General features: G+C 47.2%; 53 protein-coding genes and 1 pseudogene (2 of these 54 cut by a window edge). 43 read left to right on the top strand and 11 right to left on the bottom strand.

The window, feature by feature from the left end; all coding sequences use genetic code 11:
• From V8Q34_RS20630 to V8Q34_RS20605, 6 genes are all read left to right on the top strand, one after another.
• On the top strand, positions 1 to 1,117 hold the 3' portion of the coding sequence (locus V8Q34_RS20630; protein ID WP_103731876.1) for a DUF6070 family protein. The gene continues 62 nt to the left of window position 1, outside the view; 1,117 of the gene's 1,179 nt are visible here — the last part of the coding sequence; its start codon lies beyond the left edge, outside the window; the stop codon is at positions 1,115 to 1,117.
• Between the two features lie 132 nt (positions 1,118 to 1,249).
• On the top strand, positions 1,250 to 1,885 hold the full coding sequence (locus tag V8Q34_RS20625; RefSeq protein ID WP_227211897.1) for a GyrI-like domain-containing protein: 636 nt from the start codon (positions 1,250 to 1,252) through the stop codon (positions 1,883 to 1,885).
• A gap of 68 nt (positions 1,886 to 1,953) precedes the next feature.
• Complete coding sequence (locus tag V8Q34_RS20620; RefSeq protein ID WP_227211899.1) at positions 1,954 to 2,433, top strand: MGMT family protein; 480 nt, start codon at positions 1,954 to 1,956, stop codon at positions 2,431 to 2,433.
• Between the two features lie 137 nt (positions 2,434 to 2,570).
• Complete coding sequence (locus tag V8Q34_RS20615; protein WP_335836232.1) at positions 2,571 to 3,107, top strand: helix-turn-helix domain-containing protein; 537 nt, start codon at positions 2,571 to 2,573, stop codon at positions 3,105 to 3,107.
• Between the two features lie 26 nt (positions 3,108 to 3,133).
• A complete protein-coding gene (locus tag V8Q34_RS20610) occupies positions 3,134 to 3,853 on the top strand; it encodes an ABC transporter ATP-binding protein (RefSeq protein WP_103732557.1) in 720 nt (239 codons plus the stop codon).
• On the top strand, positions 3,840 to 5,405 hold the full coding sequence (locus V8Q34_RS20605; protein WP_335836231.1) for a hypothetical protein: 1,566 nt from the start codon (positions 3,840 to 3,842) through the stop codon (positions 5,403 to 5,405). Before V8Q34_RS20610 ends, V8Q34_RS20605 begins: the two co-directional genes overlap by 14 nt.
• A gap of 3 nt (positions 5,406 to 5,408) precedes the next feature.
• Here the strand turns inward: V8Q34_RS20605 and V8Q34_RS20600 are convergent, their stop codons facing one another.
• Genes V8Q34_RS20600 through V8Q34_RS20590 form a run of 3 tightly spaced genes read right to left on the bottom strand, consistent with a single transcriptional unit; the run spans position 5,409 to position 7,828 of the window.
• Complete coding sequence (locus V8Q34_RS20600) at positions 5,409 to 6,140, bottom strand: ABC transporter permease (protein WP_335836230.1); 732 nt, start codon at positions 6,138 to 6,140, stop codon at positions 5,409 to 5,411.
• 3 nt (positions 6,141 to 6,143) lie between these two features.
• The gene (locus tag V8Q34_RS20595) at positions 6,144 to 6,917 is read right to left on the bottom strand and encodes an ABC transporter permease (protein WP_335836229.1); all 774 of its coding nucleotides are present in this window, start codon (positions 6,915 to 6,917) and stop codon (positions 6,144 to 6,146) included.
• The gene (locus V8Q34_RS20590; protein ID WP_227211908.1) at positions 6,914 to 7,828 is read right to left on the bottom strand and encodes an ABC transporter ATP-binding protein; all 915 of its coding nucleotides are present in this window, start codon (positions 7,826 to 7,828) and stop codon (positions 6,914 to 6,916) included. Before V8Q34_RS20590 ends, V8Q34_RS20595 begins: the two co-directional genes overlap by 4 nt.
• Before the next feature lie 160 nt (positions 7,829 to 7,988).
• Between V8Q34_RS20590 and V8Q34_RS20585 the strand changes: the two genes are divergently transcribed.
• On the top strand, positions 7,989 to 8,708 hold the full coding sequence (locus tag V8Q34_RS20585; protein ID WP_335836228.1) for a response regulator transcription factor: 720 nt from the start codon (positions 7,989 to 7,991) through the stop codon (positions 8,706 to 8,708).
• Positions 8,705 to 10,084: a sensor histidine kinase gene (locus tag V8Q34_RS20580; RefSeq protein WP_227211909.1), complete on the top strand. Its 1,380-nt coding sequence runs from the start codon at positions 8,705 to 8,707 to the stop codon at positions 10,082 to 10,084. The genes V8Q34_RS20585 and V8Q34_RS20580 overlap by 4 nt, the downstream gene beginning before the upstream one ends.
• Before the next feature lie 8 nt (positions 10,085 to 10,092).
• Here the strand turns inward: V8Q34_RS20580 and V8Q34_RS20575 are convergent, their stop codons facing one another.
• The gene (locus V8Q34_RS20575) at positions 10,093 to 10,299 is read right to left on the bottom strand and encodes a hypothetical protein (protein ID WP_227211911.1); all 207 of its coding nucleotides are present in this window, start codon (positions 10,297 to 10,299) and stop codon (positions 10,093 to 10,095) included.
• A gap of 622 nt (positions 10,300 to 10,921) precedes the next feature.
• Here V8Q34_RS20575 and V8Q34_RS20570 point away from each other — a divergent pair.
• The 8 genes from V8Q34_RS20570 to V8Q34_RS20535 all read left to right on the top strand — a co-directional run bounded on the left by V8Q34_RS20570 (position 10,922) and on the right by V8Q34_RS20535 (position 20,217).
• Positions 10,922 to 11,902: a LacI family DNA-binding transcriptional regulator gene (locus V8Q34_RS20570; RefSeq protein ID WP_033142194.1), complete on the top strand. Its 981-nt coding sequence runs from the start codon at positions 10,922 to 10,924 to the stop codon at positions 11,900 to 11,902.
• Positions 11,903 to 12,226: 324 nt separating this feature from the next.
• A complete protein-coding gene (locus tag V8Q34_RS20565; RefSeq protein WP_298078072.1) occupies positions 12,227 to 14,134 on the top strand; it encodes a PTS beta-glucoside transporter subunit IIBCA in 1,908 nt (635 codons plus the stop codon).
• A 12-nt stretch (positions 14,135 to 14,146) separates the two neighbouring features.
• A complete protein-coding gene (locus V8Q34_RS20560; RefSeq protein WP_335836227.1) occupies positions 14,147 to 15,610 on the top strand; it encodes a glycoside hydrolase family 32 protein in 1,464 nt (487 codons plus the stop codon).
• Positions 15,611 to 15,694: 84 nt separating this feature from the next.
• A complete protein-coding gene (locus tag V8Q34_RS20555; protein ID WP_033142191.1) occupies positions 15,695 to 15,943 on the top strand; it encodes an HPr family phosphocarrier protein in 249 nt (82 codons plus the stop codon).
• Between the two features lie 40 nt (positions 15,944 to 15,983).
• Positions 15,984 to 17,597, top strand: coding sequence for a phosphoenolpyruvate--protein phosphotransferase (gene ptsP, locus V8Q34_RS20550; protein ID WP_256138988.1), 1,614 nt, complete (start codon positions 15,984 to 15,986; stop codon positions 17,595 to 17,597).
• A 224-nt stretch (positions 17,598 to 17,821) separates the two neighbouring features.
• Entirely contained in the window at positions 17,822 to 18,610 is a 789-nt protein-coding gene (locus tag V8Q34_RS20545) for an ABC transporter ATP-binding protein (protein WP_033142189.1), read from the top strand.
• Between the two features lie 13 nt (positions 18,611 to 18,623).
• The gene (locus tag V8Q34_RS20540; protein ID WP_103732835.1) at positions 18,624 to 19,427 is read left to right on the top strand and encodes an ABC transporter permease; all 804 of its coding nucleotides are present in this window, start codon (positions 18,624 to 18,626) and stop codon (positions 19,425 to 19,427) included.
• A 4-nt stretch (positions 19,428 to 19,431) separates the two neighbouring features.
• Complete coding sequence (locus V8Q34_RS20535) at positions 19,432 to 20,217, top strand: ABC transporter permease (RefSeq protein WP_335836226.1); 786 nt, start codon at positions 19,432 to 19,434, stop codon at positions 20,215 to 20,217.
• Between the two features lie 61 nt (positions 20,218 to 20,278).
• Here the strand turns inward: V8Q34_RS20535 and V8Q34_RS20530 are convergent, their stop codons facing one another.
• A complete protein-coding gene (locus V8Q34_RS20530) occupies positions 20,279 to 21,184 on the bottom strand; it encodes a LysR family transcriptional regulator (protein WP_033142186.1) in 906 nt (301 codons plus the stop codon).
• 430 nt (positions 21,185 to 21,614) lie between these two features.
• On the opposite strand from V8Q34_RS20530, the gene V8Q34_RS20525 reads away from it, so the two are divergent.
• The 8 genes from V8Q34_RS20525 to V8Q34_RS20490 all read left to right on the top strand — a co-directional run bounded on the left by V8Q34_RS20525 (position 21,615) and on the right by V8Q34_RS20490 (position 30,242).
• The gene (locus tag V8Q34_RS20525) at positions 21,615 to 23,183 is read left to right on the top strand and encodes a BCCT family transporter (RefSeq protein WP_052099565.1); all 1,569 of its coding nucleotides are present in this window, start codon (positions 21,615 to 21,617) and stop codon (positions 23,181 to 23,183) included.
• A 29-nt stretch (positions 23,184 to 23,212) separates the two neighbouring features.
• Positions 23,213 to 24,505 carry an aconitase X gene (locus V8Q34_RS20520; RefSeq protein WP_148393111.1) on the top strand — a complete coding sequence of 431 codons (1,293 nt, stop codon included), beginning with the start codon at positions 23,213 to 23,215 and terminating at the stop codon, positions 24,503 to 24,505.
• Positions 24,505 to 24,924 carry an aconitase X swivel domain-containing protein gene (locus V8Q34_RS20515; protein WP_033142184.1) on the top strand — a complete coding sequence of 140 codons (420 nt, stop codon included), beginning with the start codon at positions 24,505 to 24,507 and terminating at the stop codon, positions 24,922 to 24,924. Before V8Q34_RS20520 ends, V8Q34_RS20515 begins: the two co-directional genes overlap by 1 nt.
• A gap of 96 nt (positions 24,925 to 25,020) precedes the next feature.
• Complete coding sequence (locus V8Q34_RS20510; protein WP_103732496.1) at positions 25,021 to 25,707, top strand: zinc metallopeptidase; 687 nt, start codon at positions 25,021 to 25,023, stop codon at positions 25,705 to 25,707.
• 125 nt (positions 25,708 to 25,832) lie between these two features.
• Positions 25,833 to 27,104 (top strand): PocR ligand-binding domain-containing protein, encoded by a 1,272-nt coding sequence (locus V8Q34_RS20505; protein WP_054350849.1) that lies wholly within the window; start codon positions 25,833 to 25,835, stop codon positions 27,102 to 27,104.
• Positions 27,105 to 27,114: 10 nt separating this feature from the next.
• Positions 27,115 to 27,762: a cobalamin-dependent protein gene (locus V8Q34_RS20500; RefSeq protein WP_148393110.1), complete on the top strand. Its 648-nt coding sequence runs from the start codon at positions 27,115 to 27,117 to the stop codon at positions 27,760 to 27,762.
• A 121-nt stretch (positions 27,763 to 27,883) separates the two neighbouring features.
• On the top strand, positions 27,884 to 29,323 hold the full coding sequence (locus tag V8Q34_RS20495) for a trimethylamine methyltransferase family protein (protein ID WP_033142180.1): 1,440 nt from the start codon (positions 27,884 to 27,886) through the stop codon (positions 29,321 to 29,323).
• Positions 29,324 to 29,339: 16 nt separating this feature from the next.
• A complete protein-coding gene (locus V8Q34_RS20490) occupies positions 29,340 to 30,242 on the top strand; it encodes a DMT family transporter (RefSeq protein WP_335836225.1) in 903 nt (300 codons plus the stop codon).
• A gap of 56 nt (positions 30,243 to 30,298) precedes the next feature.
• On the opposite strand, the gene V8Q34_RS20485 is transcribed toward V8Q34_RS20490, so the two are convergent.
• Complete coding sequence (locus V8Q34_RS20485; RefSeq protein ID WP_335836224.1) at positions 30,299 to 31,045, bottom strand: sensor histidine kinase; 747 nt, start codon at positions 31,043 to 31,045, stop codon at positions 30,299 to 30,301.
• Between the two features lie 572 nt (positions 31,046 to 31,617).
• Positions 31,618 to 32,334 (bottom strand): LytR/AlgR family response regulator transcription factor, encoded by a 717-nt coding sequence (locus V8Q34_RS20480; protein ID WP_335836223.1) that lies wholly within the window; start codon positions 32,332 to 32,334, stop codon positions 31,618 to 31,620.
• Positions 32,335 to 32,615: 281 nt separating this feature from the next.
• On the opposite strand from V8Q34_RS20480, the gene V8Q34_RS20475 reads away from it, so the two are divergent.
• The 7 genes and pseudogenes from V8Q34_RS20475 to V8Q34_RS20445 all read left to right on the top strand — a co-directional run.
• Positions 32,616 to 33,272 (top strand): hypothetical protein, encoded by a 657-nt coding sequence (locus V8Q34_RS20475; protein WP_335836222.1) that lies wholly within the window; start codon positions 32,616 to 32,618, stop codon positions 33,270 to 33,272.
• Between the two features lie 82 nt (positions 33,273 to 33,354).
• On the top strand, positions 33,355 to 34,044 hold the full coding sequence (locus V8Q34_RS20470) for a 4Fe-4S dicluster domain-containing protein (RefSeq protein ID WP_227245270.1): 690 nt from the start codon (positions 33,355 to 33,357) through the stop codon (positions 34,042 to 34,044).
• A gap of 4 nt (positions 34,045 to 34,048) precedes the next feature.
• Positions 34,049 to 36,124: an aldehyde ferredoxin oxidoreductase N-terminal domain-containing protein gene (locus V8Q34_RS20465; RefSeq protein WP_227245272.1), complete on the top strand. Its 2,076-nt coding sequence runs from the start codon at positions 34,049 to 34,051 to the stop codon at positions 36,122 to 36,124.
• Positions 36,121 to 36,540, top strand: a complete 420-nt coding sequence (locus V8Q34_RS20460; RefSeq protein ID WP_227245274.1) for a hypothetical protein — start codon at positions 36,121 to 36,123, stop codon at positions 36,538 to 36,540. Before V8Q34_RS20465 ends, V8Q34_RS20460 begins: the two co-directional genes overlap by 4 nt.
• 2 nt (positions 36,541 to 36,542) lie before the next feature.
• Positions 36,543 to 37,781 (top strand): aminotransferase class V-fold PLP-dependent enzyme, encoded by a 1,239-nt coding sequence (locus tag V8Q34_RS20455; RefSeq protein ID WP_335836221.1) that lies wholly within the window; start codon positions 36,543 to 36,545, stop codon positions 37,779 to 37,781.
• Between the two features lie 177 nt (positions 37,782 to 37,958).
• Entirely contained in the window at positions 37,959 to 38,939 is a 981-nt protein-coding gene (gene moaA, locus V8Q34_RS20450) for a GTP 3',8-cyclase MoaA (RefSeq protein ID WP_335836220.1), read from the top strand.
• 300 nt (positions 38,940 to 39,239) lie between these two features.
• Positions 39,240 to 39,834, top strand: a pseudogene (locus tag V8Q34_RS20445) (transposase); the annotation flags it as partial.
• Positions 39,835 to 40,031: 197 nt separating this feature from the next.
• Here the strand turns inward: V8Q34_RS20445 and V8Q34_RS20440 are convergent.
• The 4 genes from V8Q34_RS20440 to V8Q34_RS20425 all read right to left on the bottom strand — a co-directional run bounded on the left by V8Q34_RS20440 (position 40,032) and on the right by V8Q34_RS20425 (position 44,692).
• Positions 40,032 to 41,078: a proline racemase family protein gene (locus V8Q34_RS20440; protein WP_335836219.1), complete on the bottom strand. Its 1,047-nt coding sequence runs from the start codon at positions 41,076 to 41,078 to the stop codon at positions 40,032 to 40,034.
• Between the two features lie 69 nt (positions 41,079 to 41,147).
• Complete coding sequence (locus V8Q34_RS20435) at positions 41,148 to 42,737, bottom strand: BCCT family transporter (RefSeq protein ID WP_335836218.1); 1,590 nt, start codon at positions 42,735 to 42,737, stop codon at positions 41,148 to 41,150.
• A gap of 411 nt (positions 42,738 to 43,148) precedes the next feature.
• Positions 43,149 to 43,811, bottom strand: coding sequence for a TetR/AcrR family transcriptional regulator (locus V8Q34_RS20430; RefSeq protein WP_335836217.1), 663 nt, complete (start codon positions 43,809 to 43,811; stop codon positions 43,149 to 43,151).
• A gap of 107 nt (positions 43,812 to 43,918) precedes the next feature.
• On the bottom strand, positions 43,919 to 44,692 hold the full coding sequence (locus tag V8Q34_RS20425; protein WP_335836216.1) for an IclR family transcriptional regulator: 774 nt from the start codon (positions 44,690 to 44,692) through the stop codon (positions 43,919 to 43,921).
• Positions 44,693 to 45,043: 351 nt separating this feature from the next.
• On the opposite strand from V8Q34_RS20425, the gene V8Q34_RS20420 reads away from it, so the two are divergent.
• The 12 genes from V8Q34_RS20420 to V8Q34_RS20365 all read left to right on the top strand — a co-directional run.
• Entirely contained in the window at positions 45,044 to 46,480 is a 1,437-nt protein-coding gene (locus V8Q34_RS20420) for a trimethylamine methyltransferase family protein (protein ID WP_335836215.1), read from the top strand.
• Positions 46,481 to 46,502: 22 nt separating this feature from the next.
• Positions 46,503 to 47,552 (top strand): proline racemase family protein, encoded by a 1,050-nt coding sequence (locus V8Q34_RS20415; RefSeq protein WP_335836214.1) that lies wholly within the window; start codon positions 46,503 to 46,505, stop codon positions 47,550 to 47,552.
• A 158-nt stretch (positions 47,553 to 47,710) separates the two neighbouring features.
• Positions 47,711 to 49,300, top strand: coding sequence for a BCCT family transporter (locus V8Q34_RS20410; RefSeq protein ID WP_335836213.1), 1,590 nt, complete (start codon positions 47,711 to 47,713; stop codon positions 49,298 to 49,300).
• Between the two features lie 65 nt (positions 49,301 to 49,365).
• Positions 49,366 to 50,394 carry a uroporphyrinogen decarboxylase family protein gene (locus tag V8Q34_RS20405; protein WP_335836212.1) on the top strand — a complete coding sequence of 343 codons (1,029 nt, stop codon included), beginning with the start codon at positions 49,366 to 49,368 and terminating at the stop codon, positions 50,392 to 50,394.
• A gap of 151 nt (positions 50,395 to 50,545) precedes the next feature.
• Entirely contained in the window at positions 50,546 to 50,749 is a 204-nt protein-coding gene (locus V8Q34_RS20400; protein ID WP_033142177.1) for a 4Fe-4S binding protein, read from the top strand.
• A 15-nt stretch (positions 50,750 to 50,764) separates the two neighbouring features.
• The gene (gene vorB, locus V8Q34_RS20395; RefSeq protein ID WP_103731415.1) at positions 50,765 to 51,850 is read left to right on the top strand and encodes a 3-methyl-2-oxobutanoate dehydrogenase subunit VorB; all 1,086 of its coding nucleotides are present in this window, start codon (positions 50,765 to 50,767) and stop codon (positions 51,848 to 51,850) included.
• A 1-nt stretch (position 51,851) separates the two neighbouring features.
• Positions 51,852 to 52,595 (top strand): thiamine pyrophosphate-dependent enzyme, encoded by a 744-nt coding sequence (locus tag V8Q34_RS20390; RefSeq protein ID WP_033142175.1) that lies wholly within the window; start codon positions 51,852 to 51,854, stop codon positions 52,593 to 52,595.
• Complete coding sequence (locus tag V8Q34_RS20385) at positions 52,595 to 53,134, top strand: 2-oxoacid:acceptor oxidoreductase family protein (protein ID WP_033142174.1); 540 nt, start codon at positions 52,595 to 52,597, stop codon at positions 53,132 to 53,134. Before V8Q34_RS20390 ends, V8Q34_RS20385 begins: the two co-directional genes overlap by 1 nt.
• A gap of 10 nt (positions 53,135 to 53,144) precedes the next feature.
• Positions 53,145 to 55,226, top strand: coding sequence for an acetate--CoA ligase family protein (locus tag V8Q34_RS20380; protein WP_335836211.1), 2,082 nt, complete (start codon positions 53,145 to 53,147; stop codon positions 55,224 to 55,226).
• Between the two features lie 24 nt (positions 55,227 to 55,250).
• On the top strand, positions 55,251 to 55,631 hold the full coding sequence (locus V8Q34_RS20375) for a RidA family protein (RefSeq protein ID WP_054350856.1): 381 nt from the start codon (positions 55,251 to 55,253) through the stop codon (positions 55,629 to 55,631).
• A gap of 40 nt (positions 55,632 to 55,671) precedes the next feature.
• Positions 55,672 to 56,919 (top strand): metal-dependent hydrolase family protein, encoded by a 1,248-nt coding sequence (locus tag V8Q34_RS20370; RefSeq protein WP_103731417.1) that lies wholly within the window; start codon positions 55,672 to 55,674, stop codon positions 56,917 to 56,919.
• Positions 56,920 to 57,128: 209 nt separating this feature from the next.
• Positions 57,129 to 57,671 carry the 5' portion of a GntP family permease gene (locus V8Q34_RS20365; protein ID WP_103731418.1) on the top strand. The gene runs 816 nt beyond the window's last position, so the window shows 543 of its 1,359 coding nt (coding positions 1-543); the start codon lies at positions 57,129 to 57,131; its stop codon lies off the right edge, out of view.

The raw sequence follows: 57,671 nt of genomic DNA, 5'->3' as shown, positions 1-57,671 counted from the left end.
GGCGGGGTGCGGGAAGCTTTTGGTGGATGACAATGTCAGGGGGCAGAAGAATGAGAAGGCTGAATTTCTCCCTGAAAACGTACTGGAAGAGTATAGGGAAATATACACAGAGGCAGAAAACGCAGATGAATGGATGGAGATAGGGACAAGAGAGAAGATGGCAGCGTGTATAGGAAGCGCAGGATTTGCAGTCGTGGATATGGAGAATCAGATCAATATGGAGAATCCGGAAATTATGGAAGAATTTTGTGAGAAGGCAGAGAATGGGGAGAAGGTGTCTGCTTTTTTGATCCAGATCCGGAAAAGCGGAGAACTGCTGCGTATAGATTTTGCCGCGGAGGAGAAAAAGCTTGAAGTGAGAAAGACAGCACTCGACTGGCAGGGGGAGAAGCCGGAGATAAAAGAAGCGGATTCTTATGAGGCGGCATTTTGGGCGTATACACAGAAGGGATATCTGCTCTATGAGAAAGATCTTCCGGAGGGGTATGACGGTCCCCTGGGACACGATGCGGTACGGATAAAGCCGCTGGATGAAAAATGCAGGGCATACGGTCTGAAATATCTGATGCCCATAGGATATAAGGGAAATAATATGTTCCTGACAGAATGGAGTGAGGAGGACTATGGGGAGCTGGATTTTTTTGATTTGTATGAGCCGCTGTATCAGTTGAAATATGGAGAGCTGTTGAATGTCTCACTGGATACCCGCAGGGTACCGGCGGAGTCATTGGAAAATGTGATTGTGTCTTATTTCAGGATACCGGCGGATGTGCTCAGGGAGAGGGAACCGTTTGACCGTGAGACAGAGGAATATTTATGGCATAAGAGGGGATGGTATGAGTATTCTTTCAGCGATATGCCATATCCTGAGGTGACAGCGTATCGGGAAAATGAGGACGGGACGCTGACGCTTGTGACGGACGCAGTATGGGCGGAAGAGAACCTGGACCGGGCCTATTCCCATGAAGTCACTGTGCGGCTGCTGGAAGACGGGCAGTGGCAGTATGTATCCAATCATATTCTTCCGTCAGAGGAGAATAGGATTCCCGCATATACGGCCAGGTTTACGGAGGAGGAATGGGAGAAGTATTATGGGGATGTGCAGAAGGGGCAGTAAAATGCAGCGGTCTTTTTGAACATGACAGATAGATGTCGCGTTTGCGTGCTATACTTGTAATATAGATGCAGAAAACAGAAAAAGGCAGCCGGACAACCGGCAGAACGCAGAAGCAGTCCAGGAGGAAAAGTTATGAAATATGATTGGAGAAAACAGGAAAAGAAATTATACAGCCCGGGGGAAATGCCGGAGGAAGTTTGTGTTCCGGCACAGAGATTCCTTATGATAAGCGGAAAAGGAAATCCGAACCATGAGGACTTTTCAAATCGTGTGGGAGCTCTTTATTCTCTGGCTTACAGTATAAAAATGCGGTATAAGGCAGAGCATAAAGGCATGGGAAACAGGGATGCAGATATGGAAGAATTTGCCGTATACCCGCTTGAGGGAGTCTGGGATATGGAGGAAGAGACGGGAGCGGACGCACATGTGCTGGAGGACAAGGAGCATTTGTGCTACACGATCATGATACGGCAGCCGGACTGCATTACAGAGGAGATGTATGAGGCGGCTCTTGCAGCGGTGAAAAAGAAGAAACCAAATCCGCTGCTGGATGAGATCACCTGGGAAATCTGTGAGGAGGGCAGGTGCGTACAGATCCTTCACACGGGTTTGTTTGATGATGAGCCGGAGTCTTTCCGAAAGATGGACCTTTTTCTGGAGGAAATGCATTTAAAAAGGCGCAGTAAGACACACAGGGAAATCTATTTGAAAGATATGAGCCGTACAGCGCCGGAAAAAATGAAAACAATTCTGCGGTATACGGTATAAATCAAAACCGTCTCATTGCATATTTATCCGGAAGCGGGTATCCTTAGAGCATAAAGGAGGTGTTTTATATGGCGAATGAAGACAAGAAGGATTTCAATGCCATGCTTCACAAAGACACAGATATGCCGAAGGTACAGATCGTGACGGATGAAAAAACCATACAGAAGTACGGAGGCAGCAGAATGTATTTTGCACCGCCGGTTCATTACGATGAAGTTATGAAACGGATACCGGAGGGAAGGCTGACCACAGTGGGGGAGATCCGCAGTTACTTTGCGAGGAGCAATGGTGCTGATTTTACAGACCCTATCACAGCCGGCATCTTCGTATCCATAGCGGCCTGGGCCAGCCATCAGAGAACAGAGGATATCACGCCTTACTGGCGGACTCTGAAGGCAGGCGGTGAACTGAATCCCAAGTATCCGGGAGGCGTGGAGGCACAGAAAATAAAACTGGAGGCGGAAGGGCATGTCATTGCCCGGAAGGGGAGAACGAACATAAAATATTATGTGAGAGACTTTGAAAAGTCATTGTTTCCCCTGACATAGAAGAATCGAAAGACGCACCCTCTGCGGTGCGTTTTTTGTGTTGACAAATCTCCGGAAGTGTATTATTATCAAAAATGAGAATATTATATAAATTGAAAACGTTAAGCCGCAGTATAGAATAACAGGAGGTGTGGCAAATGGAAGGAACAGAACTGGCGAAGATCGTCATGAATCCGGTGAGAATACGGATCGCCCAGTACCTCATTCTTCATGAGCAGGGGACGACAGCGCAGATTGGGGAGGAACTGAGTGATGTGCCGAAGGCCAGCCTGTACAGGCATATGAAAATGCTGGAGGACGCGGGCCTGATACAGGTGGTGCAGGAAAATAAAAAGCGGGGAACCGTGGAGAAGGTCTTTAGGCTCAATCAGGAGAATCCCATGGGCGGCAGAGAGCCGGGAAAAGAGGAGATAGCGCAGCTCATACACAGCTCTCTTCTTAGTATTATGGGAGAATTTCAGCGGTATCTGAAGCGGGAGGATGCGGACCCGCAGAAGGATATGGTATCACTGACATCCGTGGTTTTTCTCCTGTCAGACGAAGAATTTCAGGAGTTTTTCGGGAAACTGGGTGAGCTGTACAGCAGCGTCATGAATAACCAGCCGGATGGAAAAAGGAAGCCGAGAAAGCTCACCCTGATTTCATCCCCGGTAACAGAGGAAAAGAAAAAGTAAGAAGGCTCAGGCCGGGAGGAAAGAAAATGTTAGAGATCAGAAATTTTACAAAAACCTACAAAGGCGGAAAACGTGCAGTCAGCGGTCTGAATCTGCATGTGGAAGCCGGAGATATCTATGGATTTATCGGCCATAACGGAGCCGGCAAGAGTACCACTATAAAAGCAGTCGTAGGGGTTCTGGAGTTTGAGGAAGGGGAGATCCTCATTGACGGCAGGGATATCAGAAAGTCTCCGGTGGAGTGCAAGCAGATATTGGCATATATTCCGGATAATCCGGATCTGTACGAACACCTGACAGGCATCCAGTATCTGAATTTCATCGGTGATATCTACGGGGTCCCTGCAGCAGAGAGGAAGGAACTGATCCAGAAATACGGTGATATGCTGGAAATCACCAGCAGCCTGGGGGATTTGATCTCTTCCTACTCCCATGGTATGAAACAGAAGACTGCCATCATCTCCGCTCTGATCCACAAACCAAAGCTTATGGTACTGGATGAGCCTTTCGTAGGGCTTGACCCCAAGGCAACCCATACATTAAAGGAAGTCATGCATGAGATGTGTGAGAACGGCAGTGCCATCTTTTTCTCCACCCATGTCCTGGATGTGGCGGAAAAACTCTGTAATAAGATCGCTATCATCAAAAACGGAAATCTGATGGTTGCAGGCAGCACTGCCGAGCTGACCCAGGATGAATCTCTGGAAAGCCTGTTCCTGGAGGTGATCGACCATGACAAAGAGTAAATGCTGGCTGCTTTTTAAGACGCAGATGAGAAATGAGTTCGGAAGGAGCCTGAAGTCCAGAGGAAGAAAAATGACTTCCTTTGCCATTGGGATTGTCCTGCTCATGCTTGTCTTCTATGCCTATATGCTTTCCTACGGGTTGGGAAGCATGGGAATGGCTGAGGTGATCCCAAGCTACGGCCTTGCCATTACCGGGCTGATCACTCTGTTTTTTACGGCACTCAAGACAAACGGCGTACTGTTTGCCTATAAAGAATATGATATGGTGATGTCCCTGCCGGTTAAGACCAGCACGGTGATCGCCAGCCGGTTTATGACCATGTATGTCCTGAATCTGATGCTGACAGCCGTAATTCTGATTCCCATGGGGATTGGGTATGCGGTTTGGGCAGCACCGGGGATAATATTTTATCCGGAGTGGATACTGGGAATCCTGGCGGCTCCGCTGATCCCCACCACACTTGCGGCTCTTTTGGGAACGCTCATCATACTTTTTTCATCCAGGTTTAAGTATGCAAATGCCGTGGTCACGGTGGTTTCCGTGATCGGAACACTGGCAGTGCTGGTGCTGTCTGTGGGAATGGGACAGTTTGCAGAGACTATTGATATGCCTGAAATACATTCCATCAGTGAAATGATACTTACGCAGGTGCACAGGATCTACCCACCGGCAGCCCTGTTTTTCCAGGGCATAGCCAGGGGAAATGCGGCAGCCATGGCAGCTTTTCTGGCGGGGTCCCTGTTATGGTTTTATCTCTTTGTAAAGCTCATATCCCCGGTTTACAAAAAGCTGAACACCTCACTGGTGACATACCATACCCGTTCCAATTATAAACTGACGGAGCTGAAGGCATCATCTCAGATCCACGCCCTCTATAAAAAAGAGCTGAAACGCTTCTTTTCCTCCACGATCTACTGCCTGAATATGGGGATGGGGTGCCTGATGACTCTTGTTTTGGCCATTGCCCTGATCTTTGTAAGGTTTGACCAGCTTGACCAGATGACGGGAATTCCCAACATGGCAGAAATGGCAGCCAGGATTCTGCCCTTTGCCATCAGTGCCCTGATATCCATGAGCTGTACTACCTGTGTTTCCCTTTCACTGGAAGGGAAAAATCTATGGATACTGAAATCCATGCCCATTGAGGATATCACCATATGCAAGAGCAAGATCCTGATGAACCTTACGCTGCAGATTCCGGCAGCGCTTCTGGCAGCACTGATCATCAATATCCGCTTCCCCATGGTATTATCCATGAGGATACTGATGTTTGTCACCCCTGTGGTGTGCGCGCTTTTTAATTCCCTCTGGGGAATGTTCATAAATCTGAAGATGCCGGATTATAACTGGACATCTGAGACAGCACTGGTGAAGCAGAGCCTGCCGGCCATGGCGGGAACGCTGGGCGGCCTTGTGGGAGGCATGATCCCTATTCTGGCTGTTCTGGCACTGCATCAGATAGACGCAGGCCTGCTTACCGGTGTTATGACTGCGTTGATCCTGCTGGGAGCCTGGGGGCTCTGGGGACAGATCAGGAAAGCAAAGATTTAACGGTCATGCTTTTACATCTCTCTTTTTCAGCAGCAGAATGCTGATGCCGGAAAAGGCCAGGAAAAAGAGAAGGACGCTCAGGAAGAAGGAGAGGGAATGACCTGCCAGTGTATCTTCATTTTTATTGGAGTTCATTCCCATGAGCATCAGGGCATACGGCCAGTACAGACCAAGCCCCTTGTTGCTGATCACAAGTCCTGCCACGCCTCCTGCCAAGGCAATCCCGATGGGGACCGAGAAGCTTCGGATACACATGGAAAGCAGCAGCTGCAGAGCGCCGATCGCCATAGCCGCCAGAGTTCCGCGCAGGATCCAGACGAGGATTTGGGAGGGAACCCACCCGGCAAGCCCGATAAGTTTTCCGCAGAGAAGAAAGAGCACAGCCAGCCATATCTGGGTGATGAGTGTCACCTTAAAGATGACTGCCAGCTTGGAAAAGAAGATATTGGGAATGGAGACCGGCGCGGTCATAAGTACATTCCAGTTGTGATTCAGGTGTTCCAGACGCCAGAGATAGGAACAGTACAGGGCGATCAGGGGCGCATAGAAGAAACTGGCATAAAATAGGGAAAGCTGGGACCACAGGGAATACCATTTTCCGGTGAGGATGCCCAGGTTCTGCTGATAATTGAAGGTTCCCATAATAGCCGGAATGATGGGAATCAGAATACAGGCTGCCCATATAACAAAATGGCGCAGCTTTTTATTTTCCGCTTTGACGCACAATCGTAACATATCTTACACCTCCTTTTTTACAAAGACAGTCCGGCAGACCACAAAGAATAACAGGCCGAACAACATAAACAGCACAAAGGTTTCCGTCGGAAAGGGAATTCTGTAAAAAGACATCACACGGGTCTGGCTGTCGTAATCCATGCCGTAGGGGGAAAAGGCCGAGAAATACCCCCAGAGGATAAATCGTGCCGCTCTTGGCGGAAAAAACATGGAGAACAGCCCCAGAAACGATCCGATAAGCCCCACAAGCAGGGGTAAAATCTGGTTGGGCGACATCAGGGACAGAAAATGCTGCAGCGTCAGAAGTACAAGGCTCACCAGTGTGGTGGTTCCCACATGCAGAAATACCAGGGGCAGAGGCAGTTTCTGTGTAAAATGGCAGAACATGCCTATGAGGGGAACCAGGATTCCTTCGCCTATGGTGAAGATCAGCAGATATTTCAGTTCGTGGATGAATTTCCAGTCGTAAAAGCTGCTTCGCTTCTGAAGGGTGCAGAGCAGTTTCAGTGTATTTCCCTTGATCTCCATATCACACAGCCGGCTGGCAATAACGGCTGTCATAACCGGTACCAGCACTACATTCAGCAGCGGAAACTGATACAGGGTATAGGAATACCCCCTAGCCAGGTCTTCTGCGGATAAAGAGTGTTTCCCTATAAAAGCCCATAGAAACAGAATGACAAGAAAACCCAGGGGGACAATCCAGATTCTGCGGCGGCGCTGTTTTTGCTGTTCAGCAGTAAAGGAACTGCTGATACCACTTTTTATTTTACTCATAGACTGATGCTCCTTCCCGTAAGATTGAGGAAAATATCCTCCAGGCTTTTCTGCTGCTCCTCCAGACGAAGAATCCCCAGTTTGTTTTCAGACAGAATAGTTCCGGCGTGAAGAATATCCTCGTCTCTGTCAGATAAGAGATACAGATTCTCTTTTTCAATCTCCACCGGAAGTCCGGAATGCTTCAGGGACAGGAAGGACTGCCGGTCATCTGTGGTGCGCAGCTTCATGCGGGCCTTGCTGTGTTCATGGAGGCTGGCCAGTTTATCCTGAAAGACCAGGGAGCCTTTGCTGATGATACCCACATAGGTTGCCATCTGGTCAATTTCCGAGAGGAGATGGCTGGATACAAGGACGGTCATGCCGTAACGTGACGGGAGGGTACAGATCAGCTCACGCATCTCCTGGATGCCGGCCGGGTCAAGGCCGTTCGTGGGTTCATCCAGAAGCAGGATGCGGGGATGGCCCAGCAGGGCGGCTGCCAGTCCCAGACGCTGTTTCATGCCCAGGGAATACTGACCCACTTTTTTGTTCTGCTGTTTTTCCATGCGCACTGTCTGCAGAACCTCGTCGATGGCACTTTCCGGGACCTGTTTCAGAGTGCAGATGACCTGCAGATTTTCCCTGCCGCTCAGATGTCCGTAATAGGAAGGGGATTCTATGAGGGAGCCTGTATCCTTCAGGATTGAGAGGCGGTTCCTGCCGTTCACCGTTTTTCCAAGGACTGTTACCGTACCGGAAGTGGGCTTTGCCAGGCCCAAGATCATTTTCATGGTGGTGGATTTGCCGGCGCCGTTTGGGCCGAGGAATCCGTAGATACAGCCCCCGGGGACTTTTAAGTCCAGGTCTTTTACCACCTGTTTTTTACCATATTGTTTTGTAAGGGATGATGTTTCAATGACAATTCCCATATTTCTGCCTCCTTTTTATCTTTTCTGATTTCTGCATTCATGTTACAGCAGGGAACTTAATCAGGACTGAAGGCTGCCTTATTTTTACCTTAAATTTTCCGGTCTCTGTGGATATCAAGCGGGAAATGTTTTATCATAAAGGCAGAAGGAGGGAAGACGGATGAATTTATATGACTGTAAAATTTTATTGATAGATGACAACGCAGAGCTGGTATCCATGATCAGCGGAATCCTGACAAAGAGCGGGTTTGAGAACATATATACAGCAGGAAGCTGCAGCAGCGGGTTGGAGGTTTTCTTAAAGGAGGAGCCGCAGCTTGTGATCCTGGATATCATGCTTCCGGACGGGGACGGATTTACCCTGTTCCGCAGACTCAGGGAGCAGTCCCAGGTGCCTATTCTGTTTCTCTCCGCCAGGGATGAGGACAATGACCGCCTGTTCGGGCTGGGCCTGGGGGCGGATGATTATATCACCAAACCCTTTCTGCCTCAGGAACTGCTATTGAGGATACATGCCATCTTAAAGCGTGTCTATTTCTCTTCGGTACAGCTTCCGAAAGAGGAAAAGGTTCTGATTCTGGGAAAACGTGAAGTTTCTTTTGAAAATGCCCAGGTGACGGCAGAAGGAATAAGCGTCTCCCTCACGGCAAAGGAACTGCTTCTGCTGAAAAAGCTGAATCAGAATCGGGGGAAGATCGTTACATTTGACGCGATTTGCCAGGCTGTATGGGAAGATTCCTATTACGGATATGAAAATACGCTGATGGTGCATATCCGCCATCTGCGGGAGAAGATAGAGGAAGACCCGTCCCATCCTGTCTGGATACAGACAGCCAGGGGCCTTGGTTACAGGCTGAAAAAGGAGGAGGGGCAGAGATGAAAAGTCTATGGAAAATCAGCCGCAGGTATATCCTGACGGCTGTATTTATTACCGTGTTTGTCATTTTTGTCAATCTGGCAGTGTTTATATATATGGCATATACCAGTATAACAGAGGGGGAGAACCAAAACAGCGGAATGACCGTACGGCAGAATATGGAGAAGATAAGCAGCCGGATCCACAGGCAGGGGGAGGGTTACGGGCTGTCACAGGAGGGGTATGACATATTAAAAGAGACATCGTTTCAGTGGGCAATGCTTCTTGACCGGGACGGGAAAGCTGTGTGGGAGTATGCACTTCCGAAAGAAATACCAAGGCAGTTCGGCATACCGGATGTGGCCTCATTCAGCCGCTGGTATCTGGAAGATTATCCGGTCTATGTCTGGCGGCATGGGGACGGGCTTCTGGTATTTGGCTGCAGCAAGGGCAGCATTGTGAGGCTGAGCACAATCTGGGACGGCACGCTGATGAGAAATGCAAAATGGAATGCAGGGATATTCTGTATTTTGAATCTGCTGCTGCTCCTTTGCCTGGCACTGGCATTCGGGTACCGTTTTTACAAAGCCTTAAAACCTGTTGCGGGAGGGATTGAGGCGCTTTCCAAGAAAGAGAAGGTGGAGATTCCGGAAAAAGGGATGATTGATGAGCTGGCGGCGAAACTGAATCAGGCGTCAGAGATACTCTGTCTGCAGAACAGCAAGCTGGAGCAGAGGGACAATGCCAGAACGGATTGGATCGCAGGGGTTTCCCATGATATCAGGACACCGCTTGCACTGATCGTGGGTTATGCGGATGAACTGGAGAAGGAAGAAGGGCTGTCGGATGCGCAGCGGGAGAAAGCGGCTGTGATACAGCAGCAGAGCCTTGTGATACGGCAGCTCATATCAGACCTGAACCTGACCTCCAAGCTGGAGTACCATGCCCAGCCGCTGTCCGTCACAGAATATGCACCGGCAGAGCTATTGCGGGAATGTGCGGCGGATTATTATAATCAGGGACTGGATGATATATACGAGATAGAACTGCAGATCGGGCCAAAGGAGGAGCGCCTGCGGCTGACCGGAGACAGGGGGCTTCTCATGCGCGCCTTTCGGAATCTGGTGGGAAACAGCATCCGGCATAACCCGGGGGGATGTACCGTCTATGTGAAAATGAAAATTGCGGGGGACAGGGCCGGTATTTTATTTTCAGACAGCGGCCCCGGGATTCCGGAATCCATCCTCCGGGCGCTGAAACATCCGGATTCACCGGAAAGTTCCCGTGTGCATATTATGGGACTGCGCATTGTGAGACAGATTGTGGAGGCCCATAACGGCAGGGTGGAATTTGTGAAAAAGGAATGGGAAGAGGGGTATGCCGTGCGGATTTATCTGTAAGGTGCATCCTATGCTTCTTCTTTATCCTCTTTATCCCCGTTCTTCCGGCTGTCCGGGTAATTGTTCCCGTTGTTGTTGCCGCAGCTGACGCCCTTTTTTATGGGAGCTAACAGGAAACCTTTGATAATGCCCAGATAAAAGAAACAGAGAAGGATGAGGAGCTTCTCCGCAAGTGACCAGTCCCTTTTGAAAAATTCTTTGATTTTTTCTAACATGGCATCTCCTTTGCTGAGTTTTTTGTTGTGACAGGGTTTTTCTATTCATTATATAGCTTTGGGGACTGGAAGTACAGGACCTTGGACTTGAATTTTCCCTGTTTTACAGATGATTTGAATGAACATGTTTGATTTCGTGTGTAAAATTAAGGAGTTCTGTGTGATATTTACTTGCATTACAGATAAAATGAAAGAACATGCTGGGTTTCGTATGTAAAATTAAGGGGTTGGAGTGTGGTATTTACTTGCATTACAGATAAAATGAAAGAACATGCTGGGTTTCGTATGTAAAATTAAGGGGTTGGAGTGTGGTATTTACTTGCATTACAGATAAAATAAAAAAAACGCTGGATTTTATATGTAATCTTATGGATTTTACCGATTGCTGCTTCTGTTTTTACAGATAAATAATGGAAAAAAATATAAATTTATACGTACATCCCCCAATATAACGGGCAGGCATCCTTGCTTTGCAGCTCATCTGAAACGCTGGTGCATTCCGGATGATGTGTGAACACTAACTCCAAATGGTCTTCAAAATACTAAACGATCATCAAAACTTGATTTATAAATTTCGGCAGGTTATAATCATGATAAAATAAGCCTTTCAGGAGGATGAGCGTTGAATATCAATGAGATTGCAAAGTTGTCGGGGGTTTCCAGGGCCACGGTTTCCCGTTATCTCAATGACGGCTATGTAAGTGAAGAGAAAAAAGAAAAGATCAGGAAGGTGATTGAGGAGACAGGATATCAGCCCTCCAGCCAGGCACAGATGCTCCGCACGAAGAAGACCAGGCTTGTGGGCGTCATCCTTCCGAAAATCAATTCCGACACGGTGAGCCGCATGGTGGCAGGTATCAGTGACGTGCTGGCGAAGAACGGATATCAGCTTCTTCTGGCAAATACCAACAACAGTGTGGAGGAGGAACTGAAATACCTGAACCTGTTTAAAGATAACCAGGTGGACGGCATTGTGTTTATTGCCACTATATTTACCGCCAGGCATAAGAAGCTTCTGAAGGAGTGCAGGGTTCCGGTTGTGATCCTGGGACAGCATCTGGATGGCTATTCCTGTGTCTATCATGATGATTTCCATGCATCCAGGGAAGTGACACAGTTACTGCTGGAAAAGGGCAGGACCGTGGGCTTTATCGGTGTGACCACAAAGGATGAGGCTGCGGGACTCGGCAGGAAGAAGGGCTTTGAGGCAGCTATGAAAAAAGCGGGGAATGTCTGCAGGCCGGAGCAGATGGCTGAGGCAAAGTTCAGTATTGAATCCGGGTATGAGAAGATGAAAGAACTTCTGGAAGCTGTGCCTCAGGTAGATTCCGTCTTCTGTGCCACAGATAATATTGCCATCGGAGCTATGTCCTATTTAAAAGAAATTGGGAAATCGATTCCACAGGATATCCAGCTTGTCGGAATAGGTGACACACCGCTTGGCAAGCTTGTGACGCCCAGCCTGACAACCGTGCATTTTTATTATAAGACAAGCGGGATGGAGGCTGCGTCCATGCTGGTGGACATACTTGAGACAGACAGAACGGTGAACAAAGAGCTGAAGATGGGCTTTGAGGTGATCAGGAAGAACTCCACCCGTTAATGGGAGAAGCAGAAAAAGACAGCGAAAAACAGTAAATGGAACAAAGTGACCGGGATATCCCATATATGGGGTATTCCGGCTTTTTTCAATTTATTGGACGGGGAAAGCAGTCCTACAGGCTGGAGGAGGTTCTTTGGTAAAAATGCATGATTTTTGCCTTTCAGTTTTGTGAGGATTATCAATTTACAAAGACGGATATCTCGGATATAATGAAAACAAGATATGAGAACGATTCCATATAATAAAAGCATGAATACAAAAAGATGAATAAAAAAATACTAGATATGTATATGGGAACGATAACATGAAAAGGAGAGAAAAGGCATGGATTACAGAAGCATTGCACAGCAGATCTATGACAACATCGGCGGCAGGCAGAATATTGTATCCGCTGCACACTGCGCCACCAGGCTTCGTCTGGTTATCGGCGACAACGAAAAATGCAGCAAAGAGGCTCTGGAGAATGTGGAGGGAGTAAAGGGGGTTTTTGAGGCCTCCGGGCAGCTCCAGATCATTCTGGGAACGGGAACAGTGAACAAGGTCTATGATGAGTTCATTGCCATTGCCGGGATTTCCGCTGCCAGTAAAGAGGAAGTGAAGCAGGCGGCGGCTTCTAAACAGAATGTTTTCCAGCGGCTGATCAAAACCCTGGGGGATGTCTTTGTTCCCATTATTCCGGCCATTGTGGCCAGCGGTCTTTTGATGGGGCTTCTGGAAGGGCTTGGCAAAGTATTCCCGGCTATGACACAGTCGGGGACTTACACGATCATTCATCTGTTCAGCAATGCGGCCTTTGTATTTCTTCCAATCCTGATAGCGATCAGTGCGGCGAAGGTCTTCGGAGGCAACATTTTCCTTGGAGCTGTCATCGGTATGATCATGATCCATACCGATTTGATGAATGCCTGGTCTGTGGCCTCCGCGGAGACAATTCCGACAGCAGATGCCTGGTTTGGCCTGTATCAGATCAACCTGGTAGGATATCAGGGGCATGTGATTCCTGTGGTGATCGCCGTATGGTTTATGTCCATGCTGGAGAAGAAGCTGCATAAGATTGTCCCTGAGATCATTGACCTTTTCGTGACGCCCCTGGTGACCGTTCTGGCCACAGGATATCTGACGCTTACCGTGTTCGGTCCTGTCTTTTCCTGGATTGAGAACGGAGTTCTGGACGGTGTGCAGTTCCTGATCACGCTGCCTCTGGGCATTGGTTCCGCTCTGGCCGGCGCTGTATACGCGCCCACAGTGGTTGCAGGTGTGCACCACATGTATAACGCTCTGGAGGCCGGACTTTTAAGTTCAAAAGGGCTGAATATCTGGATGCCTATTGCCACAGCGGCCAATGTGGCACAGGGGGCCGCGGCTCTTGCCATGGCTCTCAAGACAAAGAACCAGAAGCTGAAAGCACTGGCACTTCCCTCCTCCCTCTCCGCTTTTTTGGGAATTACGGAGCCGGTCATCTTTGGTGTCAATCTGCGTTATATGAAGTGTTTTATCGCCGGATGCGTGGGCGGAGCTGTGGGCGGCCTGATGGCCGGACTTACCGGCGTGGGCGCCTCCGCATACGGGATTACAGGGCTGTTCGGTTATCTGATCACCACGGATTATACAGTACAGTATACTATGGTGGTTGCGGCTTCGGTGATAACAGCATTTGTGATTTCCTGGGTTTTATACAGAGAAGAACAGATACCCGCGGCAGAGAGTATAGAGCAGAAATCTGAGACAGAAAACAGCAGTGAGACGGAAAACAGCAGCGCACAGGCAGAATTTAGATGCGAAAAAAATACGGTTTACAGCCCGCTTAAAGGAAATGCAATTCCTCTGACAGAGGTAAAAGACTCCACATTTGCCGGTGAGATTCTGGGAAAAGGAATGGCTGTGATCCCGTCTGAGGGAACGGTATACGCACCTTTTGACGGTACTGTGGAGACTGTCTTTGATACAAAACACGCCGTGGGACTTACCAGCACAGATGGGGTAGAAATCCTGATTCATGTAGGAATCAACACTGTGGAGCTGGGCGGAAAATATTACGAAACTCATGTCAGTGAGGGCGATAGTGTACATGCTGGTCAGCCCCTTGTTACTTTCTCCATAGAGGATATTAAGAAGGCTGGATATGATATCACCACACCGGTTATTGTCACCAACACAGATGATTACCAGGAGGTTGTCATGGAGGCAGCCGGAGAGATTCAGGTACTTGACAGGGCAGTCACAGTAAAGTAGAGGCGGTAAGATATGAATGTGATGAGAGATACGCTGCTGCGGGAGATACGCCGCAGGGAGACGGAATATCAGAACCGGCCGGGCCCGGATAAGTGGAGGCTTCGCTTCCACATCATGCCCCCGGCAGGGTGGCTCAATGACCCGAACGGACTTTGTTTTTACAGGGGAAAATACCATTTCTTTTTCCAATATTCCCCTTTTGACCCGGAAGGCGGGCTGAAAGTGTGGGGAGAATATACCGGCACAGATCTGGTGCACTGGCAGTATGAGGGGACACCGCTTCTGCCGGACAGCCCCTGGGACTGCCATGGAGTATACTCCGGCTGCGCATTTACGGAGGACGGGCTGCTGGACATCTTTTACACGGGAAATGTAAAGCTGGATGGGGATTATGACTATGTGAACAGCGGCAGAGAGGCCAATACGATATATACATGCAGTGAGGATGGCATTCATTTCCGGGAAAAGGAATGTCTGCTGGAAATGAAAGACTACCCGACAGGATATACCAACCATATCCGTGACCCGAAAGTATGGAAAGCAGGGGATACCTGTTATATGGTACTGGGCGGCAGGAAAAAGGACAACCGGGGAGCCGTGCTCTTATATGCATCCAAAGATAAAAAACACTGGGAATTTGTAAGAGAAGTGACTACCAGGGAGCCTTTTGGTTACATGTGGGAGTGTCCGGATGCCTTCTGTCTGGATGGGCAGTGGCTGCTCTCTGTATCGCCCCAGGGGCTGAAAAGAGAAGAGTTTTGCCGGCAGAATATTTACCAGTCCGGATACTTTATACTACCTGAAAAATGGATGGAAGAAGGGGAGCCGAAAGAGTTCCGGGAATGGGATATGGGATTTGATTTTTATGCCCCACAGACATTCAGGGATGAAAAGGGAAGACGGATCCTTGTAGGCTGGGCTGGCCTGCCTGATATCAAAGAAGAATACAACAATCCAACGGTGGAACAGGGGTGGCAGCACGCCTTTACTATACCGAGGGAGCTTAAATGGAAGAATGGAAAAGTGTATCAGTATCCTGTGAAAGAGGCAGAAATGCTGCGGGAAAAAGAGCTTTTTTCAGGCAGCAGACAGGACCGGGATCCGGAAAAAACACAGGGGATTCTGGTTGAGGATTCCTGCTTTGACTGGGAAATCAAGGAGACAGATTCCAGATCTTTTATCATAATAATAGAAGAGGAATGTGTACTCAAATATGAGGACGGCGTCTTTTTCCTGTCTTTTGAAGGGGCCATGGGAGCCGGAAGAAAGGTACGAAAAGCGCTTGTACCAAAGCTTTACAGTATCCGTATCCTGGCGGATACCTCACTTATGGAAATCTACCTGAACGAGGGAGAATATGTATTCACCTCTAGATATTATACAGAAAGTGACGTAAGGCAGCTTTCGGTCCGGGGCCTGCAAAATGCGGGAAATATCTGGACGATGAAGAAGCAGACATGCTTAACGGGCTTATGATAAATGAAACAATAGGTGCATGTGCCATTTCACAATAATTATGGCTGACATGCAGCATCAAACCAAAGAAAAGGAGAAAAAAATATGGGATCTTTTCATTATGTAATCAAGGACGAAATCGGAATTCACGCAAGACCTGCAGGAATGCTGGCTAAGATGGCAAAAGGTTTTGACAGCGCTGTCACGATCACGAAAGGTGAGAAGACTGTGGATGCCTCAAAGCTCATGGCAGTTATGGGACTGGGAGTGAAAAAAGGCGATGAGATCGTCATTTCCACAGACAATACAGAGGATTTGGAAATACTCAAAAAGTTCTTTGAGGAGAACCTGTAAATAAAGGCGCAAAGCATAGGGAAAAGAAAGGAAAGCTATCATGGAGCAGTATACCGGAAAATCAATTTATAAAAGTGTTGCGATCGGTCCAGTTTATTTCTATTCCAGAGGTGAACAGCAGGTAAAACGCTGCAAAGCGGAGGACAGCCAGGCACAGCTTGAACGCTATGAAACAGCCAGAGACCGTGCGGTGGAGGAACTGCAGCAGCTTTACCAAAAGGCGCTGAAGGAAGTCGGGGAAGTCAATGCGGCGATTTTTGAGGTACATGCCATGATGCTGGAGGATGAGGATTACAATGATTCTGTAAAGAACATCATCTTTTCCCAGCAGGTCAACGCTGAGTATGCTGTGGCTGTGACCGGCGATAACTTTGCCCAGATGTTTGCTGAGATGGATGACGAATATTTCAAGGCAAGGGCAGCGGATGTAAAGGACATTTCCGAGCGTGTGGTGGGTATCCTGTCAAATAAAAGGGCAGGGAGCAGCATAGGCCGGGAGCCGGTCATTGTGATCGCAAAAGACCTGGCGCCCAGTGAGACCGTACAGATGGACAAATCCAGGCTGCTGGGATTTGTGACGGAACTGGGGTCTTCCAATTCCCACACGGCGATCCTTGCCAGGACTATGAATCTTCCCGCACTCATCGGCGTTCCGGTTAAGGAGGAGTGGAGCGGAAAACTGGCCATAGTGGATGGGTACCAGGGAATTCTCTACATTGATCCGGATGAGGAGACACTGGAAAAAATGCGGAAAAAACAGCAGGAGGACAGGGAGAGATCCAGACTTCTGCAGCAGTTAAAAGGCAGGCTGACCGTAACCCCGGACGGCAGAAAGATCAATCTCTACGCCAACATCGGCAGTGTATCGGATGTGGCGGCGGTACTGGAAAATGACGCGGAGGGTATCGGGCTTTTCCGAAGTGAATTCCTTTACCTGGAAAAGGATACATACCCCACTGAGGAGGAGCAGTTCCAGAGCTATAAGCTGGCAGCGGAAATGATGGCCGGAAAGAAAGTGATCATCAGGACGCTGGATATCGGTGCGGATAAGCAGGTAGAGTATTTCCATCTCGGGCAGGAGGAAAACCCTGCCATGGGTTACCGGGCCATCCGTATCTGTCTGGAGGAGCCGGAGGTGTTCAAGACCCAGCTTCGGGCTATTTTCCGGGCCAGTGCTTACGGAGAGATCGCGGTCATGTATCCCATGATCACCTCTGTGGAGGAAGTGCGCAGGATCAAGGCAATAGTAGAAGAAGTAAAAGAGGAGCTGGATGCCAGAAATATCCCCTACAAAAATGTGGAACAGGGAATCATGATCGAGACGCCCGCAGCAGCTGTCATCAGCGATATGCTGGCAAAAGAGGTGGACTTTTTCAGCATTGGGACGAATGATCTGAGTCAGTACACCATGGCGATCGACAGACAGAACGCAAGGCTTGACGCCTTTTATGACCCCCATCATCCGGCACTTCTGCGACTGATACGCATGGTCATTGATAATGGACATGCTCATGGATGCTGGGTCGGAATCTGTGGGGAACTGGGAGCAGACCTGTCCCTGACAAAAGAGTTTCTGCAGATGGGGATTGATGAACTTTCCGTAGCTCCCGGCATGGTGCTGCAGGTCCGTGAGGCAGTCAGAAAAGCAGAATGACAGGCCCATAATACAGCAGGGGAGCTAAGAAAATATATGAGAATGTGGAGGCGCATATGGTCCGGGACTGTATGCGCCTTTAATTTATTGCAGGGCATCTTGACACCTGTTTGCCCGAGTGCTACACTAAAGTTCCTTTCCCGGTAAAGGGAAGGCTCTGCCACGGGTTTCCCCGGCAAAATCCAGGGATATCGTGGCTTGCCAAAACCAGGAGGAAAAACAAAATGATCGAAGTGCAGCACCTGTGCAAGACGTTCCGTGTGGCAAGACGCGGAGCCGGTTTTGGGCAGGCAGTGAAGACTCTGTTCCATCGGGAATACGAGGAAGTGAAAGCGCTGGATGACGTCTCCTTTTCCATCGGCGAGGGAGAAATGGTTGGGTATATTGGACCAAACGGCGCGGGAAAGTCATCCACCATCAAAATCCTCAGCGGAATCCTCACACCGGACAGCGGTGTGTGCAGCATCAACGGGAGGATTCCATGGAAGAACCGGACTGCCCATGTAAAGGATATCGGGGTTGTCTTCGGGCAGCGGACGCAGCTTTGGTGGGACGTGCCGGTTATTGATTCTTATGAGCTTCTGAAAGATATTTACAGTATATCCGAAGATACATATCAGGCCAATCTGGAGGAGCTTACATCTCTGCTGAATTTGTCGGAACTATTGAAAACACCGGCCAGACAGTTGTCACTTGGCCAGAGAATGCGCTGTGAGATCGCGGCGTCTCTGCTTCACAGCCCTAAAATCCTGTTTCTGGATGAGCCAACTATTGGTTTGGACGCAGTTTCAAAACTGGCAGTACGGGATTTCATCGTCAAATGCAATGAAAAATACCGAACAACCGTGATACTGACCACCCACGACATGCAGGACATTGAGGCGCTGACAGACAGGATCATTCTCATCGGAAAGGGAAAAATCCTGCTGGATGGTACGCTGGATGACATACCGGGGGCGGACAGGGGGCTGGACCAGGCAGTGGCGGATCTGTACCGTCGTTTCCGGATATAAGGGGGCGGTGTGTATGAGAAAATATCTGTCCTTTTTCAGAATCCGTTTCTCCATGGGCCTTCAGTACCGGGCAGCGGCGGCAGCGGGGATCGTGACGCAGTTTGTGTGGGGAGGGATGGAGGTGCTGGTGTTTCGGGCCTTTTACCGGGCAGACCCGGGAGCATTTCCCATGACACTGCAGGCGACCTGTTCCTACATATGGCTTCAGCAGGCTTTTCTGGCCCTGTTCATGGCCTGGCTTATGGAGAATGAGATTTTTGACTGCATTAAAAACGGAAATGTGTCCTACGAAATGTGCCGTCCCATGGATATCTATACCATGTGGTTTACAAGGAGTGCTGCCAACCGGATATCCAAGGCTGTTCTGCGGTGTATGCCAATCCTTTTGGCTGCGGGATTCCTGCCTGCCCCTTATGGAATGACACTGCCGGTCTCCCCAAAAGCAGCGGTTCTGTTTTTGACGGGAATGCTTCTGGGCTTTTTGGTGGTTGTAGCTTTTTGTATGTTAGTCTATGTGGTCACATTTTTTACGATTTCACCGGACGGAGTACGGATGGTGGCTGTCTCCGCAGTAGAGCTGCTGGCGGGGAGCATCATTCCCCTTCCGTTTTTTCCTGACTCTGTGAGAACGGTTCTGGAGCTTCTGCCTTTTGCCTCCATGCAGAATGTGCCGCTGCGCATTTACAGCGGCGATCTGGCAGGCGAAGCCGCGGTTTTGGCGCTGGCGCTGCAGGTGTTCTGGCTGGCAGTTCTGGTCCTCTTAGGCAAACTTCTGATGCGCAGGGCAGAGAAGAAGATCACAGTGCAGGGAGGATGAGAGGATGGGATATCTACGGTTATATAAGAAGTATATGCAGATTCAGATACAGAGTATGATGCAGTATAAAGCGTCCTTCTGCCTGACGGCTGTGGGGCAGTTTCTGGTGTCCTTTAATGTGTTTCTGGGCGTGTATTTTATGTTTCAGAGGTTTCATGAGGTGGAGGGATTTACATACAGTCAGGTGCTTCTGTGCTTTGCTGTCACATTGATGGAATTTTCCCTGGCGGAGGCATTTGCCAGAGGGTTTGATACGTTTTCTTCCATTATCAGCAATGGGGAATTTGACAGGATCATGGTGCGTCCGAGGAATGAAATATTTCAGGTGCTGGCAAGTAAGATCGAGCTTACCAGAATCGGAAGAATGCTGCAGGCTGTGGTGATGTTTGCCTATGGAATTGCCAAAAGCCATGTGGAATGGACCTGGGATAAAGTGCTGACTGTGGTGTTTATGCTGCTTGGCGGAACTGCTGTCTTTACAGGGATATTTCTGGTATATGCTGCGATCTGCTTTTTTACCATTGAAGGGCTGGAATTCATGAATGTGCTTACGGACGGGGCGCGTGAGTATGGGAAATATCCGGTTGCCATTTATGGGAAAAGGGTGCTGCAGTTCTGTACTTTTGTTGTGCCCTATGCACTGATTCAGTATTATCCGATCTGCTATATCCTTGACAAGGACAGCAGGGGATTTTACATGTTTCTGCCGCTTTTGGGAGGCGTATTTTTGCTGCCGTGCTTCGGGCTGTGGAAACTGGGGGTGAGGCATTATAAATCGGTTGGAAGCTGAGAATAAAACGAACCCCTCCCGGCAGCATGGGATGCTGTGCCAGGAGGGGCAGTGATGCAGCTTAAATATCTCCGACGATATCCTGCAGCGCCTCTAAAAAGCGAAGCGCCAGCTTGCTGATCATCATATGTTCATTGCGTATCTGTCCCACAGTAAGTTTTTCCTGGCCGTATATGGGAATATAGACCCAGCTCTCATCATGCAGGGTGCCAGGATAAGGGCCTGCTGTGATACAGTAGGCGTCACTGTTAAGCATCAGACTGGTGGCGCTGGACCGGTCTGACACGATCAGATGTTTTTTGATGTGAAAGGGCTCCAGTATAATTTCCGACATGGAATAAGTATTACTGTGGCTCTGATTATAGGAAAGAAAAGGATACGGAGCCAGATCCGGCAGGGTAAGGCCCGTCCTCTTTCCCAGGGGATGATCTCTCCGCATACAGGCATAAGGCAATGTTTCAAATATGGGTTCAAAGATCAGATGCGCCTCTTTGAGGACACGTCTTATGACCGTGCTGTTTAACGGGCTCAGATACAAAAGCCCCACCTCACTTTTCAATGAATGTACATTATCAATGATGTCCTGAGTCTGTGTCTCAATGTACATAAATTCATATAATTCGTCTTTTACGGAATCAACTACCTTTGAAAACGCCTCAGAGGCAAAGGGATAGTGCTGGGAACTGACCGTAAAATAGTGTTTGTTCACACTTCCGATCTCGTATCTCTTTTCCAATGTATCCATCTGCTGAAGTACCTGTCTGGCATAAGCCAGAAACTCAGTGCCTTCGTCTGTAAACAATACACCCCGGGGTGTGCGGACAAATAATGATTTTTGAATTTCTTTCTCCAATTCGGCAATGGCCTTTGAGAGGCTGGGCTGGGCAATATATAATTCCCGGGCGGCTTTGCTCAGCGAGCCGCATTCGGCTATAGAAGCCACATATCTTAATTGTTGTAGTGTCATAGAAACCTTCCTTCAGCATATCGCTGATAATATCACGAAAAATACACACTCTAAACACAAGATGACTGTAAACTTGATGGATTGGAAATTAGTTTGAATCATTCTATCATAGAGTACCTATAGTTTCAAGTTATGGCTGGTAAATCCTTTTAACTATTTGAATTTTTATTAGTTTCATTTTATCATAAGTTTAATCAGAAAAACATAAAACTATTTCAAAAAACAAAAAAATATTTCATAGAATCACAAAAGTGAAACAAAGTTCTTATGAAAGAAGGGTGTCCGGAAACTTTTCTATTATGAGAATGGAAGAGTTTATGTTTTTTTGCACCGGTTGTGTAAACAGAATCACAATGTTATATCAGCGCTGATATAGTATAACGGCAAGGGCTCACCGTGAAGGTGTTTGACAAAAGTAGGGAGGTAAAAGATGAAGAATGTAGAAACAAAAAAACACAAAAAGGGTTCGATCAACAGTCTGGCGTTCTGGCCCGCTTTTGCAGGCTTAATACTATTACTGCTTATAGGAATCTTTTTTAAAGAACAGTTAGCTTCTGTTCTGAATACCATGCTGTACAGTATGGCGGATAAAATAGGGTGGGTCATTAACCTGTTCGCCCTGGTATGTTTTTTGATCGTCATGTATATCATGATAAGTAAATTTGGCGATATCAAGATCGGAGGAAAAGACGCGAAGCCGGAATTTACCAAATTTCACTGGATCGCCATGACTATCTGCGGAAGCATTGGCACAGGGCTGTTGTTCTGGGCCATGGGAGAACCGCTTTATAACTTTTTTGAGCCGCCGGCATATGCCGGCTGCCAGCCTGGAACTCGTGATGCTGCGATCTTCTCGATCTCTCAGGTTATGTGGCAGTGGTCTTTTGTTGAATTTGCGCTGTATGGAGCCTGTTCTGTGGCCTTTACGGTTGCTGTTTACAACCGCCGTAAAAAACTTCAGTTCAACTCCGTATTAGACCCGGTTTTCGGCCGCCGTCAATGGCTGGAGACACTGATTCACGGAGTCATGATATTTGCCATGGTCGGAGGATGCGCTAACTCCATGGGTGTTGGTCTGATGCAGATCGGTGCCGGACTGGAATCTGCATTTGGAATCAGCCAGTCAAATTTTGTGTATTTTTTAGTAGCTGCCTTTATCGGTGTGATGTTTGTCATTATGAGTGTTTCCGGTATTCATAAAGGACTGAAATATGTATCTACAATCACATTTTTCATTTTCTGCGCCCTGCTGGTTTATGTATTTATCTGTGGTGATACTGCATTTATCGGCAAACTTACCACAGAGTCCTTTGGTAAGATACTGGATAACTGGGGGTCTAAGACGTTAGTCAACAATACCCTTTCAGATGATACCTGGTATGCCAACTGGATCGTCCAGTATTGGTCTTCCTTTATTTTGTACTGCCCGGTATTTGGTATGTTTTTCTGCAGGATGGCAAAAGGACGTACCCTTCGGGAGTTCCTGGTAGTCAATGTTATTATCCCTGCGATCTTCTGTATCACCTGGATAGGTATCTTCGGCGGACAGACCATCAGTCTGCAGACCAGCGGTACCATGGATGTATGGGGGATGGTGCAGGATTACGGAATGCAGGCAACGGTATTCCAGATCATCAAGTCACTGCCGATTGGAAATATCGTGCAGATTGTATTTATCATAGCGATCATTGGATCCTTCACAACAATGGCAGATCCCATTGCTTCCGTGCTTGCCACCATGTCTGTACATAATCTGACCGTGGATGATGAAGCACCGAAAAAATTCAAGATCATCATGGGTCTGCTGATCACAGCTACCGCCTATACAACCGTTGCAACAGATGGTGTCAATGCGGTAAAAGCCATGTATGTTATCCTGGGGGCGCCGATTATGCTGATTGTGGGAATCTGTATTTTTTCCTTCTTTAAGCAGGCAAAAGAGATCCAAAAATATCCCAATGACATGCTGCCGGAATCAGAAAAAAGTGATGAAGAATAAAAATAGTATGAGAAAAGAGAGGTATTCCTATGAAATTAACACCATATGAACAGGACATGCTGGATGGAAAATTCGGCCGTTTTAAACAAATCGCATTGGAAAATGTTTTAAAATATGCCCGTGTCGTGGGCGCGGAAGAACTGGTTGAGATTACAAAATCCACACTGTATTTCGGGGCACATTCCTATCTGGAGACCTGCGATGCAGATACATATGATGAGATATTTGCCAAAATGTATCTCTGTACAGATGAAAAAGTGGAATTAGGCGAATTTGAGAAGACCTGTTACTGTCAGACCTGTGTTGCGCCCTGCGATCAATATGATTATAAAGTGACACATCTTCCGAAAGAATTGTTTGACAGAAATACAGAATATTTAAGACGTACACTGAAGGCAGGCTGCTGCATAGCCGGTTCCTGCACGCCGTATCTGAACGGCTGGGTGCCGTTATTCGGAGAACATGTGGTGACATCTGAATCCAGCAATATCACCATGAGCAATTCTGCATTCGGCGCAAGATGCAACGCAGACGGAGAAGAGGCGATCACATGGATATCCATCTGCGGCCGTGCTCCTAAATGGGGATTTTATCTTCAGGAAAACCGTTACGCGGATACGGTATACCACATTGAGTGTAAATCAGAGACAAGATTTGACTGGGATATCATTGGCTACACAGTAGGGCGTATGCTGCCCTCCGCCGGAGTTCCTGTTTTGACCGGAGATTTCCACAGACCTACCCTGACCATGTTGAAACAGTGCTTTACCGCAATGGCTACTACGAGCGCATGTGAAATGTGCCATATTGTCGGTGTGACTCCCGAGGCGCGTTCCCTGGAAGATGCCAGAGGAAACAAACCGCTCAGAGGTGAATTTACCATCACACAGGAGGATTATGAGGAATCCCGCCGCCAGATCTGCAGTGCGGGAGAAGGCAAGATCAACTTTGTACTGATGGGATGCCCGCACTACAGCCTGGAGGATATCCAGCAGGTAGCAAATTATATAGAAGGGAAAAAGGTAGCGGAAGGTGTAGAACTCCATGTCTGGACAGATATGTCTACGCTTGCCATGGCAAAAGCAAGCGGTTTTGTAAAAACGATTGAGGAGGCAGGCGGAAATGTATTGTCAAGCAGCTGTGCTATGGTCATGGATCCTGCAGCTTTTGCGCATGTCACTGCCATGGTGACGGATTCCGGTAAACAGGGACATTATATGCACTCCTGCTTTGGAGCAGGCAAGCATGTCCCGATCTATTATGGCGATATCTATCAATGTATTGACGCCGCTGCAGCAGGCTATTGGAAAGGAGAAGCATAATGGAAAATACGATGATCAAAGGACGCGGAGCCTATGAAGGAGTCATGGAAGGAGAAGCGCTTGTTCTTCCTGACAGTGTACAGGGATGGGCCGGTTTAGATGAAAAAACGGGTATCATCATAGAGGAAGCAAACAGCAAATTCGGCGCGTATATCGGGGGAAAGATCCTGATCCTTCCCTGTGCTAAGGGAAGCAACGGGTGGGCCAGCCATTTTTATTCTGCCTCTGTGGCAGGCCACAAGCCCATCGCATGGGTCATTGAAAAACTGGATTCCCGCTGTGCTGCCTGTATTGTGGAACTGGGAATACCCGCAGTTGTGGAGACTGAAACAGAGGCATGCAAGATTATTCATGACGGAGACTACATTCGCGTGGACGGCAACAAGGGAACCGTAGAAATATTAAAACGGGCAGAATAAAATTTTTAACTTTCTGAATATTTAAAGAAAGACATCCATAACCTTATGATGAATGAAATAATGAATAAAGTATTTCATGCATTGGAGGGATTATGGATGTTTTTTTATTATGATGCCACATATCTTCTGGTCTTAGCAGGTGTAATACTCTGTGTCATAGCATCTGCAAATGTGAACCAGACCTACAAAAAGTACAGTACCGTGGGAAATGCCCGGCACATGACAGCGGAACAGGCAGCCAGGACCATACTGGACCGTGCGGGAATCAGCCAGGTGAAGATTGAGAGGGTCGGCGGAAATCTCACAGACCATTATGACCCCAGAAGCAAAGTACTGCGGCTGTCTGAAACCGTCTACGGCTCAGAGTCCGTGGCAGCCATCGGCGTGGCGGCCCACGAGTGCGGCCATGCGATCCAGGATGATGTGGGGTATGTACCGATCAAGATCAGAGGCGCGATCGTTCCGGTCGTAAGTCTTGGTTCTGCCCTCTGCTGGCCGCTGTTCCTCATCGGCCTTCTCATGGGAGCACCGGGTCTTGTAAACGCGGGTATTATTTTATTTTCTCTGGTGGTGGCCTTTCAGCTTGTGACCCTGCCTGTGGAATTCAACGCGTCCGGCAGAGCACTCAGGATTCTGGACGGTGCCGGAATCCTGGAGGGAAATGAACTGCAGGGGGCCGGGAAAGTTCTGCGCGCAGCAGCACTGACCTATGTGGCCTCGGCACTCTCATCTATCCTGCAGCTTTTACGTCTGGTACTGCTTTCCGGCAGACGGAGAAATTAGGCCGCTGCTGTTTACAGCCGTTGTCCCGCAGGGGGAGTTATGCACATACGCATAAAAATACCGAGTTTACTTTTTCTCCCTCCGGCAGTAGAATAAAGACAAGAGGAATAGTCCGGAGGAAGCATATGGCAGAGGGATACGAACATTCAGAGGAAAAAGATTACCTGGAAGAGATGCTTGACAATTTCGCAAAGGCAACAGAGCTGGGAATCATAGCAGTGAACACTTACGGGGAGGTCTTCCTTGCCAGTAAAGACTACTACGAGTGCGCATACTGCCGTCAGGTGCAGGACACGGAGGTGGGAAGAGCACGCTGCAGGCGTACCTATAAAAAGGCCTGCAGGCAGGCATTCCTGTGGAAAGAACCGTATTTTTTTGCCTGTCATGCCGGCCTTGTCATGTGGGCAGTCCCCATCTATGCGGATGGAACAGAAGTGGGAGCTGTCATGTGCGGACAAGTCCTTCTGTGGGAGCCGGATCATGTGTTCTGTCAGGACGCGGAAAAGTTCTGTCTGAGCGAAAAGGACCGCAGAGAGATGGAGCAGAAGGTAAAAAAGCTGCGCGTGATCTCCGCAGACCAGTGCCAGTCCTCTGCCAACCTTCTCCAGGTCATGATGCAGTATCTCTCAAAGACGCAGAACGCCATTTTCATGGACCAGAAGAATCTCATGAGCTGGCGTGATGCCATGACCACCAGGATCGAAGAGAGAAAGAAGACACTGAAAAATGAAAAATTCGACTGGTCTGTCTATCTGAAAAGGGAGAAACGGTATCTCCAGTACGTCCGTATGGCGGACAAAGAAAAGATACAGAACATGCTGGAAATGTTGTTCACGGATATCGAGATCCTGTGTTCCTACGACAAGGCTCTTGTGAAGTCAGCCCTGCACGATTTCATGGCTGTGACCGCCAGAGCCATCGTGGAGGCAGGGGCGGACAGCGAAGTCGTCATGAATGGTGTAAAACATTACAGGCAGGACATGAAGCATGTGGAAAACATTGAGGAAATGATGGAGATCACCTACCGGATGCTGAACCGGTGGTTTGACAGTATTTACCTTCTGGGGACAGATGACCATATCAGTGTCATGAAAAATGTCAGGGATTACATAGAAGAGAATTACAATAGGAAGATCACCCTGGATGACATCTGCAGCCACGTATTTTTGAGCAGGTCTTATCTCTGTACCTTATTCCGTCAGAAGACCGGAGGAACCATCAGCGATTATATCCTGAGGGTCAGGATCGAAAAGTCTATAGAGCTGATGGGGAACAGGGAACTGAGCCTGAAGGAGATCATGGAACAGTGCGGGTTTGAAAGCCAGAGCTACTATACAAAGACATTCCGAAGGCTGATAGGAGTCAATCCGGGACAGTACAGGAACAAATTCTTATAGGAGATGCAGAATGGATATATATGAAGAAATCAGGCGGAACCTTCTGGGCGGGAAGGCGGATGAGGTGGTAAATCTGATCAGAAAAGCCATTGCTGTCTGCTATCCTCCGGAGTCAGTGCTCAAAGAGGGACTGATTCTGGGCGTGGATACACTGGCATACAAGTTCCGCAACAGTGAGGTCTGCGTGCCGGAGGCGCTGCGTGTGGCCCGTGCCTTAAATGCCGGCCTCAGATGTCTGACTCCCTATCTGGATCAGGGGGGCGCCAGGCAGTGCACTGCGGTCATCGGTACCGTGGAGGGGGATGTCCATGACATCGGAAAGAATCTGGTCAAGATATACCTCTCCACTCTGAATATAGATATGGTGGATCTGGGGGTGGATGTCAGCAAAGAGGAGTTTGTGGAGGCAGCAGTGGAACATGACGCCAGGCTTGTCATGGCGTCTGCACTTCTGCCCACAACGGTCTGTGAATTGAAGGGTGTCATAGAGGAGCTTACGAAGGCAGGCATAAGGGACAAGGTCATTGTCTTCGTGGGAGGCCTGTCCGTCAGCAAAGAGTATGCGGAAGAGATAGGAGCGGATTATTATACCAGGGATGCCATTGAACTGCGGGACTTCCTGAACAAGAATCTGTCCAAACTCCTGAAAGAAATATAGAGCAATAAATAGCAAAATACAGCAAAAGTAACAGACCCTGTTCTGTGGTATTCTTGATGTATCAAAAGAAGATACGTATCGGGAATGCAACAGAACAGGTTTTTTATGGAGGAGGTAAAACATGAGACCATCAATCAAGTATTTAAGCGACGCGGAAGTAGTACGGGTACATGAAAAAGCATTGGAGATGCTGGAAGATCTGGGAATGAAATTTGAGGGGGCAGAGGCAAGAGAATACTTTGCAAAAGCAGGGGCAGAAGTGTCCGGACAAATCGTGAAAATACCGCGCAGCATCATCGAGGAAGGATTAAAGACGGTTCCAAAGCGAGAGGAATTCGTTTTATATGGAAGGACACCGGATAAAGATGTGCATGTGAAAGACAGGGTGCCGTCACTGGCTGCCATGACCATGGCTACCCATGTGCTGGACCCGGAGACAGGACTGCGCAGGAAAGCTACAGACAGAGACCTTGCCCTGATCACAAGGATCATGGAAAAACTGGACACCGTGACCATCGCCAGTGCACTGGTCACACCCCAGGATGTGCCCATGGCGGCATCCGACTGGTATACCTGGGCGACTTCCATTAAAAATACCACAAAACACATTACCGGTGGAGCTGTAGGAAAAGAGGGTGTGCGGGATGCCATCAAGATGGCCAGTCTGGCAGTGGGAAGCGAAGAAGAATTCCTGAAACGTCCTTTCATCTCCTTCTGGGTCCTGACCATGCCGCCTCTCCGAGTGGATGAAAATACATCCAATGTATTGATGGAGGCAGCCGTGCATAAGGTACCGTCAGTGATCAGCTCCGGCGGAATCCTGGGCATGACATCCCCCATGTCCGTGGAGAGTGCACTGGTGCATACCCATGCGGAGACATTAGCCTGCATCGCACTGTCCCAGCTTGTCAATCCGGGGGCGCCTGTGATCTATTCCAGCTATGTGCGCAGCATGGATATGAAGACCATGTGCATCAATATGTCCTCACCGGAGAGCATTATCATGAAGGTAGGCATGTCACAGATGGGAGATTATGTTGGGCTGCCGACCAAGATGCCGGCCAATCTGCGGGACGGTAAGGTGCTGGATGCACAGGCCGGATTTGAGACCGGTATGGGCGGACTCGCCGGAGCACTGAGCTGTGATTTCATCGTTTCCATGCAGCTTGACATGGACCTTATGGTGGACTTTGCGGATATGATCTATTCCGATGAGTGCATGCAGATTCTGCAGAGGATGGCCCGTCCGCTCAGCTTTGACGATGAGACACTGGCCTATGACAATATGGAGGAAGTGGGCCCCGGCAACACATTCTTGGAGACTGACCACACCTTTGAACATTTCAAGGATGAAATATGGATGCCGAGATATATGGAGAGAGGCACCTGGGAGAACTGGGAGGCGAACGGAAGCCGTGATATCCGTGATATCTGTGCGGAAAAAGTGAAGGATATGCTGGAAGAGCTGCGTGACTATGAGATCCTGCCAAAAGATGTGAGGGATGCCATCGACGCTGTCGCTGCCGGTTCCTCGGAGAAGGCGAAGAACATCAAGCGTTAGAGGGGGGAGGATGCTTATGGATAAGACAAAAGGCAAGACCATAGGGCTGCTGGCCATGGTAGTGGTCGTCACGATTTACGGTGTGTCTTATATTTCCAGGGCTGTAATCAGTGAATACCTTCCTACGGTAGTGATTCTGGTCATCCAGATGGCGATCATGACGATTTTGTTCACCGGATTTAACCTTATGACCGGAAAGAATATGAAAGTGAAGAAAAAGGATTGGGGTATCATCATCCTGTCCGGCCTGGTCGGTACGACATTCTTCCATGGGTTCACTATTTTAAGTGTTACATCTATAGGGGCTACGGTCTCCTCCCTGCTATTTGGATTTGCAGCTGTCTTTGCGCTGATCATGGAAATCGCTCTGTTTCACAGGAAGAAGACAAAGCTGGGAATCCTGGGGATATTGATCTCTCTTGTCGGTGTGTACATTCTGATGGGAGTGAAAATCGGGGATCTGATGGCAACCAATTTCAAAGGATATGCGCTGTGTCTTTTGAGCATCATTTCCTGGGTAGTCTATTGTTTCCTGACAGACAAGATATCGGATGGATATGAGAAGACCGTATTGCTGAACTACCAGGCACTTGTGGGGGCTGTCACTACGCTGCCGTTTTTATTCTTCTATCATGTGGAGCCGTCCGTCCTTGCAAAGCCGCAGGTGTTCATGAACCTGATCGTGCTGGGGGTATTTAATTCTACGATTGCTTATTTTTTGAATATATTTGCGATCAAAAGGATCGGTGTGCTGCTGTCAAATCTGATGATGGATTTTCTGCCGGTAGTGACCATCGTGATTTCACTGGTACTATACAGTACAATACCTACTGCGAACCAGATCATCGGTGGAATCATCATTCTGGTTTCTGTGTTCATGCTGGATAAAGACCAGAGGAACTTGGACGCGCAGGCGTAAAAATGCTCCTTCCTAAGTAACAGTTATTTCGCTTAGGAGGGAGCATTTTATATAATTTAGCTGGTATGGCACTCCTGGTTTGTAAGGACAATGGTAAGTGTGAAGATAAAGCTATCAGATTCTAATTTCATCAGACCATCGTATTTTTTTGCAATGAGCTGCATGGAGGACATGCCAAAACCATGAGGAAGACCGTCGCCGCCCTTGGTTGAATGGATGTGGTTATTGATAATACGGGGGGCATGATCTACTGTGTTGGTGCATTTAAAAGTGAGATAACCACCCTTAGTGTTTACGGTAAGATGAATGCAGGCCCTTGTACGGTCCATTAGCTGCAGACTGCATTCTATGGCATTATCCAGAGCATTTTTCAGGAGAGCAATGATATCTATATCATCAATCCGGATTTTTTCTGTGAGGCTGATATTGACCTGGAAGTCAATTCCATTATTTATGCAGGAATTGTGGATGTCAGTCAAAACCGCGTTCAAAATACTGTTATCGCAGTATTCCTCGTGTTTCAGCTGCAGGGTATGCTCCGTAAGCTTGGTGAGGAGATTCAGAGCCTCTTCTGATTTTCCTATATGAAACAGCGTGTAAAGCGTGGTAAGCTGATGCCGCTGGTCATGCTGAATAATGCGAATGGTTTTGTGGTGCTCCATCAGGTTGTCTGTGTATTGTTTCAGAATCTGGTTCTGAGAAGCGATAATGATTCGGCGTTCTTCCTCCGCCATTTTTTCATTGGATATGACACACATATTTAGAATATCCAGAACAGAAAGTGTGACAATTATTAAAAGCATGCAGGTAAATAAAATTTCCTGAGGCAACTTCCGGAAAAGAAACATATCTCCTCCAAATGAACAGCAGATTAAAAGAAGGAACATAGTTGTGCCGCTGGCTATAGAAGTTTTTCTGTAGTTTTCTTCCGGCTCGGGGAGTATGGTAAAGATTTTCTGTCGTGCAATAAACATACTGACGCACCAAATGACATTAATCAATGCGTTTACTGTAAAAAATACAATAGGTGATACACTTCCTGATAATGCTGAAATACCGGCAAACTTTTCTGCTGCGTAGAGTGCCGCAACGCTGATAATACCCTGATGAAAGGTGCTGTATAGCTTGTGAAATCTTTTTTCTTTGTAGATTAGATTGACAAGGATACAGCAGACGGCTACAGCCAGTACACTGTAAGGAATCAGCAGGGGCGATTTATCAATACTAAAATAACAGTATGTCAATAGAGCAGATACCAAAATATGCAGATAAAAATATACCTTTCTTTTAAGGGTAAGGTACAAAGAGACCTGAAAAGCAGCACAAAATCCTGAGACGGATGAGACAACAAGTCTGTAAATAATCAATTCTATGTTCATAATGAGATATTCCCCACGTAATGCATAAACTGTGTCTTGACTTTCCCCTGTTTTCCTTTGCTGATGGGCAGCAAATCACCTGTAGTCAGAAGTATGTCTGTTTTCTGGATTTGTCTGATATAGTCAGGATTGACAATAAAACTCTGATGGCATCGAATAAAATCCCTAAATAGAAAATCCTTTTCAATAGAATCCAGTTTGCTGTAAAAGTAATAGGTATTTGTATCAGTTACAATTTTAATGATCCGTTTTATGCTTTCAAAATATACAATTCTTTCTAATGGAACGCTGAAGAACCCTCCTTTGAAGGAAAAATAGAATTTTTTATTCTGAAAAGCGGCAATTTTATTGATTGCGCGTTCAAGGGTATCTTTCAGGTGATCGTAGGAAATCGGTTTGACTAAATACTCAAATGGTTCAGCAGAAAAACTGAGAAACACTTTTCCTGCATGGGATGTTACAAAAATAATAATGACGGATTTATCCTTCTCTCTAAACTGCCGTGCAGCTTCTATACCGTTCAGACCTTCCATCTCAATGTCAAAAATAGCAATATCAAAACTATACGGTATTGTTTCGCGAAAAAAGCTCTCACAACTGGTATATTGGGTGAGTGAAAAAGTCTTTTCAATATCTGCTGAAATCTGTTCCAGCATCTGAGAGATACATATCTGATCTTCTTTGCTGTCCTCAATATGGACAAGTCTGTACATAACGGAATCACCTCTTATCAAATGTATCAGCAATGCCTGTGGGGGACGATAAGTTTAATCTATTATATTTTCTTTATTCTGAAAAGTCAATAAGTTCCATGCGATTAATGAAAAATTATAATGTAATTGCTGAATAGAACAGAAAATGACATTTTTAATCCCGAAAATGACATATGTATTGAAGCCTAAATACAGTTTGGATATCATGAATGTATAGTAGAATCGGCAGGTGAATAATGGCTTTGTCCGGATAAGTTCCGGGGGCGGGAAAGGAGGAGAAGATGGGAGACAATGAAAATATGCTGCCGCAAGAGAAGGAGAAGAAAGGGACGAAAAAGGGAATTGCCGGGCCTGGTGATATCGGAGGGGGATTGGCAATCGGATTTGGAACTCTTTGTTTCTGTTTTTGGGCAAATGCTATGGGGTTTTGTGATACAGAAGGTTTTGAACTGGCAATCGGAGTTGTACTGCTGGGATTCTTTGTGATCTATCTCGTAGGAGGGCTTTATTATCTAAGGCTTGGCAATACACTGTCGGGATGCGTCTATGTTGTGTTTGCCACAAGTTTCGGGCTATTCGGCGGCGCTGTGAATGTGGGACATGCATTGTGTTCATATTCGGGAATTCCATTTGATAATACCATTGGCGGCATTAGTTTTCTGATATCAGGTACATTTGTATTGTTTTTGCTTCCGGGTCTGCGGTACAGTGCGAAAGTGGACTTCCTGGTATTCTTTTTTGCAGGAATCGGTGTTTCAGCGTCAGGATTGTCAGGCCTTGGGATTATGACTGTAATGACGGGGATGCTCAGCGGATGGGCCCTTTTGTTTAGTGGAATCTGCGTATACTATTCTGCAGTAGCCGGTGTTTTAAAAACAACAGGAATTGATGTGCCATGCGGCAGGCCGTTTTTTAAACAGAAAACAGTTGACGGCTGATTTTGACGGAAAATTAGAGTACGGATTTACAGGTCATCCGTTATCAGACCTGAATATGAAATAAAGGAGAAAAAGACAAATCATGGATGAAAAGAAATTAACGGCAGTACCGCCCTCAAAAGGGTATCTGGTAGTAGATACAAAAAAGTGTTCCGGATGTATGAGCTGTATGATGGCCTGCACCTTAGCTCATCACGGGGTCATAAATCCGGTATTATCCAGAATTCAGATCAAAAAGAATGTATTTGGAAAATACCCTAAGGATGATATTGAACAGTACATATGTCATCAATGTGAGCAGCCGGTATGTATGGAAGTCTGTCCGAAAGAGGCAATATATGTGGATGCAGAGACTGGTGTGCGCAGAATTGACAAGGAGAAATGTATTGGCTGTAAAAAATGCATTAAAGCATGTCCTTATCCCCCTTCGCGTATTGCCTTTGATCCGGAAGAGAAGAAAGCTTTGAAGTGCGACCTTTGTCTGGATACACCGTTTTGGGAAGAGAATGGAGGCCCATGTGGCAAGCAGGCGTGTATTACAGCCTGCTCATTGAAAGCAATTAAATTTGTCACGGAGATGCCTGAGCAGTCAGAAGAAGGATATCATGTAAATCTACGTAAGAGCCTTCATTATGCACGCATGAACTTTCCCATTGATGATGAAGGAATACAGCCTCCAAAAGAAGCTGTGGAGGCTGCAGGTCTGAAGCCTACAGGTTCTGGTGTTGCAAGAAGTTTCTGGGACGATCCGGACACAGAAAAGGAGGAGTAGACATATGTCATTTTACGGCTATACAGGGAAAATTGCTTATGTAAATCTTACTGACAATGAGATTAGAATGATTGACACTGAAAAATATATGGACTGGCTGGGGGGCCATGGACTGGCCAGCGCACTGTTCTGGGATTACTGCGAAGATAAATCAATCAAACCTTTTGACCCTAAAAATCTGATTGTGGTGGCAGCAACACCGTTTTCGGGAACCATGGTTCCTTCAGCGGGAGCCCGTGTGGAAGTGACAGGAATCGGAGCATTTGGAGAACCAGAGTGGTACAATCGTTCCAGTCTTGGGGGACGTGTTGCGGGAAGCATGAAGCGAGCAGGTTTTGATGCGTTCATGGTTACCGGGAAAGCGGATCATCCTGTCTGGATCAATGTCTATGACGGCACGGTCACCATTGAAGATGCTACTGAAATGTGGAAAAATGAATACGATGCGTATGAGACACAGATTGAGATTCAAAAGATTGTTACAGAGGGGGCTGAAAATGGCAGGTGGTATGATATCAGGACAGAGAAGCGTAAAGCAACCACCATGCAGCGGCCGGCTGTTATGGCAATTGCACCCATAGCTCAAAGGCTTGGACGTGTTGCGGGTATCGTACATGATGCAAGCCATATTGCTGCACAGTGCGGTTTTGCGGCGGTATGGGGGTCCAAGAACCTGAAAGCTGTCAGCTTTGCAGGAACACAGTCCGTCAAAGTGGCAGATCCCAATGCGCTTCTGAAACTGCGGGAAGAAATTATTGACAGGACCGTTTATAAGATTGATAAGCCAGATAATATTCCATATGACTGCCATTTTCAAACACATTTATTTAATACACCTGGACGTGGGCAGGGGCTGTCAAATTTCAGCTATCTTCCTTCACGCCCTGAAGCTTGTGAAGGATGTCATGGTGCATGCCGTGCTATTTATCCGGATGGTAAAGGGAATGAATCCTTTTGTATCATCTTCAACTGGGGAAAAGGTTCTGTGGAGCCGGAAGAAACAGGAAGGCTGAACGCAGACCTGTTGAATCGCTGGGGAATCAATGGATTTGAGATTGATACGCCGTCCTATGTATATGCACTGTATAAACGCGGCCTTGCAGGACCGGGTAAACAGATTGATACAGGTGATCTTGATTTTTCAACATATGGGACGCATGAATTCTCTCGTCAGCTTCTGCTGAAGATGGTAAATCGTGAAGGAGAATTGGGAGATGCGCTGGCTGATGGTGTTGCCAGGGCTGCGAAGAGATGGGGAACCTGGGATGAGGATTCCAGGACAGGTGTGCTGGTACATCCTCAATGGGGATACTATGAGCATTACTCACCTCAGGTGGAAACAGACTGGAGTTATGGAAGTATATTTGGAGAACGTGATATCAATGAGCATTATTTTAATTTTTATGTGTACTGGGTTCCGAAAGCTTGTATTACACTTCTGGATATTCCGCCGCTGCTGTCTGCAAGCCAGATGGCAAATATGCTCGCAAAATCCACAGGCCTGACTCCCATGAGCTTTGATTACAGTGAAGAAGGCATGTATAGTGATGCGAGAATGGATGCGGTTGTATGGGGGCGTCATTGGGCGCGTGTATGGGAACAGTCGTTATGCTTCTGCGACTGGGGATTTCCGCGCATTAATTTTAATGATCCCTATGGCAATTATGAGATTGATATTGATGATTACGGCTGTAAACTCTATAAAGCCGTAACCGGAAAAGAGATGACCCGGGAAAAAGCCCTGGAGCTCGGACACAAGATATTTACACTGGATAAGGCAATCTGGACACTACAGGGCAGACATCGCGATGACGAAGTATTTGCAGGTTATGTTTATGAACGTCCGAATCCAGAGGATGCTTTATATCCAATGTATAAAGATGGGAAATGGGATTACTGCTCCGGTAAAGGGCGCACCATGGACCGTGACAAGTTTGAAGATTTTAAGACACGCTTTTATATAAGAGAAGGCTGGGATACGGCAACCGGCTGGCCGACCAGAAGCACTCTTGAACAGATGGGGTTGAAAAATGTTGCAGATACTCTGGAAGCCGCTGGAAAACTGGGAGCAGAGTCATGAGCTGCTATGAGATGGAATCCGAACCTCTGGATGAGATATTTGGATTCCATATGGATTATCCCACAGCAGATGAAGTACACAGATTTAAAAGGGAAGTATCCTGGGAAGAGCGGTTTGAAGTGCTTTCCCAGGGTTTCCACAGGGGGTGTTATGTTGATTATTGCTATACGCTTCAATCCCTGACTGATTTTGTGACTAAAAGAAATCCGCGCAATCCGACAGGGGGTGTCCGAACTCTGGATGGAGAGAAGCTGACAGCCTGGGTCAATGATATAATAGGAGACCATGAACTGGCCGCTGTACTGGAAAGAGTCTTTTCAGGTAATGAAAGAATGCCCGTTATAGTAGATACGGTTCGTGTGGTGCTGTCTGCCCGCATGAACCAGTATGCGGAGGTCCTGGAAGAGGAGGAATGATTATGCTGGATATTGCGCAGGATTTTCCGATGTTAAGGAATCTGAGGAGTGAGAACTGCCGTTTTGTGTATCTGGACAATGCTGCGACTACGCAGAAGCCGGACTGTGTCATAAATGCGCTGACAGAATGGTATTGCTGGAGGAATGCAAATCCCCACAGAGGGACTTACAATTTGTCGAAAGCTGCCACAGAGCTCTATGAAAAATCCAGAAGAGTGGTGGCAGACCATATAGGGGCTGACGTAGGCGAGATTATTTTCTGCAGGAATACCACGGAGGCAATTAATCTTGTAGCCCAAAGTTTTGCTCTCAATAAAATTACGGAAGGTGATGAAATAGTTCTTCCCATATCAGAGCATCATAGTAACCTCCTGCCATGGCAGAAGATTGCCAGAGAACGGAAGGCACGTCTGGTTTATCTGCTGACAGACCGGTATGGCCGACTGACAGATGCAGAACTGGATAAAAAGATCGGATTCCACACTAAAATCGTAGCGTGTGCAATGGTGAGCAATGTACTGGGCACATGGTTTCCCCTAAAAAAGATTATCGATAAAGCACACAGCGTCGGCGCTTTTACTGTGATTGACTGCGCCCAGGGGCTTCTGCACGGTTCTGTGAATCCTTATGAAATGGGGGCTGACTTTCTTGCCTTTTCAAGCCATAAGGCTTTTGGGCCAAATGGTATTGGGATTTTGTGGGGAAGAAAAAAGTATCTGGAAGAGATGACACCTTTTTTAAGAGGTGGCGAGATGGTTACGGCCGTGACAGAACGAAAAGCTATCTTTGAGCAGGCCCCCCTGAAATTCGAGGCAGGGACGCAGGATCCCGCAGGTGCTTATGCTTTTGCTGCAGCACTGGATTATATTGAAAATCTTGGGATAGAGAAGATACGTGCTCATGAGGCTGTACTGACACAACAGCTTTTGGAAGGATTAAGAAGGATACCAGGGCTGAAAATATACGGCAATCCGGATTATGCGGATGACAGAGGCGGAATCGTGTCATTTAATATTGCGGGGCAGAGCCCTTTGGCAGTTGCTTTTTATCTGGACCGCAGCGGAATTACTATTCGTGCAGGAACGCACTGTGCCCAGCCGCTGCTCACCTATCTGGGAGCTGCAGCCACCTGCAGGGTAAGTCTCAGCCCTTATAATACGGAGGAAGAGATTGCGTACTTTCTGGATTGTCTGGCGAAAGTGCCGGAAACGATAGCAGGGACCACATTAAAAGGAAGATGATTTGTAATAATTAGGCTCCTTATCCAGAGTTAAGATGGAGAAGGAGCCTTTTTAATACAATCGTCCTGTGATCAATCACCTTTTCTACGTTTTCCCCTTGATGATTATCCGCCTACAGAGGAGATACTTTTAATATAAATAGAGCGAAAACAGCAGATTGTGATGGGAGATGTATAAATGAGAGATCCTTATGGAAGAAAGATTAATTATATGCGTATTTCTATAACGGACAGGTGTAATCTTCGGTGTCGTTACTGTATGCCGGAGGATATAGAAAACATACCTGCGAGGGAAATACTGAGTTTTGAAGAAATTTTGATGGTCTGCCGGGCAGCAGTTTCACTGGGGATTACCCGGTTCAAGCTGACAGGAGGAGAACCTTTAGTACGGAGAGGCTGTTCTGAGCTGGCAGGGAAAATCAGGAAAATTCCGGGGGTGGAGCAGGTAACGCTGACGACAAATGGAATTGGACTAAAAAAGAATCTGCCGGCACTTCTGGAGAGCAGGATAGACGGAGTAAATATTAGTTTGGATACTCTGGATTCAGAGCAGTATAGACAGATTACAGGTCGGGACGGGCTTACAGAGATTTTGGATGGCCTGGAGGCGGCAGTGTGGGCCGGAATAAGGGTTAAGGTTAACTGTGTCATGCAAAAAGGGGTCACAGAGGAGCAGTGGCCATACTTGATTGGATTGGCGAAAGAGCACAAGGTGGATGTTCGTTTTATTGAAATTATGCCCATTGGATACGGGAGAGAATATATATCCCTGTCTGCACAGGAATTGTTTTCACTGATTGCCAAAAGAAACCCCAATATCTTATCTGACAAAACGGTACATGGAAATGGACCGGCGGTATATTACCGCATACCGGGTTTTCTGGGCTCAATAGGATTTATCAGTGCTATGCACGGGAAATTTTGCAGCAGATGCAATCGAATCAGAATGACAGCACAGGGGGATGTGAAGCCTTGTCTTTGTTATGAAGAAAGTATTTCTTTAAAACCTGTTCTGCGCTCTGGCGCAGATGACCGGGAGAAATTCCGGCAACTGCGGGGTGCCTTGTATCAGGCTGTTATGAAGAAACCGGATCAGCATTGCTTTGAACAACTTCAGAAGATTACTGAAACCCATAAGATGATTCAAATAGGAGGATAAATCTGTAACCCTGTTCTATGGTATTTCTGATGTGACGGGAATACATAGGACAGGGTTTTGGGGATTATGGGGATAGTGCTACCGCATGACATATCCAAGAGTCGCGGACAGCCTCCTTACAGCAGCGATAAGCGTTTCACTTATTGCATGCTCCTCCTCGGTGAGCGTGGTGCTGTTGATACTGATCACACCCAACGGCGTAGTGGAAAAAAGAAGCCGGAGATGTAGCGGCTCTATGAAGAACTGGAGGATTGTGGAAGGCGCCTGATGAAATATAAGGACTGTTTTGAAATCATGGGGAATGATCGTAACAGATATTCCAAAACAGATTTGAAAGCGACCTTTATGCGCATGAAGGAAGACCATATGTTAAAAGGTCAGCTCAAACTGGCCTATAATGTGCAGATTGCGGTGGAAAACTACTTTATTATCCATGGTTATGTGAGCAGCTATCGGACGGATTATAACACGCTGGTCACAGTTCTGGAAAAACACCATAAGGCGTTCGGGAACATTTTGAAAGAAGTGACCGCTGACAGCGGTTACTGTAGCGAGAAAAACCTGCTGTATCTGAAAGAGCATCTGACTGCCAGCTATATTAAGCTCCAGGACCATATAGATGTGAAGACTGCAGGTCCCATGAGAATATCTAAAGCGAACGAGGAATCCTGAAACGCCAGATCCGTTCCATTCAGACAAAAGGCCACTTTGGGGATAGCAAAGAAAATGAGAACTTCCGGCGTTTTAGCTATCAATCAGCGGAGAAAGTATATAAAGAGTTTATGCTGTATGCGATTGGCCGGAATATAAATATCACCGTTTCCTTCATCAGAAGATTGAGAAATATGAGGGAAAAAGGAGTAGAAAGCAGCTTAGTGAAGGAAGCACCGGCTGAAATCAAGACAAGGAGTTTTTGCGCCCTAAAATAAATAGATTCAGAAAAAAAGAGATACCTCTGTAGAATTTCACGGCTTTGAAAAAGCCTGTATTCTACAGGGGAATCTTCTTCTTATATGTCAAGGGCCAAAAATCGGTATTAACCGACAGCTCCTTCAGATTTGGCAGCCAGGAATCCAGTAATCGATGAGATGGTTAATTATTAAGGACAAATCCATTAGGAAAAGGATCGGTATCCTCCAAAATCCATTTTGTATAGCCGTACACCCAGCACTGGCCACCTACACAGGGAACAATGGCTTTATAGTCTCCTATCTTTGTTTCCTCCGCAATCGTTCCATAAAATCTCAAGTCAAACAGACCTTCATTTACGTATTCCTCCCCGGGTTTTAGATTTCCCTTTACATATTCTAGGGCCATTAGCGCACCGGTCCCATTGCCGCATACCCCCCGATCCAGAGTGGCAATCCAAGTTTCAGGTTTTTTCAGGTTGATTTTGGTCATATTATAAGCGTTCGATGATCGTACCGTTACTCCTTCTTTATCAGAGGGTTCGTATAGCATGGAGATCATATATTTTTCTTCCGGGTATTCCGGATGACAGAACGAAAGCTGCTCTACTGCTGCCTGGGTACAAAGAGCGGAAAGTCGCATAATTTCCTGAGATTGATCCGGAATCAGGGAAAGTTTCGGAAACTGCCGGGAATCAATACACACCGAAAAGGAGCCGCCGCCCCAGACGACGCTAACCGTCACTTTTCCCAGAGTAGGCACTGTTATTTCTTGATCTATCAATAGAGGGAAACAAGGTGCGTTGCAAAAAGATGCTCTTGTCACTTTTCCATTTTTGCAATGACAGACAAAATGGATCAGTCCGGCTGGGGATTCCAGGTCAAATTCCGTAATCGGTTCCTCTATAGGCAAGAAACCAGCTTCCAAAAGCGCTGTAGCCGTAGCCATGGCAGTAGCGCCGCTCATCATGGCATAACCACCTCTTGTCATGATAATAAACCCTGCTTTTGCCCCCGGATTATCTGACTGGACAATCAGACTGGCACAAGTAGCAGGAACTCCTCTGGGCTCCATTGTCAAAAGCTCACACATTTGTATATCATTTTCCTTCAGCCAGATATATTTGTCATAAACTGAGGTGCCCGGGATAGATGGAACACCGGATGTAACAATTCGCAGTGGTTCTCCTTCGTGTACCTCTATACAGTCAAACATTCGCTTTATTGCCATTGTAATTTAGCTCCTTTCAATAGCGTTCTTTCACTTTGCTATGTTCAGGCAAAGTGAGAGAACGTAAAATTATTTTTTCTTGCAGTCCTCCTCTGCTTCCAACGTCTTATCATATTTTTCGGGGTTACGGAAAATCTTAATTGCCGCAAAAGCAAGAGCAATTACCAAAACTGTTGTGGGAATTGCAATAATCACACTGGAAGTTTTGACGGAATTCAGTCCGCCCTTGGAATAGCGCAGCGCAAATCCCATTCCACAAACGATTACACCCCAGAAAATCTTCATAACGACAGAGGCTTTTTTATTACCGCTAATGTCTGAAGTATCAACTTCATTTTGGTTCAGACAGAGATCTGTAGCCGTCATGATCTGGGATTCAAAGCAGGTAATTACAGAAAACAAAACTGCCAGAAAACCTGCTATACAGATTACTCCGGAAAACGGTAGTTGCTTCATCCACGCGAAGAGAGAACCTGAACTTCCAAGTGTTTGGAAAACATCTACAAGCTCCGTATTACCATCCAATACCATTTTGATGGCAGAACTTCCGATGAATCCAAACCATGCTACAGCAAAAATACAGGGAGCAAGCATGTTTACAAGAATAAATTCCCGTAAGGTACGTCCTTTCGCCATTTTCACTTGGAACAGGCCGACTAGGGGGCAGGCGACCAACCACCATGCGAAATAAAAGATTGTCCAGCCACTGACCCAGCCTGTCTGTTGGGCAGGTTCCAGATACAGGGACTGACCGACAGCAAACTGAAAATACTGACCAATGCTGCTTACTGTATTATCAATGACAAACTTGGCATTACCGCCCAGCAGCAATGCCGTAGCGCAAATAAAAATGTAGATATACATATTGGTGGTACTGATGAGTGCAATACCTTTATGCAGCCCGGAGACCGCTGCAAGAATTGCCGGAACCACAAAAATCAGGCAAATTATTACTGCTAGGACATCTGCGCTGATTTCCCATCCAGTAACATATTTCAGACCAACCACAAGCTGATCTGAGCTCAACCCTATTACGGTCGTACAGCCTCCCATGATTCCTGCCAATGCCAGTGCATTGGTCCAGTCTGAAATTCTGCCGTCTGCCTTTGCTCCAAAAAAAGGATATAATCCGGCACCAAGACTAAACCGACGTTTACCATTCCAGTACATAAAGCCGACAGCGATACTGGGAATTGTATAAATAGCATAGGGATGGAGACACCAATGCAGAAATACATAACGTAAACTTTGTTCTGCAGCTACAGCGCTTCCCGCTTCTGCCCCCGAAAAAGCCGGTGGAGATAGAAAGAAGCTTAAAGGTTCTGTCACTCCGTAATAGCAGCATCCAGCCGCCATACCGGAGGTAAGGACGATGCAGAACCATTTCCAGGTAGGGAGATCAGGTACGGCGTCCTTTCCTCCAAAACGGATATTTCCGGCTTTGCCAAATGCAAGCCACAGAAGAACCAGGAGAAAAAAACTAGCAGAAAGAAGCCAAACCCATCCCAGACTGGAAAGACTCCAGTTCAGAGCCGTATTCATTGCGTCTGCGAATTGTGTCGGAAAACCAAAAGCAATTATTAATACAATAATAAAAAATATAGCGGGAGCAAGAAAAGTCCTCTTATTAATTTGTGACCACAACTGTTTCATTTTCATCTTTCCTTTCTCTTCGCTCAAAGCACAGACATTCTCTGTTCCGGAAGTTGAATTATTATTTTGTGCTCACCAACACGCTAAAGTGGCTTTGCAAAAGCTGAACAAAAAATGTTGTGCCCCTCCTATTTATGTTTTATAATAGTAGATGAGAATAGCAATATATGACAGGGCATAGGAGAAGGAGCGGATTTATTTATTTTTACCCCGCTTTTTATGTACCGTTATCCTTTCAAGCGTACCAGGCTTATTTTGTCAAAGGATGACAGTCATGATTGCTATTCTTTTGTTATGTTTCATCCCATATTTCCCTGCCTCCTTTCTGAAAAAAGTTGTTTTTTCAAGTTACTAAAAGTGAACTTGTTAACCTGCTGGTTTGAAAAATGGGGATCAGGAATAACTCTGACCCCGTTATTATTTAATCAGGTACATGCGAATATTCTTTTCCAACAATTCATTACAAAGAGATACTGCTTTTTCATAGACACCCGGTTCTTTATAATCATACATGTGCTTTCGCAGCAGTCCCTCTACTATCAGACAGTCAATCTGACTGACATATTTTGCATCATCAAAATGAATATATCCCTCTGAGGCGGCACGACGGCACCAAATATAATCCCGTTCTTCCATGCTTCCTGTAAATAAGGTCTGAAAGAAAAGTGCCGCATCTGAATTTCTTACTTCTAATGGATAGATTTCATAATACTCCTCCAAAATCGTTCCCACAAATTCTTCTTGTTCATTCCAGAACAGATTTAAAAATACCTGCGGGTGCTGAAATGCGTATTTATGAAACGCTTTCCAAGAACTAATCAGTACTTCAATCGTACCAATCTCGGCCGATTGCCCCAGAATTTCCCAGTTTTCCTGAATGTATGGCTCCACGAACCGATAGGATGCCAGGCCGATCAGATAATTCAGGTTGTCAAAATGCTTATAGATTGCTGGGGCCGTACATCCAATTCTTTTTGCCAGCTCTCTGGCATGAATATTCTCTGCGCCGACTTCGAGGATCATCTCATATGTAGCATCCACATACCGACGCTTAGCATTTTCAGAGACATGCTCCACCATCTTGCCTCTCCCCCCCTTATTAACGCGTTCACCTTGCCCTCATTATAAGTAGTACAAAGGATTTTGTCAATATAAAGAATCTAATTTCGAAAAAGCTGTGGTTTGCATTACCGCATGACATATCCAAGAGTCGCGGACAGCCTTCTCACGGCAGCGATAAGTGTTTCGCTTATCATATGCTCCTCGTCCTCGGTGAGCGTGGTGCCGCTGATGCTGATCGCGCCCAACGGCGTATTGGTATAATTCATGACAAGAGCGCCCACACAGAAGATGTTATATTCATTCTCTTCCCGGTCCAGCGCATAATGCCGCTGCTTGACTTCGCTGATATCCTGAAGTAAAGCGTGGACATCCGTAATCGTATGCTCTGTGAGGGGCTTTACATCAAATTTTTCCCATTTCTCAATGATTTCATTGTTTGAATAGGTTGACAGGATTGCTTTTCCGGCACTTGTACAGTACAGAGGAGAACGCCGTCCCACATTCGTATAGACGGAGAAGGACGGTGCAGTCTGTCCGATACTCTGCACACATAAAAGCTGGTTGTTATCCTCAACGGAGAATTGTGCAACCCGCCCTGTCTCTCTGCTCAAATCTGCAAGTGTGGAGTTGATCAGTGAAATCTGATCCAGATTCTGTACAGCGTTGATACCCACTTCATATGTTTTTAATGTGAGACTGTATTCATTGTTCGGTCTCTTCTCAATATAACCGTTTTCCACCAGTGTATATACTAAACGGGACAGAGAAGCCTTGCTGATATTCATCTTTTCATGTAATTCAGCTAATGTCATATTGCCTGAACGGGATATTGTTTCGAGAATTTGGAAAGCACGGTCTATAGCCTGAATTGTTTCCATTTTTTCTATTGCTTTGCTCAAAGTATATCCTCCTTAATATTTATTTCGAGAAATCATGTATGTTTTATTTCATTATACATTTATATGAATCAGTACGCAAGGAAAATTTTGAATTTTAGCTTGAAATAGTGATTCATAATTTTGTAAATAGAATTCAAAAGTATATATAATGAAATATAAAAAATATTAATGAAATATAAAAAAATAAAATGAAATAAAGGGAATTTCGTACAAGATGCATAAAAACGACAGGAAAACCTTATGCAAAATTAAAAGATATAATGTTTGAAAAATGAATCAAGATATAGTAAAATGAAATAAATAAATAAAACAGAAACCAAAATTAAAAAAATGAAATAAAGGAGAAGAAAAATGGAAGAAATGAGAAGAGTATCGCTGTCCATGTTCAGCGATAAGGATCTGCAGAGAGTACACGATTACTCTATGAAGCTTCTGGCAGAGAACGGTGTCAATATTCCCAGCGACAGAGCACTTGAACTTTTTAAGAAACATGGTTTCCGTGTAGACGGCACACAGGTTTACATGACAGAGTCGCAGGTCAGGGATGCGCTGGAGAAAGCTCCTTCGCAGTTTGTGATGCATGGACTTGATTCCAAGAAGAGCATTAACCTGGGCGGCGGCGATTATGGCGTACCCGGCCCCATCGGACCGGTAAATGTAACGGATCTGGACAACGGCATCCGCCGCGGCACGCTGCAGGATGTGATAAATCTGGTCAAGATCTACCAGGGCAGCAAAGTCATGACCATGAATTCCAACAATGGTGTTGAGGCCAACGATGTGGACCCGGTCAACCGCCATCTTGAAATCATGCGTGCTCTTTTGAACCATACGGATAAACCCTTCTATACCAAGCTGTTTTCTTATGAAGAAATGCATCAGGCGATTGATATGGTAGAGATTGCCGCAGGTGAGAAGTTAGTGCCGGGCGGAAAAGTATATCTGGCACCGGGGTCTGCGCCTTCTATGAGTCCTATGTCCTATAGCCGCGAGGTGGCTGACAATATCATTGCGCTGGCTGAGCGCGGACAGGCTGTTACCATGGGAACTGCCACAAGTACAGGGGTAACCGGTCCTATCCGTATCTTTGGTACGATCACCATGCAGAATGCGGAGATCCTGGCAGGTGTTGTTCTGACACAGCTTGTGAATCCAGGCAATCCTGTAGGCTATGGAGTGGGTGCCTGCCCCGGCAATATGAAGGGTGCCACTTACTGCTGTGGTTCTCCGGGACGTGTGATGCTTCAGATCGGTTCCATGGAGATGGGCAAAAGGTTTTACAATCTGCCGTCCAGAACGATACCTTACAGCACAGATGCCCTGAACTGTGATATCCAGTGCGGTATTGAATCTTATGAAGGCACCATGGCGAATATCCTTTCGGGTGCAGATTACCAGTTATCTGAGATTGGAACCCTGGACGGCCTTATGACTACTTCCTATGAAAAAACCATTATCGATGAGGAAATCACCAGCCGTCTGCTCTATATCAGAAACGGCATCGACGTATCTGAGGAGGCTGCCTCTTTAGAGTCCATCATGGAAGAGGGAAGCGGCGGCCAGTTCATCACCAGTGATGATACCCTTGATTATATGTACGATTCCTGGTATCCGGACTATACTGACTGGAACAGCAATTATAAGAAGAGGCCAATGGAGGATTATACCTATGTTCTCCGCCGCGCCAATGAGGAGTGGAAACGACGTCTGGAGGAAGCACCGGAGACCTTGCTTGATAAGGGGACAGCCGAAGAGATTGACGCATATGTAGAAAAACATAAAAAATAAATGAAGGAGAAGGTATATACTTATGGGATTTAAAAGAATGTTTGATGCGGTGGAGACTCATTGCGGTGAGCCCATGCGTGTAGTCACAGGCGGTATTCCCACTATACCGGGGGATTCCGTTTACGAACAATGCCGATGGCTGGAGAAAAATGATGACCAGTTCCGGAAACTGATGCTGAGGGAGCCCAGGGGATATCCGCCGCTGTGCTGCAACCTGATCGTTCCGGCAAAAGACCCCAGGGCAAAAGCAGGATATATTATTATGGAACAGACGGAATATCCTATGATGAGCGGGGGCAATACGATTTCCGTTGCCACTGTGCTTTTGGAGACAGGAATGATTCCAATGGAGGAACCATTTACGGAGTTTTATCTGGAAGCTCCGGCGGGTCTGATCAAAATCAAAGCGGAATGCCATAATGGAAAATGTACACAGGTGACCTTCTCCAATGTCCCGGCATTTGCTGTATATCTGGATAAAGAGATTGATGTGCCGCATCTTGGAAAAGTGAAGGTGGATGTGGCATGGGGCGGTATGTTCTATACTCTGATCGATGTACGCCAGTTCGACGGCCTGAAGCTCATTCCTGAGATGGGGCGTGAGATCGCAAAGGTGAGCGCACTGTGCATGCAGGCAGCCAAAGAACAGCTTCCCGTGGAACACCCGGATTATCCCGGTGTGGGAATCACCATCTCAGAGCTGCATGGACCTACAGAAAATCCGAATGCGGACTGGCAGAGCGTAAATACGGTATTTACCGGTGATATCGACTTTGACAGGCCTGAGACCTGGACCGGAGCATTGGACCGCTGTGCATGCGGGACCGGGACATGCGCGCTCATGGCCGCCAAATATGCAAAAGGCGAGTTGAAATTAAATCAGCCATTTAGACGAGAAGGACTGATTGGTATTATATTTACCGGTCATGCTGTTGAGGAAACAGAAGTTCATGGTCATAAAGCAATCATTCCGACCATAGGCGGAGAAGCGTGGATATATGGATACAGTAAATATGTGCTGGATGAGACTGATCCATTCCCGAATGGGTTTACCGTAGGCGATATCTGGTAAAACCATAAGCACCCTGGTCTCCCTTCGATTGTCTCCTTTCCCGCTATGATGGCATACGGTAGGCTGCCGTCATAGCGGGAATATATTTTATGCGGAAATATACGTTACGGGGAAACAATAAAAAGACACAGGAGCTGAAAAAGAGGAGGAAACAGAGAATGGGGAAATTCTTTAAAAAAGTAGATAAAGATGCGTTTGTAGTGCCTGCGATATTGACGGTAATCGTTTTGATCATCGGGGTAGCTGCACCGGAAGCCTTCGGCAAAGTCATCAATGTGGCTTTTAGCTGGATCTCAAGTAATCTGGGCTGGCTGTACGATGTGGGGCTGTTCTTCCTGCTTTGCTTCTGCCTATGGGCAGCATTCAGTAAAGTGGGAAAAATAAAATTAGGCGGAAGAGACGCAAAACCGAACATGAGTATGCTGTCCTGGATCGCCATCACATTTACATCAGGCATGGCTCTGGGCGTGGTATTCTATGCCACCGGCGAGGGACTCATGAATTTCATGGACCCGCCGGCGTTCACAGGCCTGGCCTCCGGCAGCCCGGAAGCGGCTGAGGCGGCATTATCCTATGTGTTCTTCCACTGGGGATTCCATCCGTATGCGATTTATACAGCAGCAGGACTGGGATTTGCCTTTGTGTACTGGAACTGTAAAAGGAGCTTTTCTTTGTCATCAGGATTATATCCCCTGTTGGGAGAGAAGGGCGAAAAAGGTCTGCCCGGTAAGCTGGTAAACTGGATTTGTCTCTACATCATGGTTGCCACCCTTGGAACCAATATGGGACTTGTAACTTTACAGCTCTCGGCGGGATTGAAGTATGTCTACGGAAATACCATACCAGACAGCATCATGGCACCGATCATCATCGTTGTCCTGGCCTCCTGCGGTATTCTATGCGCATGTTCGGGCATACATAAAGCTATCAAATACGTGTCCAGTACGAATATGGTTATTTTTATCATTCTTGTGACATGGGCATTCATCTTTGGAGGAACACAGTTCACCATCAACAACATGGTCACTTCTGTGGGACAATACCTGAAGATTCTGATTCCGGAATCCTTTTATCTGGAACCGGCCATTAAGAGCGGCTGGATCGGTGACTGGACTTTATTCTACTGGGCGTGGTGGCTGACCGTGGCACCGCTCACCGGACTGTTCCTGATCAAGCTGGCAAAAGGAAGGTCTATCCGCCAGTTCATTATGGTTAATATGTTTATCCCCATCGGATTCATTGTCATCTGGTTCGGCACGTTCGGTTCCTCCGCTATTTTAAAGCAGATGAACGGACATGACATCTGGGGAGCTATCCAGGAATTTGGATTCCCGGTTTCTATGTTTGCGTACTTAAAGACCCTGCCCTGGGCGCAGATCATGGCGGTTCTGGGATTTGCGGCAGTCCTGCTCTCTTTTCTGACCCAGTCGGAATCCATGACTTACACCATGGCCGGAATGACATCCGCAGATAAAAGTGAGACAGATTCTGGTGAACAGAAGTCACCGGCATTTTTAAAGGTCTTCTGGGGAGCCTCCATCGCGGTCATGGGATACGTGCTTTTACAGTCAGGAGGCCTGAACGCGGTACAGCAGTCCGTGGTCATGCTGGGGCTGCCGGTGCTCCTTATATTGATTATTAATGCAGTGGCGTTTATAAAGGCCGTGACGCATCGGGAGAAATATGATCTGACTCTGACGGAAGAGCAGAGACAGAAGCTGATCGCTGAGAAAGAGGCAGAAGAATAAGATTATAGATGATTAAGGGAATGTGTGATCCATATCATACATTCCCTATATTTGGAGGTTTTTTTATGAATATGTATAACTGGATAGAACAGATGATCTATGCGAGAGACAAAAAACCACTTCCACTGCTAACCTATCCTGTGGTTCAGCAGTTGTATGTGACTGTCAAGGAGCTTGTATCGGACAGCGCACTCCAGGCTGTGGGGATGCGGCTGATTGCAGATAAATACCAAATGCCTGCGGCAGTCAGCTACATGGATCTGTCTGTGGAGGCGGAGGCCTTTGGGGCTTTCTGCGTGTACGGTGTGGATGAGATACCTACAATCACAGGTACTCTTATTGAATGCGAGGAAGATGCCGAAAAACTAAAGATACCGGAAATCGGTGCCGGGAGAACCGGGACAGCTATAGAAGGCGTAGCCAAAGCCACGCGCCTGATAACGGACAGACCTGTTTTTGCCAACTGTATCGGTCCGTATTCTCTGGCCGGCCGTCTGATGAATGTGAATGAGGTCATGCTTCTGTGTTATGAGGAGCCGGAGATCGTACATACCGTGCTTGGAAAGGCCACGGATTTTCTGATCCAATATATAAAAGAATTCAAACGGACCGGGGCCAACGGCATCATCATGGCAGAACCGCTGGCGGGAATCTTATCACCGAATCTCATGCAGGAATTTTCTACAGATTATGTCCGCCGGATTGTAGATGAAGTACAGGAAAGGAATTTTGTGGTGATTTATCATAACTGCGGCAATGCTGTGGAAAAACTGGTGCCACAGATTGTAGACACCGGGTGTAAGGCATATCATTTTGGCGACGCTGTCAACATGCTCACCATGTTGGAGGCAATGCCCAGGGATTGTCTGGTGATGGGGAATCTCAGTCCATCCTCTGTGTTTAACAACAGTACACTTCAGGATGTTAGGCTAAACACACAAAGACTGCTCAATGCATGCATTGACTACAATAACTTTATCATTTCCTCCGGCTGTGACCTTCCCGCGGATACGGATTTTGACAGTATCGATGTGTTTTTTGAAACAGTGGAGGCTGCGTATTATAAAAAAATGTTGTTTGAATCCATAATATAAACAATTTAGACAAAAGTATAGACGAATATTTATGCAAAATTTAGAGATATTGTATTTGAAAAATGAATAATAAAATGGTAAAATGAAATTAGAAATTATAATAATGAAATAAATAATAAAATTATGAAATGAATTGAAAGGAGATTGAATCATGGCAAAAGCAAAAGCAACTGCGGACACCAGCTTATGCAAGGGTTGCCGCCTGTGTGTAGGGGTATGTCCGGTGAAAGCCATTGAGCCTCTCACTGAGATCAACAAAAAAGGATACGAGATCATCAGAATCGATGAAGAAACCTGTATCGGATGCGGACAGTGCTATAAGATCTGTCCCGATTATGTATTTACCATTGAGTAGAAGGAGGCAGAGAAGATGAGTAAAGGATTTCAATTAATGAAAGGCAATGAGGCGATCGCTGAGGCTGCTCTCCGTGCAGGGTGCCGCTTCTATGCAGGTTACCCTATCACGCCCCAGAGTGAGATACTGGAATACATGTCAGCCAACATGGCGGACCGCGGGGGCGTCTTCATCCAGGGGGAAAGCGAGATCGCAAGTATGAGTATGCTGTGGGGAGCTGCAGCATGCGGTGAGCGTGTAATGACAAGCTCTTCCGGTCCGGGGTATGATCTGAAGCAGGAAGGGATCTCCTATCTTTCCTCCTACAATCTTCCGGCGGTCATCATAGATGTCATGCGCTACGGTGTAGGCGACGGTGAGATCACAGAGGGTCAGGATTCCTACTGGCTGGCGACCAGGGGCGGCGGCCACGGAGATTCCAGGCAGCTTGTCCTCACACCGGGTTCCGTGCAGGAATGCGCAGAGCTTACATACGAAGCTTTTGACCTGGCTGAAAAATACCGCACTGTGGTGATCATCTTAAGCGATGGCGGAATCAGCCAGATGATAGAAAAGGTAGTCCTTCCCGAACCGAAGGAACATGACAGAAGTAAATTTGACTGGGCGATCAAGGGTGAGAAGAAAAAAGATGAACCGAAAGTAAAGGTCACCAATCTGGATCGTTCCATGGATTACAGTGCATACGATGCGATGGTACGGAAAAAATTCTCCGATATGTATCACAATGAGCAGCGCTGGGAGAATTTCATGACAGAGGATGCCGAGCTTATCCTTGTTGCCTATGGAATCTCTTCGAGAATATGCAAGTCAGCAGTGAGAAGAGCCAGAGAAGCAGGCATGAAACTGGGCCTCATCCGTCCCATCACGGCATGGCCTTATCCGAAAAAAGCCTTTGAAAATCTCCCGGAGGGATTAAAAGGGCTGGTAACTGTTGAGATGAGCCTCTCCTCCCAGATGGGACTGGATATCCGTCTGGCCACAGAGTATAAGGTTCCCCTCTACGGTTATCTGACATCAAAATATGTTCCCACAACTCAGGGAATCGTAGACTTCTGCAAAGGGGTACTGGCAGGAGATGTTAAGGAACTGGAGGTATATTGATATGGCAGCTAAAATGACAAAACCGGAAATGATCAACCAGCAGGTGGGATGGTGTCCCGGCTGCGGCCATGGTATCATACAGCGCCTGATTGCAGAGTGCTGCGAGGAACTGGGGCTTTGTGAAAAGACCATCCAGGTCGTGGATATTGCCTGTGCTTACTGGTCTATTGACACTCTGAACTGTGACGGCATCGCAGGTCCTCACGGGCGCTGCGCGGCAGTGGCCACAGCAATCAAAAAGGTTTATCCGGATTCCAATGTCTACGTCCATGCAGGGGATGGGTGCTCTTATGTGATCGGCCTTTCCGAGACCTGCTACGCGGCCCAGAGGAATGTTCCAATAACTATGATCGTGGTAAATAACGGAATATTCGGCATGACCGGCGGTCAGATGTGCCCGGCGACCACTCTGGTGGGAGACAAGACAGTCAGCAGTAAAAAAGGAAGAGATGACAAGGTGGCAGGAGAGCCGTTCGATATGCTGAACATCCTTCAGAATTATAAAATCGCATATGCGGCTAGAGGTTCCCTGTGTGATCCGAAACACATTGATCAGACGAAGAAGATGTTAAAGAAAGGCTTTGAGAACCAGAGGGACAAGAAAGGATTTTCCATTATAGAGATCCTTTCCCCATGTCCGACTAACTGGAAATTATCGCCGGCAGATGCCATGAAGAAGATGAAAGAGGAAAATGAAAAGGTATTCCCGGTGAAAGTATATGTAGATAATGGGGGTGACGAATAATGGCTGATATTATGTTTGCAGGTATCGGTGGTCAGGGCGTATTGACAGCCGGAAAGATCCTGATCGAGATCGCGGCAGAGCACGGCAAAAATGTGAGCTGGACCAGCGAGTATTCTGCGGAGATGCGCGGAGGCATTGCCCTCTGCCGTGTGGTGGTATCCGATGAGGAGATAGGAAGTCCTTACCCGGATTACCTGGATGTGCTGTGCTGCATGAATGAGGACGCGTATGACAAATATGTGTCTGATATGCGGGAAGGAGGCTGCGTGATCATCAACCGCTCCGTATTCGGAGAAAAGCAGTTCCCGAAAAATGTGAAGGTATACGGTGTGGATGCTATGGAAATTGCCTCAGAACTGGAGAACCAGAGAGGCCTGAACCTGGTAGTCCTGGGGGCCATGATCAGGGCTACCGGCATGATGGATGTAAATGAGTTTGCAGATACACTGGAAGCTTATTTCAATAAAAAAGGCAAAGCAAGTGACAAAAACGTGCAGTGCTTTATGATGGGATATGAAAAAGCGGAGAAGATGCAGTGAGGGCTGATATATGGATTTGAGAAAATTATTGAAACCAAGGACAGTTGCCATCGTAGGTGCCAGTGAAAAAGCGGGATTCGGCGGTGATACCACCCGCAATTACCTCAAATTCTCCGGGAATCTGGATCATCTGTATCTGGTGAATCCGGGAAGAGATGAGATCTTCGGCCACAAGGCATACCACTCCCTGTCAGAGATAGAGGGAGATGTAGATCTGGTCATTCTGTGTACCCCCCAGAAGACTATACTTTCCTTATTACGGGAAGCGGCAGGGAAGAACTGCGGCGGAGCCGTGGTCTTTGCCAGCGGATACAGTGAGACGGGAGCGGAGGGGAAAGAGCTTCAAAGAGAGCTGGTCCGGGAAGCCGACCGCCTGGGAATCGCGGTCATGGGGCCGAACTGTGCGGGGTTTGCCAATTTCATTGACGGTATCTTTGCGTTTGCCTTTCTGGTGGAGGAACGGGACCGTTCCGGCAATATCGGTATGATTTCCCAGAGCGGACAGATCGTGCTTGGAGGGCTGGACAGTCCGAATATGGGATTCTCCCATGTGATCTCCTCCGGCAACTCCTGTAATGTGAAGGTGGAAGATTATCTGGACTTTCTAGTGGAGGATGAGGATACAAAAGTCGTGGCTGCATACATAGAGGGCGTGTCAAAACCGGAGAAGCTGGTGGAGACATTCCGCAAAGCGGCAATAAAGAAAAAACCGGTTGTGGTATTGAAGACAGGCCGTTCCGGCAAAGCGCAGGAGCTGGCAAAATCCCACACAGGCTCCCTTTCCGGGGCAGATAAAGTCTTGAGAGCTGTATTTAAGCGGTACGGTGTCATAGAGGCCAGGGATCTGGAAGAATTATGCGGTCTGGCTGCTGCATTTTCCTGGCTGGAAGAGCTTCCTAAGGGGGAGAGATGCGTATTCATGAATGTTTCCGGCGGCGAGGCCGGGGTCATGGCAGACCTGACAGACGAGTTCGGAATCCGCCTGGCGGAATATCATCCGGAGACGAAAGCATATCTTCAGACTCTTGTTCCGGATTATGGTTCCGTAAATAATCCTTTTGATATGACAGCGGGAATCGGATACAACACCCCGGTCATGGTTCGGGCCATGGAGGCCATCTCAAAAGACGATCATGTGGATGCCATCTGTATTGCCTATACCATCACGCCGGAGATCTGGGATGACACCATCTCCCATATGGTGGAGGCGGTATCCATTGCCAGAGAGAATCCGGGTATGAAACCGGTATTCTGGATTCCATTCATTGAGCACACAAGGCATCAGGCGAGTGCGGATATCCTGCAAAAAGCAGGCGTGCCTCTGCTCCCGTCAGGGCGCTACGGATGCCGAATCTTAAAGCAGGTGCTGGATTTTGCCAATTTTGAATACCAAGATACAGAAGCGGCGGTTCCCGAAAGAACACATGGGTCTTCCAAAGGACTCAGCGAGTACGAGAGCCTGAATTATCTGAAAGCACACGGCGTTGCGATTCCGCCCCAGGCTGTGGCTGCCACAGCAGATGAGGCGGTAAAGGCAGCCGGGAATCTGGGATATCCCCTGTCCGTGAAGATACATTCTGCTGATATTCAGCATAAGTCTGATGTGGGCGGTGTGAAATTAAATATCAGGGATGAGGCAGAGCTTCGCCTGGCATTTGAGACGGTGATGGATAACTGCAGGAAAAACGCGCCGGATGCGAAGCTGGAAGGTGTACTGCTAAAACCCATGCTCAAAGCCGGAGTGGAGATGATCATCGGTGTGAACAACGATAAGGATTTTGGCCCTATGATCATGGTGGGAATGGGCGGTGTGTTCGTGGAGCTGTTCAAGGACGTGCAGCTCGCACCGGCGCCGCTCACCAGGGAGCAGGCAAAAAAAATGTTGGAGAGCCTGAACTCTTATCCCCTGCTGAATGGCTACCGCGGTAATCCGGTATGTGATAAGGAAGCGCTGGCGGATATGCTGGTGAGCATCAGCGAGATGGCAGCTAAGGGAAAGGACAGCATAAAAGAACTGGATATAAACCCGGTGTTTGTGACGGAAGAGGGCGTAGCCATTGCAGACGCACTGCTTGTACAGTATATAGATTGATAAAAAATAAGCGGAGGAAAGAATATGGAACTGAAAGAATTAGTGAGCATGGAAGCATCCCCGGCACTGGGGCCTTACTGTCACGGAAGAAAATACGGCAATATGATCATTACCTCAGGCCAGATTCCTCTTACAAAAGACGGGGAATATGTATATGAGATCAAAGCGGCCACAACGCTGGTGCTGAACAACCTGCTCAGCATTGTAGAAGCGGGCGGCGGATGCAGGGAAAGTGTGGCCCGTGTTGACGTGTACATCAACAGTCTGGACGATTTTGCTGCCATCAATGAGGCCTATGCGGAGTTTTTCGGCAGCCACAGACCCACCAGAGTGTGCGTACAGGTGGAGGCGCTCCCGGAAAATGTCCCTCTGGAAGCATCCATGATTGCTTTTGCTGAGGAATAGATTGGTATACATATTCCAGAGAACATAAAGGAGATTGATAATGAATAGAATCGCATTAAAGGGCGGCCTGCTCATCGACGGCACAGGGGCCGCGGCAGTAAAGGACAGCCTGGTGCTGGTGGACAACGGTAAGATCACATATGCCGGCCCGGGAAAAGCGGTACCTAAGGGATATCATATAACAGATATTTCCGGTAAGACAGTGATGCCGGGATTGATCGATGCACATCTGCATTTTTCCGGCAATCTCACAGACAATGACAGTGACTGGGTGCTGGAGGACAACATCCAGAAAGCGGTGGTGGCTGTACAGCAGTCACATGAGTGCCTGGAAACAGGTCTGACGACCGTGGGGGAAATCTCAAGATTCGGCATCCATATCCGGAATATGATAGAGGCGGGTGTCATGAAGGGGCCGAGAGTAGTGGCCTCAGGCCTTGGGTTCTGCGCCACATGCAGCCACGGGGATTCTCATAAGGTATCTATAGAGATGAACAGAGAATCTCATCCGTGGGCAGAGTGTGTGGACGGGCCTTGGGATCTTCGCAAAGCCGTGCGTCGGCGTCTCAGGGAAAACCCGGATGCTATAAAAATCTGGGCTACGGGAGGCGGTATCTGGCGCTGGGAGACGGCTATGGACCAGCATTATACCATGGAGGAAGTGCAGGCAGTTGTGGATGAGTGTAATATGCGTCACATTCCTGTCTGGTCCCATTGTTTTGGAAGCGCGTACAATTCTGCTAAGGCAGGAGTTCATTTGATTATACATGGACAGTCACTGGATGACGAGACACTGGATATTATGGCGGAAAAAAATATTGCTTTTTGTCCAACCATCAACTTTATGCCAGCATGGTTTGATACGTTCCCTCCAAAATACGATCCAAAGCTCCACGACAAATATCCGGGAAATTCAGTGAAAGAGAAAGAATTAAACCGTATTTATGATAATTTGAGAAAAGCCAGCGCCAAGGGTATTATTCTCACAATCGGTTCGGATTCTTTTAACTCTCAGATGACGCCTTATGGAGAGACGACTGTCGGGGAATTGTACGCATTCGTAGAGAAAGCGGGAATCAGCGAGATGGATGCCATTGTGGCCGCTACCATCAACGGTGCAAGAGCCCTTCGTGTGGGAGATATTACAGGCTCTCTGGAGGAGGGCAAAAGCGCTGACCTGCTGGTTATAGACGGCAATCCCCTGGAAGATATCAGGACCATAGCGGCAGAGCATATGGATGTGATCATGAAAGAAGGAGATTTTGTAAAAAACCGCCTGGAAAAGTAAATATAGAATAGAAGCAGACCGGCAGGGAATGTATCATTCCGCTGCCGGTTTTTTGTCACTGCATTTCCCTGAAAAGAACATAATTTTACCATATAAAATACAAATTCTCCCCCATATTTTCCAAAGCCGTTTTTTGTTACAATAAATCCATCAAGAAAAGAGGTAACAAACCGCGGAAACTGTTACAAGATGATGGAGGATAAGAAAAAATGGAGAATTTTGTTGCATCACCGGAGCGGCTGATCATCGGCGCCCTTCTGGGATTTGCCGTGCTGCTGTTCATGATCATTAAGCTGAAGGTACAGCCGTTCCTGTCAATTATGCTGTCTGCCCTGATTATCGGCCTGGCAGTAGGTATGCCTTTTACCATGATTACAGATACTTTATCTGAGGGTGTGGGAACCACGCTTCAGACCATAGCCGTATTGATCGGACTGGGTTCCATGTTCGGAGCAATCCTGCAGGTGTCCGGCGGTGTGGAGGTGATCGCCCAGACACTGCTTGATAAGTTCGGAGAGAAAAAGGCTGCCTGGGCGTTAGGCGTCACGGGCCTTATTGTGGGAATGCCGGTATTTTTTGAATCAGGCCTTCTGATCCTCATTCCCATTGCGTTTGGAATTGCGAAGAAAACCAACCGTTCCATTTTCCACTATGCCATTCCCCTGCTGGCCGGACTTGCCATCGGGCATGCCTTTATCCCGCCCACACCGGGTCCTGTGCTGGTGGCAGAGATGCTGAATGTAGAATTGAGC

It is taken from the genome of Blautia sp. JLR.GB0024 (genome assembly GCF_037000545.1).
In the GTDB taxonomy this organism is placed as follows: domain Bacteria; phylum Bacillota; class Clostridia; order Lachnospirales; family Lachnospiraceae; genus Blautia; species Blautia celeris.
Note: the sequence above shows the minus strand (reverse complement) of the source record. Positions and strands in the feature narration are given on the sequence as shown.

What these genes read in the sequence shown, in the direction of transcription:
- V8Q34_RS20435 (WP_335836218.1), bottom strand. Translation starts at nt 42,737, where the DNA reads ATGAAAATGAAACAGTTGTGGTCACAAATTAATAAGAGGACTTTTCTT.
- V8Q34_RS20430 (WP_335836217.1), bottom strand. Translation starts at nt 43,811, where the DNA reads ATGGTGGAGCATGTCTCTGAAAATGCTAAGCGTCGGTATGTGGATGCT.
- V8Q34_RS20585 (WP_335836228.1), top strand. Translation starts at nt 7,989, where the DNA reads ATGAATTTATATGACTGTAAAATTTTATTGATAGATGACAACGCAGAG.
- V8Q34_RS20405 (WP_335836212.1), top strand. Translation starts at nt 49,366, where the DNA reads ATGAATATGTATAACTGGATAGAACAGATGATCTATGCGAGAGACAAA.
- V8Q34_RS20530 (WP_033142186.1), bottom strand. Translation starts at nt 21,184, where the DNA reads ATGACACTACAACAATTAAGATATGTGGCTTCTATAGCCGAATGCGGC.
- V8Q34_RS20600 (WP_335836230.1), bottom strand. Translation starts at nt 6,140, where the DNA reads ATGTTACGATTGTGCGTCAAAGCGGAAAATAAAAAGCTGCGCCATTTT.
- V8Q34_RS20540 (WP_103732835.1), top strand. Translation starts at nt 18,624, where the DNA reads ATGAGAAAATATCTGTCCTTTTTCAGAATCCGTTTCTCCATGGGCCTT.
- V8Q34_RS20500 (WP_148393110.1), top strand. Translation starts at nt 27,115, where the DNA reads ATGGATATATATGAAGAAATCAGGCGGAACCTTCTGGGCGGGAAGGCG.
- V8Q34_RS20375 (WP_054350856.1), top strand. Translation starts at nt 55,251, where the DNA reads ATGGAACTGAAAGAATTAGTGAGCATGGAAGCATCCCCGGCACTGGGG.
- V8Q34_RS20605 (WP_335836231.1), top strand. Translation starts at nt 3,840, where the DNA reads ATGACAAAGAGTAAATGCTGGCTGCTTTTTAAGACGCAGATGAGAAAT.
- V8Q34_RS20535 (WP_335836226.1), top strand. Translation starts at nt 19,432, where the DNA reads ATGGGATATCTACGGTTATATAAGAAGTATATGCAGATTCAGATACAG.
- V8Q34_RS20410 (WP_335836213.1), top strand. Translation starts at nt 47,711, where the DNA reads ATGGGGAAATTCTTTAAAAAAGTAGATAAAGATGCGTTTGTAGTGCCT.
- V8Q34_RS20545 (WP_033142189.1), top strand. Translation starts at nt 17,822, where the DNA reads ATGATCGAAGTGCAGCACCTGTGCAAGACGTTCCGTGTGGCAAGACGC.
- V8Q34_RS20565 (WP_298078072.1), top strand. Translation starts at nt 12,227, where the DNA reads ATGGATTACAGAAGCATTGCACAGCAGATCTATGACAACATCGGCGGC.
- V8Q34_RS20595 (WP_335836229.1), bottom strand. Translation starts at nt 6,917, where the DNA reads ATGAGTAAAATAAAAAGTGGTATCAGCAGTTCCTTTACTGCTGAACAG.
- V8Q34_RS20475 (WP_335836222.1), top strand. Translation starts at nt 32,616, where the DNA reads ATGGGAGACAATGAAAATATGCTGCCGCAAGAGAAGGAGAAGAAAGGG.
- V8Q34_RS20480 (WP_335836223.1), bottom strand. Translation starts at nt 32,334, where the DNA reads ATGTACAGACTTGTCCATATTGAGGACAGCAAAGAAGATCAGATATGT.
- ptsP (WP_256138988.1), top strand. Translation starts at nt 15,984, where the DNA reads ATGGAGCAGTATACCGGAAAATCAATTTATAAAAGTGTTGCGATCGGT.
- V8Q34_RS20580 (WP_227211909.1), top strand. Translation starts at nt 8,705, where the DNA reads ATGAAAAGTCTATGGAAAATCAGCCGCAGGTATATCCTGACGGCTGTA.
- V8Q34_RS20455 (WP_335836221.1), top strand. Translation starts at nt 36,543, where the DNA reads ATGCTGGATATTGCGCAGGATTTTCCGATGTTAAGGAATCTGAGGAGT.
- V8Q34_RS20620 (WP_227211899.1), top strand. Translation starts at nt 1,954, where the DNA reads ATGGCGAATGAAGACAAGAAGGATTTCAATGCCATGCTTCACAAAGAC.
- V8Q34_RS20385 (WP_033142174.1), top strand. Translation starts at nt 52,595, where the DNA reads ATGGCTGATATTATGTTTGCAGGTATCGGTGGTCAGGGCGTATTGACA.
- V8Q34_RS20415 (WP_335836214.1), top strand. Translation starts at nt 46,503, where the DNA reads ATGGGATTTAAAAGAATGTTTGATGCGGTGGAGACTCATTGCGGTGAG.
- vorB (WP_103731415.1), top strand. Translation starts at nt 50,765, where the DNA reads ATGAGTAAAGGATTTCAATTAATGAAAGGCAATGAGGCGATCGCTGAG.
- V8Q34_RS20420 (WP_335836215.1), top strand. Translation starts at nt 45,044, where the DNA reads ATGGAAGAAATGAGAAGAGTATCGCTGTCCATGTTCAGCGATAAGGAT.
- V8Q34_RS20515 (WP_033142184.1), top strand. Translation starts at nt 24,505, where the DNA reads ATGGAAAATACGATGATCAAAGGACGCGGAGCCTATGAAGGAGTCATG.
- V8Q34_RS20590 (WP_227211908.1), bottom strand. Translation starts at nt 7,828, where the DNA reads ATGGGAATTGTCATTGAAACATCATCCCTTACAAAACAATATGGTAAA.
- V8Q34_RS20495 (WP_033142180.1), top strand. Translation starts at nt 27,884, where the DNA reads ATGAGACCATCAATCAAGTATTTAAGCGACGCGGAAGTAGTACGGGTA.
- V8Q34_RS20370 (WP_103731417.1), top strand. Translation starts at nt 55,672, where the DNA reads ATGAATAGAATCGCATTAAAGGGCGGCCTGCTCATCGACGGCACAGGG.
- V8Q34_RS20390 (WP_033142175.1), top strand. Translation starts at nt 51,852, where the DNA reads ATGGCAGCTAAAATGACAAAACCGGAAATGATCAACCAGCAGGTGGGA.
- V8Q34_RS20615 (WP_335836232.1), top strand. Translation starts at nt 2,571, where the DNA reads ATGGAAGGAACAGAACTGGCGAAGATCGTCATGAATCCGGTGAGAATA.
- V8Q34_RS20560 (WP_335836227.1), top strand. Translation starts at nt 14,147, where the DNA reads ATGAATGTGATGAGAGATACGCTGCTGCGGGAGATACGCCGCAGGGAG.
- V8Q34_RS20440 (WP_335836219.1), bottom strand. Translation starts at nt 41,078, where the DNA reads ATGGCAATAAAGCGAATGTTTGACTGTATAGAGGTACACGAAGGAGAA.
- V8Q34_RS20465 (WP_227245272.1), top strand. Translation starts at nt 34,049, where the DNA reads ATGTCATTTTACGGCTATACAGGGAAAATTGCTTATGTAAATCTTACT.
- V8Q34_RS20555 (WP_033142191.1), top strand. Translation starts at nt 15,695, where the DNA reads ATGGGATCTTTTCATTATGTAATCAAGGACGAAATCGGAATTCACGCA.
- V8Q34_RS20400 (WP_033142177.1), top strand. Translation starts at nt 50,546, where the DNA reads ATGGCAAAAGCAAAAGCAACTGCGGACACCAGCTTATGCAAGGGTTGC.
- V8Q34_RS20485 (WP_335836224.1), bottom strand. Translation starts at nt 31,045, where the DNA reads ATGCTTTTAATAATTGTCACACTTTCTGTTCTGGATATTCTAAATATG.
- V8Q34_RS20460 (WP_227245274.1), top strand. Translation starts at nt 36,121, where the DNA reads ATGAGCTGCTATGAGATGGAATCCGAACCTCTGGATGAGATATTTGGA.
- V8Q34_RS20510 (WP_103732496.1), top strand. Translation starts at nt 25,021, where the DNA reads ATGTTTTTTTATTATGATGCCACATATCTTCTGGTCTTAGCAGGTGTA.
- V8Q34_RS20505 (WP_054350849.1), top strand. Translation starts at nt 25,833, where the DNA reads ATGGCAGAGGGATACGAACATTCAGAGGAAAAAGATTACCTGGAAGAG.
- moaA (WP_335836220.1), top strand. Translation starts at nt 37,959, where the DNA reads ATGAGAGATCCTTATGGAAGAAAGATTAATTATATGCGTATTTCTATA.
- V8Q34_RS20380 (WP_335836211.1), top strand. Translation starts at nt 53,145, where the DNA reads ATGGATTTGAGAAAATTATTGAAACCAAGGACAGTTGCCATCGTAGGT.
- V8Q34_RS20520 (WP_148393111.1), top strand. Translation starts at nt 23,213, where the DNA reads ATGAAATTAACACCATATGAACAGGACATGCTGGATGGAAAATTCGGC.
- V8Q34_RS20625 (WP_227211897.1), top strand. Translation starts at nt 1,250, where the DNA reads ATGAAATATGATTGGAGAAAACAGGAAAAGAAATTATACAGCCCGGGG.
- V8Q34_RS20575 (WP_227211911.1), bottom strand. Translation starts at nt 10,299, where the DNA reads ATGTTAGAAAAAATCAAAGAATTTTTCAAAAGGGACTGGTCACTTGCG.
- V8Q34_RS20470 (WP_227245270.1), top strand. Translation starts at nt 33,355, where the DNA reads ATGGATGAAAAGAAATTAACGGCAGTACCGCCCTCAAAAGGGTATCTG.
- V8Q34_RS20490 (WP_335836225.1), top strand. Translation starts at nt 29,340, where the DNA reads ATGGATAAGACAAAAGGCAAGACCATAGGGCTGCTGGCCATGGTAGTG.
- V8Q34_RS20610 (WP_103732557.1), top strand. Translation starts at nt 3,134, where the DNA reads ATGTTAGAGATCAGAAATTTTACAAAAACCTACAAAGGCGGAAAACGT.
- V8Q34_RS20525 (WP_052099565.1), top strand. Translation starts at nt 21,615, where the DNA reads ATGAAGAATGTAGAAACAAAAAAACACAAAAAGGGTTCGATCAACAGT.